This is a genomic window from Bacillus sp. JJ1566, assembly GCF_036962685.1.
Taxonomy (GTDB): domain Bacteria; phylum Bacillota; class Bacilli; order Bacillales; family Bacillaceae_L; genus Ferdinandcohnia.
In genome coordinates this window covers 3,804-57,486 of record NZ_JBALOP010000038.1, presented here as the reverse complement: position 1 = coordinate 57,486, position 53,683 = coordinate 3,804, and the positions used below count along the sequence as shown (strand labels likewise).

At 36.8% G+C, this 53,683-nt stretch carries 46 protein-coding genes and 1 riboswitch; of the genes, 14 read left to right on the top strand and 32 right to left on the bottom strand.

Annotated features, from left to right (window positions below):
• The 20 genes from V7112_RS14720 to V7112_RS14625 all read right to left on the bottom strand — a co-directional run.
• A partial coding sequence (locus V7112_RS14720) for an OmpL47-type beta-barrel domain-containing protein (RefSeq protein WP_335421065.1) occupies positions 1–4,001 on the bottom strand: 4,001 nt, incomplete at its 3' end.
• An 81-nt stretch (positions 4,002–4,082) separates the two neighbouring features.
• Positions 4,083–4,168, bottom strand: a riboswitch (cyclic di-GMP riboswitch).
• Between the two features lie 149 nt (positions 4,169–4,317).
• Positions 4,318–4,668, bottom strand: a complete 351-nt coding sequence (locus V7112_RS14715; protein ID WP_335421062.1) for a flagellar protein FliT — start codon at positions 4,666–4,668, stop codon at positions 4,318–4,320.
• On the bottom strand, positions 4,668–5,066 hold the full coding sequence (gene fliS, locus V7112_RS14710) for a flagellar export chaperone FliS (protein ID WP_335421060.1): 399 nt from the start codon (positions 5,064–5,066) through the stop codon (positions 4,668–4,670). Before fliS ends, V7112_RS14715 begins: the two co-directional genes overlap by 1 nt.
• Before the next feature lie 46 nt (positions 5,067–5,112).
• Complete coding sequence (gene flaG / locus V7112_RS14705; RefSeq protein ID WP_335421058.1) at positions 5,113–5,469, bottom strand: flagellar protein FlaG; 357 nt, start codon at positions 5,467–5,469, stop codon at positions 5,113–5,115.
• Positions 5,470–5,636: 167 nt separating this feature from the next.
• Positions 5,637–7,187 (bottom strand): flagellar filament capping protein FliD, encoded by a 1,551-nt coding sequence (gene fliD, locus V7112_RS14700; RefSeq protein ID WP_335421056.1) that lies wholly within the window; start codon positions 7,185–7,187, stop codon positions 5,637–5,639.
• A gap of 1,002 nt (positions 7,188–8,189) precedes the next feature.
• Positions 8,190–9,251: a tetratricopeptide repeat-containing glycosyltransferase family 2 protein gene (locus V7112_RS14695; protein WP_335421054.1), complete on the bottom strand. Its 1,062-nt coding sequence runs from the start codon at positions 9,249–9,251 to the stop codon at positions 8,190–8,192.
• Between the two features lie 74 nt (positions 9,252–9,325).
• Complete coding sequence (locus tag V7112_RS14690) at positions 9,326–10,102, bottom strand: flagellin (RefSeq protein ID WP_335421052.1); 777 nt, start codon at positions 10,100–10,102, stop codon at positions 9,326–9,328.
• Between the two features lie 213 nt (positions 10,103–10,315).
• A complete protein-coding gene (csrA, locus tag V7112_RS14685) occupies positions 10,316–10,540 on the bottom strand; it encodes a carbon storage regulator CsrA (protein WP_335421051.1) in 225 nt (74 codons plus the stop codon).
• Positions 10,541–10,552: 12 nt separating this feature from the next.
• Entirely contained in the window at positions 10,553–10,990 is a 438-nt protein-coding gene (gene fliW, locus V7112_RS14680) for a flagellar assembly protein FliW (protein ID WP_335421049.1), read from the bottom strand.
• A gap of 21 nt (positions 10,991–11,011) precedes the next feature.
• Positions 11,012–11,581, bottom strand: coding sequence for a DUF6470 family protein (locus V7112_RS14675; protein ID WP_335421047.1), 570 nt, complete (start codon positions 11,579–11,581; stop codon positions 11,012–11,014).
• Between the two features lie 43 nt (positions 11,582–11,624).
• The gene (gene flgL, locus V7112_RS14670) at positions 11,625–12,530 is read right to left on the bottom strand and encodes a flagellar hook-associated protein FlgL (protein ID WP_335421045.1); all 906 of its coding nucleotides are present in this window, start codon (positions 12,528–12,530) and stop codon (positions 11,625–11,627) included.
• Between the two features lie 10 nt (positions 12,531–12,540).
• The gene (gene flgK / locus V7112_RS14665; protein ID WP_335421043.1) at positions 12,541–14,103 is read right to left on the bottom strand and encodes a flagellar hook-associated protein FlgK; all 1,563 of its coding nucleotides are present in this window, start codon (positions 14,101–14,103) and stop codon (positions 12,541–12,543) included.
• Between the two features lie 15 nt (positions 14,104–14,118).
• The gene (locus V7112_RS14660; protein WP_335421041.1) at positions 14,119–14,598 is read right to left on the bottom strand and encodes a flagellar protein FlgN; all 480 of its coding nucleotides are present in this window, start codon (positions 14,596–14,598) and stop codon (positions 14,119–14,121) included.
• A gap of 20 nt (positions 14,599–14,618) precedes the next feature.
• Positions 14,619–14,879 carry a flagellar biosynthesis anti-sigma factor FlgM gene (gene flgM, locus V7112_RS14655; protein WP_335421039.1) on the bottom strand — a complete coding sequence of 87 codons (261 nt, stop codon included), beginning with the start codon at positions 14,877–14,879 and terminating at the stop codon, positions 14,619–14,621.
• Between the two features lie 77 nt (positions 14,880–14,956).
• Complete coding sequence (locus tag V7112_RS14650) at positions 14,957–15,361, bottom strand: TIGR03826 family flagellar region protein (RefSeq protein WP_335421037.1); 405 nt, start codon at positions 15,359–15,361, stop codon at positions 14,957–14,959.
• Positions 15,362–15,796: 435 nt separating this feature from the next.
• Positions 15,797–16,036: a hypothetical protein gene (locus V7112_RS14645; protein WP_335421035.1), complete on the bottom strand. Its 240-nt coding sequence runs from the start codon at positions 16,034–16,036 to the stop codon at positions 15,797–15,799.
• 62 nt (positions 16,037–16,098) lie between these two features.
• Positions 16,099–16,803, bottom strand: a complete 705-nt coding sequence (locus V7112_RS14640) for a ComF family protein (protein WP_335421033.1) — start codon at positions 16,801–16,803, stop codon at positions 16,099–16,101.
• Between the two features lie 3 nt (positions 16,804–16,806).
• Positions 16,807–17,088 carry a late competence development ComFB family protein gene (locus V7112_RS14635; protein ID WP_335421031.1) on the bottom strand — a complete coding sequence of 94 codons (282 nt, stop codon included), beginning with the start codon at positions 17,086–17,088 and terminating at the stop codon, positions 16,807–16,809.
• A gap of 194 nt (positions 17,089–17,282) precedes the next feature.
• On the bottom strand, positions 17,283–17,867 hold the full coding sequence (locus V7112_RS14630; protein WP_335421029.1) for a class D sortase: 585 nt from the start codon (positions 17,865–17,867) through the stop codon (positions 17,283–17,285).
• A gap of 66 nt (positions 17,868–17,933) precedes the next feature.
• Positions 17,934–19,424: a DEAD/DEAH box helicase gene (locus V7112_RS14625; RefSeq protein ID WP_335421027.1), complete on the bottom strand. Its 1,491-nt coding sequence runs from the start codon at positions 19,422–19,424 to the stop codon at positions 17,934–17,936.
• 119 nt (positions 19,425–19,543) lie between these two features.
• Between V7112_RS14625 and V7112_RS14620 the strand changes: the two genes are divergently transcribed.
• Complete coding sequence (locus tag V7112_RS14620; RefSeq protein WP_335421025.1) at positions 19,544–19,780, top strand: hypothetical protein; 237 nt, start codon at positions 19,544–19,546, stop codon at positions 19,778–19,780.
• A gap of 66 nt (positions 19,781–19,846) precedes the next feature.
• On the opposite strand, the gene V7112_RS14615 is transcribed toward V7112_RS14620, so the two are convergent.
• From V7112_RS14615 to V7112_RS14605, 3 genes are all read right to left on the bottom strand, one after another.
• Positions 19,847–20,689, bottom strand: a complete 843-nt coding sequence (locus tag V7112_RS14615; protein WP_335421023.1) for a DegV family protein — start codon at positions 20,687–20,689, stop codon at positions 19,847–19,849.
• Between the two features lie 150 nt (positions 20,690–20,839).
• Positions 20,840–21,529 (bottom strand): response regulator transcription factor, encoded by a 690-nt coding sequence (locus tag V7112_RS14610; RefSeq protein WP_335421021.1) that lies wholly within the window; start codon positions 21,527–21,529, stop codon positions 20,840–20,842.
• A 263-nt stretch (positions 21,530–21,792) separates the two neighbouring features.
• Positions 21,793–22,932 carry a sensor histidine kinase gene (locus V7112_RS14605; protein ID WP_335421019.1) on the bottom strand — a complete coding sequence of 380 codons (1,140 nt, stop codon included), beginning with the start codon at positions 22,930–22,932 and terminating at the stop codon, positions 21,793–21,795.
• Positions 22,933–23,155: 223 nt separating this feature from the next.
• On the opposite strand from V7112_RS14605, the gene V7112_RS14600 reads away from it, so the two are divergent.
• Both V7112_RS14600 and V7112_RS14595 read left to right on the top strand, forming a co-directional pair.
• The gene (locus V7112_RS14600) at positions 23,156–23,791 is read left to right on the top strand and encodes a YigZ family protein (protein ID WP_335421017.1); all 636 of its coding nucleotides are present in this window, start codon (positions 23,156–23,158) and stop codon (positions 23,789–23,791) included.
• 21 nt (positions 23,792–23,812) lie between these two features.
• Complete coding sequence (locus V7112_RS14595; protein WP_335421015.1) at positions 23,813–24,853, top strand: LCP family protein; 1,041 nt, start codon at positions 23,813–23,815, stop codon at positions 24,851–24,853.
• Positions 24,854–24,966: 113 nt separating this feature from the next.
• Here the strand turns inward: V7112_RS14595 and V7112_RS14590 are convergent, their stop codons facing one another.
• The 5 genes from V7112_RS14590 to V7112_RS14570 form a co-directional block, all read right to left on the bottom strand.
• Positions 24,967–26,025: a glycosyltransferase family 4 protein gene (locus V7112_RS14590; RefSeq protein ID WP_335421013.1), complete on the bottom strand. Its 1,059-nt coding sequence runs from the start codon at positions 26,023–26,025 to the stop codon at positions 24,967–24,969.
• 353 nt (positions 26,026–26,378) lie between these two features.
• Positions 26,379–27,479: a glycosyltransferase family 4 protein gene (locus V7112_RS14585; RefSeq protein ID WP_335421011.1), complete on the bottom strand. Its 1,101-nt coding sequence runs from the start codon at positions 27,477–27,479 to the stop codon at positions 26,379–26,381.
• A gap of 16 nt (positions 27,480–27,495) precedes the next feature.
• On the bottom strand, positions 27,496–28,248 hold the full coding sequence (locus V7112_RS14580; RefSeq protein ID WP_335421010.1) for a WecB/TagA/CpsF family glycosyltransferase: 753 nt from the start codon (positions 28,246–28,248) through the stop codon (positions 27,496–27,498).
• Positions 28,249–28,427: 179 nt separating this feature from the next.
• Positions 28,428–30,515, bottom strand: a complete 2,088-nt coding sequence (locus V7112_RS14575; protein WP_335421008.1) for a sulfatase-like hydrolase/transferase — start codon at positions 30,513–30,515, stop codon at positions 28,428–28,430.
• A 123-nt stretch (positions 30,516–30,638) separates the two neighbouring features.
• A complete protein-coding gene (locus V7112_RS14570) occupies positions 30,639–32,111 on the bottom strand; it encodes an O-antigen ligase family protein (protein ID WP_335421006.1) in 1,473 nt (490 codons plus the stop codon).
• Positions 32,112–32,358: 247 nt separating this feature from the next.
• Here V7112_RS14570 and V7112_RS14565 point away from each other — a divergent pair, with 247 nt between their 5' ends.
• From V7112_RS14565 to galE, 5 genes are all read left to right on the top strand, one after another.
• The gene (locus V7112_RS14565) at positions 32,359–33,099 is read left to right on the top strand and encodes a LicD family protein (RefSeq protein WP_116354320.1); all 741 of its coding nucleotides are present in this window, start codon (positions 32,359–32,361) and stop codon (positions 33,097–33,099) included.
• Between the two features lie 310 nt (positions 33,100–33,409).
• Complete coding sequence (locus V7112_RS14560; RefSeq protein WP_335421004.1) at positions 33,410–34,864, top strand: oligosaccharide flippase family protein; 1,455 nt, start codon at positions 33,410–33,412, stop codon at positions 34,862–34,864.
• A gap of 38 nt (positions 34,865–34,902) precedes the next feature.
• Entirely contained in the window at positions 34,903–35,958 is a 1,056-nt protein-coding gene (locus V7112_RS14555) for a glycosyltransferase (protein ID WP_335421001.1), read from the top strand.
• A 56-nt stretch (positions 35,959–36,014) separates the two neighbouring features.
• Entirely contained in the window at positions 36,015–36,890 is an 876-nt protein-coding gene (gene galU / locus V7112_RS14550; RefSeq protein WP_335420999.1) for a UTP--glucose-1-phosphate uridylyltransferase GalU, read from the top strand.
• 199 nt (positions 36,891–37,089) lie between these two features.
• On the top strand, positions 37,090–38,097 hold the full coding sequence (gene galE, locus V7112_RS14545; RefSeq protein WP_335420998.1) for a UDP-glucose 4-epimerase GalE: 1,008 nt from the start codon (positions 37,090–37,092) through the stop codon (positions 38,095–38,097).
• Between the two features lie 32 nt (positions 38,098–38,129).
• Here galE and nagZ read toward each other — a convergent pair whose 3' ends face one another.
• Complete coding sequence (gene nagZ, locus V7112_RS14540) at positions 38,130–39,326, bottom strand: beta-N-acetylhexosaminidase (protein WP_335420996.1); 1,197 nt, start codon at positions 39,324–39,326, stop codon at positions 38,130–38,132.
• On the bottom strand, positions 39,307–41,592 hold the full coding sequence (locus V7112_RS14535) for an O-antigen ligase family protein (RefSeq protein ID WP_335420993.1): 2,286 nt from the start codon (positions 41,590–41,592) through the stop codon (positions 39,307–39,309). Before V7112_RS14535 ends, nagZ begins: the two co-directional genes overlap by 20 nt.
• Before the next feature lie 254 nt (positions 41,593–41,846).
• Between V7112_RS14535 and V7112_RS14530 the strand changes: the two genes are divergently transcribed.
• The 4 genes from V7112_RS14530 (at position 41,847) to V7112_RS14515 (ending at position 47,146) form a co-directional block, all read left to right on the top strand.
• Positions 41,847–43,223 carry a D-alanyl-D-alanine carboxypeptidase family protein gene (locus tag V7112_RS14530; RefSeq protein ID WP_335420991.1) on the top strand — a complete coding sequence of 459 codons (1,377 nt, stop codon included), beginning with the start codon at positions 41,847–41,849 and terminating at the stop codon, positions 43,221–43,223.
• A 228-nt stretch (positions 43,224–43,451) separates the two neighbouring features.
• A complete protein-coding gene (locus tag V7112_RS14525; protein ID WP_335421146.1) occupies positions 43,452–45,317 on the top strand; it encodes an NTP transferase domain-containing protein in 1,866 nt (621 codons plus the stop codon).
• Positions 45,318–45,362: 45 nt separating this feature from the next.
• Positions 45,363–46,352: a DMT family transporter gene (locus V7112_RS14520; protein WP_335420989.1), complete on the top strand. Its 990-nt coding sequence runs from the start codon at positions 45,363–45,365 to the stop codon at positions 46,350–46,352.
• A 92-nt stretch (positions 46,353–46,444) separates the two neighbouring features.
• Positions 46,445–47,146: a sugar phosphate nucleotidyltransferase gene (locus tag V7112_RS14515; RefSeq protein ID WP_335420987.1), complete on the top strand. Its 702-nt coding sequence runs from the start codon at positions 46,445–46,447 to the stop codon at positions 47,144–47,146.
• A gap of 71 nt (positions 47,147–47,217) precedes the next feature.
• Here V7112_RS14515 and V7112_RS14510 read toward each other — a convergent pair whose 3' ends face one another.
• Together V7112_RS14510 and wecB are read right to left on the bottom strand one after the other, a co-directional pair.
• A complete protein-coding gene (locus tag V7112_RS14510) occupies positions 47,218–49,098 on the bottom strand; it encodes a glucosaminidase domain-containing protein (RefSeq protein ID WP_335420985.1) in 1,881 nt (626 codons plus the stop codon).
• Between the two features lie 215 nt (positions 49,099–49,313).
• Complete coding sequence (wecB, locus tag V7112_RS14505; protein WP_335420982.1) at positions 49,314–50,456, bottom strand: non-hydrolyzing UDP-N-acetylglucosamine 2-epimerase; 1,143 nt, start codon at positions 50,454–50,456, stop codon at positions 49,314–49,316.
• A gap of 193 nt (positions 50,457–50,649) precedes the next feature.
• Here wecB and V7112_RS14500 point away from each other — a divergent pair, with 193 nt between their 5' ends.
• On the top strand, positions 50,650–52,149 hold the full coding sequence (locus V7112_RS14500) for a leucine-rich repeat domain-containing protein (protein ID WP_335420980.1): 1,500 nt from the start codon (positions 50,650–50,652) through the stop codon (positions 52,147–52,149).
• A 220-nt stretch (positions 52,150–52,369) separates the two neighbouring features.
• Complete coding sequence (locus V7112_RS14495; RefSeq protein ID WP_335420978.1) at positions 52,370–53,539, top strand: IS256 family transposase; 1,170 nt, start codon at positions 52,370–52,372, stop codon at positions 53,537–53,539.
• The last annotated feature ends 144 nt before the right edge of the window (positions 53,540–53,683 follow it).

Here is a 53,683-nt window from a genome sequence, read left to right as displayed (position 1 = left end):
ACATCAACACTGTAGTAAGATACCTCAGTAATACCCTCTTCACTAAGAGTAAAATTTGTACCTTCTACATACTCAGATCCATTTACTGAATAGAAAGTCTGAGCTACGCCACTTAAGCTGTCAGTTGCAGTTAATTCAACCTGAATATCTTTGTTGTCCCAAGCTTCTACAACATCAGAAGTTGTAACCGGCGCTGTTTTATCCACTTTCACTTCAATTGTTTGGATTTCTTCTTTATTCCCTGCCTGGTCAATACTATAGAAGAAAATATGATTTACCGCTTCCTCTTTAACAGTAAAATTTTTACCTTCTACAAAAATAAGACCGTCATAGGAATAAAAGGTTTTTGCAATTCCACTTAAGTTGTCGGAAGCTGTTAATTCTACTTGGAACTCCTTATTGTTCCATACATCTTCAACATTTGATATTGTAGTTGGTTTTGTCTTGTCAATTTTCACTTCAACTGTTTTTACTTCTTCAGTATTACCGACATTATCAACAGAATAATAGGAAACCTTGTGAATACCTTCCTCTTTTATAGAGAAAGAAGTTCCTTCAACGAATACTCCATCATTTAGAGAATAGAATGTCTTTTCAACCCCTACCTCATTATCGGTAGCAGTTAATCTAACATCCACACTCTCATTAACCCAGTTGGTCGGTGCATTAATTGATGTAACAGGTGCTTCCTCATCGATAATTAATTTAGCAAGTACAATATTTGAAGGTACTGATTCTCCAAATGAATTACTAACAGAAGTAACAATATATTCATGGTTTGCATATGAAAGATTATTAAGTGTATAAGACAAATTATTAACCTTTTCAGCGATCAAAACTTGCTCGCCATCAATAATCTCATAGATGTTATAACCATTTGCATAGGTTACGAAATCCCAGGTAATTCTTGCACTTGTGTCACTTGTTAAGTTCAAGTTTGCTACTGGTGGCTCCATGATTGGATAGATAATATTTTCTGTAATCTGGTTTGATGGCACTGATTCACCGAAAGTAGTGTGATACCCAATTACTTCAAAGGAATGTGTATCTTCGGTTAAATTATGAACTTTTAAGCTTCTTGCTGTACCATCATATATCTGTTTGCGACTATCATTTGTTATTTGATACACTCGGTATTTATTTGCCCAATCAGCAGCTGACCAGGTCAAAGTAATATTATTTATATCATTAATTACTCCAACTAGTTGAGTAGGCTGTACCTCTGGCCAGATCAGTGTTAACTCTGTCGACGTACTTTCAGGAGACTCTCCAAAACGGTCACTATAAGAATGCACAACATATTCATAATCACCCTCAGGCATACCTCTGAACATTGTTGATGTACCTGTAGTTTTTCGTTGGAATACCTTTTCACCATCTATAATCTGATACACATTGTATTCTTTTGCATATTCTACCTTTTCCCACCTAAGAACAATGTCATTTCCATTTGAAATGCTATTTGTCACATTTTCAGGCTTCTGCATAATGGGATGAACCAATGTAACCGAAACCGCACTACTTTCTGGAGATTCTCCAAAACGGTCACTAAATGAGTGAACCTCGTATTCGTAGTCACCTTCTGGTTGATTTGTAAAATTTACACTAGTTCCAGTTACGGTTCTTTGTAATACTTTTTCACCATCAATAATTTGATACACATTGTAGTTCTTGGTATAATCTGATGCCGTCCACTTTAATTGAATGTCATTACCATTCGAAATAGTTTTTGTTAGATTTTCCGGTGCTTGCATTGTTGGATATAGAACATCTAAAGAAACAATGCTTCCCTCTACTGATTCCCCAAAACGTTTACTTACGGATTGAACGAAATATATGTGGTTTCCTTCATTGACATTACTTATTTGATATACATTTGAAGTAATATCTTTTTTAACGAGTTCCTTTTTGACACCTATTACCTCATAAACATTATAAGAATCAGCATAATCTGCCTTTTCCCACGAAAGTTTAATATCATTTCCATTTGACAACACATAGCTAAGACTTGCCGGCTTCTCCATTTCTGGATGCACTAAGTTTACTAAAATCTCGGCCCCAAACTTCGATTCGCCATGAATCGTAGAGTTTGAATGAACAACGAAATGATAGTCACCTTCATGTTGGTTCGATATAGTTAATGTTTTTGAACTTGTATTTTTTAAAAAGACCTTTTCTCCATCGATAACCTGATATACATTGTAATTTGTTGCGTTCTCTGCAACCGTCCATGAAAGAAAAATATCGTTTCCATTTCTGATTTCAAACTTGGGATCTGTTGGTGCTTTAATTGTCAGTCCCTCTACTGTAACAATTATTTGAGCACCTATTTTAGATTCACCAAATTTGGAAGAAACAGAGTAAATCTCATAAGCGTATTCCCCAGCAGCCATATTCGAGAAGGTTCTATTCGTACTACTCGTAGTTGCCTTGAGAACTTTTTCTTCATTTTCAATCTGATAAATCTTATAGGTTGTTGCATATTCCACTGCATCCCATTCTAGACTAAATGATGTCTCACTCTTAATTGTCTTCGTAACATTAGTAGGTGCAGACATTTCAGGGTGAATAACTGAAATGATTGTTTCAGTTCCCTCTAATGACTCGCCAAATCGAGATGAATAGGAATGGACTACATATTTGTAATTGCCCTCTGCCATATTTGTAATAGTAGTGATTGTCGAAGGACTTGTTACTGTCTTTACTCTTACCTTAGACCCGTCATCTTTCACTTGGTAAACATAATAATTGGTTGTATTTGAAGTTGGTTCCCATTCCACCACAACATCGTTACCATTTTTAACATAGGAGGTTACTTTGCCTGGTGACTGCATTTCAACGTGATCAATCGTTAATGAAACTCTTGCACCCTGTACTGATTCTCCAAAACGATCATTGTATGAATGAATTTCAAATTCATAATCCCCGGCTTCCGCCTTTGAGTATGTGATGGAAGTATTTGAGACTGTACTTTTTAATAGTTTTTCACCATCAATGATTTGATAGATTTTATATTCTTTGGCATTTGGAACACTATTCCAAGTTAGCCTTATATCATTAAGATTTAATAATTGATATGAAAAATTGGCCGGTGCCTCCATCGTGATTTCATCCAAAACGACAGTTAATCCTTCTCCACCGACGGATTCGCCAAAGCGGTCACTGAATGCCTGAACTTCATACTTATAGCTTCCTGCTGAAACATTTGACAGTCTAATAGACGTATTAGTTGTTGTTCCAACAAGCTCTTTGCCATTTTCGGTAATTTTATAAAGTCTATATTCTGTTGTAAAAGGGACCGACCCCCAACTAAAGGTAACGTCATTCCCATTTGAAATTGAGTATTTGAAGTTGCTTGGTGTTACCATCATTGGATGAACCACCTCAGCTATGATAGGTGCTGAAGTAGGTGAATCTCCATATAATGTGTTAACTGCGGAAACAGCATATTGATAATTTCCTTCAGCCAAATTTGTAATTGTGTAATCCTTCTTCGTTGGAGAAGCTAGTAACGTAAGCTGTCCATCCTCGGAAACCTGATAGAGATTATAGACTTCCGCATATTTAACTGTATCCCAGGATAGAACTACATTGTTTCCATTACTAATCCTGTAAGATAGATTGGATGGGGTGACCATCTCTGGATATGTAACAGTAAAACTGATAGGAGCACTTGGTCCAGACTCACCTTCCGAAGTTAATGTCGATATGACATAGGTATAAGTACCCTCAGGAAGATTATTTATTAAAAAGCTATTAGAATTTACCTTCTCTTGTAAAACGAGTCGACCCTCAGTAATTTCGTAGATATTGTATCCTGTTGCGCCATATACAGAATTCCAACTGAGTTTAATATCATCTGGAGTTACCTCCTGATATGAAATATCGCTTGGTGGCAGCATACTACCACTTGCAAGTGCATTGCCAAATGGGAAGAACAATTGAACAACCATTAAAAGCAACGCGAAAAAAGTAACATTTCTTTTTAAAATTTTCTTCATTCTTTAGTCCTACCTTTCTAAAAAAAGCCAAAAGAAAAAGAACCTCATACAAGGTTCATAGGTAGATAGACTATGAGTCCTTGTGGCAACCGGCTACCATCCACTTATTGTGGGTAAGGCCCTTGGCTTTGCGTCCTATGATTTCCCATAGTTTGCCTTTTTCACTTTGGTTTTTTGTTATTCATTACCTACTATCATACTATTATACTACTCTTTTGAAAAGGTCTATTTTACTATTTATAGTCAATTTATCCTTATTTTACAGAAAAATCTAATAAAATAAACCGAGTAGCATTTGCACTACTCGGTATCAACGCTATTTTCTTTTATCAAAAAACATTCCATCTGCCGACCCGACTTGATAGGGGTTAGCATACTTTTTTGAAGTAGCTTTACTCTTTTTCAATTGGGCTAAATCCGTCTGGATCTCGAGTTTAATTTCTGCTAATTTGGAATCAATGATTTTGTTCATACGGACGATTTCGGTACCTACCTTGTTTTCATCATCTGTGTAGGGTGGAGAAATTTCTTTAATTGTACGGTCCCTCAAGTCTAAGAGAGAAGTAATTTTTTCAATAATACTATCTCGATTCTCTTTCGAAATCGGTTGTTCCACTAACTCCAGTAATTCCTTTGTTATATGGTATAGTGACAAAAGTGCGTTCACTAGGCTTGTCCACCTTGAAATTGCTTTTGACGGTTCACTTGAATAACTTGCTTCCATGTGTCTCTAAATTCCTTCACATATCCCTCTGCTTCTTCTAATATTTGCAGATCATTGTTTATGTTAGCTTCAATTAGGCATGATTTAATATAATCATACATTGCCATCATTTGTTTTGAAATCTCATTATCCATATTCAATGTAACCATAAGTTCTTGGATAATATTTTGTGCCTTGATTAAATTTGTATTTTTTCCACTAATATTATTTTCTTCCATCGCAACTCTGGCCATTGAAATAAATTTAAGACAACCGTTATAGAGCATTAACGTTAACTCGCCTGGCGATGCGGTTGATACTGAATTCTTTTGATACGCTTGATAGGGATTATTCACAGCCATTTTTCATCCACTCCTTCTTACCTCTAAGAAAACTAGAAAATCAATTTTAAGCTTTATTATCAAAAAAGAGCCCCAAATAATTTGTCATTGAAGCATAGATATCCAGCAATTTCTTTGATGGAATTTCCCGAATAACCTCATTTGTATTTGTGTCAATAATCTTCACATAATATTTTTGTAATTCCTCATGTAATTCAAACTTTAACGAAGTAGTGGTTGGTGATAAAAAGTCGTTCATCACATTCACAACCTCTTCAAGCCTTTCCTTTGAAACTAGTATTTTGTTCTCTAGTTGTTTATTTTCTTTTGGTTGTATGTGATCAATTATCAATTCATTATTTCTACTTGAAATATCAGCGTTCTTAAAAACAGAAGAGTTAAAGGAAATATCTTTAATTACCATACTAGTCTTCCCCTTTCGACTGAACAAACCAAATCTATTATTAATATCGGCAATAATTCATTTACATTTAGTAGAAGTTCCTAAATTAAAAAGGTTTTGATATGACGGTTTTTTTAAGTTCCTAAAAAAAGCAAAGTGAAGGGTTTCATATCCCTCACTTTGCTTTTTTACATCCCTCCACCGAATTGTTGCATAAGCCAACCACTTTGAGAGTTAGCTCTTTGCAAAGCCGCTTCCATTGCTTGGAACTGTCTCCAATAACGGCCTTCAACTCGAGCTAAACGATCCTCTTCTCTAGATATGCCGTTTTCAATATTTTTCAATTCTTTGGCCAGCATGCTATTTACATCAATAGAATGATTAGGAGAACCTGCCTTAGAACTTAGTTCAGAAATTCCAAAATTTAACCGATCGTATAATCTGATACCTAAGCCGCTCTCATTATGCTTTTGGACATTGGATACAGTCGTGCCAGTTTCCAAACTACTTGAAGTAAAAAGCTTTATGACACTATCCATATTATTTTCTAGAGCTGCGTTTAGCTTCTTTTCATCAATTACTAGCTTGCCATTATCTCGCCAATCTTTACTTGTTGTAATGCCAATATCAAATAAAAACTGAAATCCTGCATCACCTGTTTCAACAGCAGTCCCTAAACTAGATCTTAAATCCGTGAGAAACCTAGAAACCGTATGATCCCCATTTAACATCCCGCTTTGAGCTTTTTCTTCCCAGAGCTCAATTTCCCGATCTGTCATCTCATTTTTTTGTTCTTCTGTTAGAGGCGGAAAGTCCCTGTAGCGTTTCTCTACTATCTTTCCATTAAGTTCCGCAATTAGCTCATTGTACTTATCCACAAAATTTTTAATGCTGTCAAAAACAACTGTTGTATCTTTTCTTGTTTCAACAGACACAGGTTGATCAGTTGTGATATTTGCCTTCAAATCAAATTTAATTCCATCAAAGGTAAAGCTGTTCCCTATTGGATTGATAGTCAATCCATTTATGACGACTTTCGCAGCAACCGCATCAGAACCTTTAGCTGTAGATACACCATTTGAAGAAAAGCTATCTGTACTATCATTAACTGTCCCATTTATGAGCCCTAATTTATTAGCAGAAATAGCTGTATCACCATTTACTTTTAAATTAGTGATAGAGATCTCAGATGTTGCTGCTTTATTCGTACTAGTTAAAATTAATGAACCTCCATCTTTAAAGTAGGAGGCTGTAACCCCTGCACCAGCATCATTGATTTTAGTAATGGCAGTTGCTATTGTATCTGTAGCTTCAATGGTAACAAGAGTTCCATTAAGATCAAAAGAAATATTTTCATCCAGGGCTCCCCCCTCTGCAATGTTTAATTTAAAACTAGCAGAAGCACCTCTAGCCTCTTTAGCCATAGAAGCTTCACTTATGGTGTAAGTTGAAGAAGAAGGTAATCCTGTAACTGTGGCTCCCAATTTTTCAGGTTGTGTTACTGTTGCAGTCTGTTTATTAAATGGGGTTTGAAGTCTTAGATTCTCAGTTGCAGATCGAAAGCTTGCAAGCTTACTATTAATTTCTCGATAAGCATCTGTTTTCCACATATTCATCGTTTTCGCTTGCTGTAATTTAATTAACCTATGCTTTTGAGCATTAACTAACTCCTTTACCATACTTTCTGTGTCCAAGCCAGAGGCTAAACCTGAAAATCTTATGGTTGTATTAGTAATCATCATTTATCCTCCATATCTTTTACTTATATGTTCTACAGGCTCTGGATAGTAAGTACTATACTCTTAACTCTTAGCCTTAATATAATATATATATTCTTTATATCGTCACGGATTGAATAATTTCAAATAGGTAATAAGAATGAAGTGAGCAAAAATTATCTTTTCAAGAGATGTTTTAAAAACATGAAAGAGGCTTCTTTCTCCGCTAAGAAGTCAAGGTAGTAACGACTTCTACCGTTCGAGCAGCACAATTGAAGCATGATGACCATAGGTAGGAATTTTTCGCTGCGTTCCAGGCCGAGACCAAGTCAAATGCAGACTTTGATAAGCTCGAATGTGTGTCTCTTCCTGATAATAAGAGGATCGTATTTTCATTATAGGCATTTTTTATCCATTCTAGTTTATGAGTAAACAAGCTTTGTTTTTTAGAATTCGCATTTTTTAACACATAAATAGGGCGTGTATAACGATAAGAGAGACACCAAAACATACATAATACACCAGTTTGAATCATTTGCACGTCATAGGTGCGATGAAAGTATTCAGGGACAATCGGTGTATTCCAAGATACATCCGTTCCCATCCATGCTTGGAAGGGAAACTAGTGAAAAAAATTTCTTTAGCTCCATCTGTTGTTCTTCTGTTAAAAAGCAAGGACGTCCCTTACCAAATTTACGTTAAAACGAAAGATGTATTCAGTGGCTTTCTGCCGGTGCAAGTTACAAATCTCAGCGACTTCCATTACGAGACGGACAGATGTAATTCGATAGAGTATATTTGCCCGGGTTTCTTATTTTTCATACAAACGTAAATCGACTGAGATCATTCATGGAAATTAACGACATTCAAACGTTTCATACAGCAGCACCCCATTGTCTATGTCTTTTCTTTACTAATCAGTATAAGCAAGACTAAACAGGATAAGCTTGAGAAGTGGGAAATGGTAATCAGTTATACATACTTATAGGTAATTCCCCAACAATTCTCCGCACTCATTATATATTACAATGAATCTAATCGATTAATAGCAGGCTTATAATTATATTCTGATGCTCTACTATAGCATTCTTTAGCTTTATTAATTTGACCAGTCACTTCATAAAATGTACCTAAATTATATAAAGCAGCAAAACTACCAGTTCCGACAACACTATCATAGTGTTCACTATCACCTAGCTCGATACATTTTAAATAACATTTCTCAATTTCAGGAAAGAGATTAATATACTTATTGGTATCACTTAAAACCAGATCCATATATAACAATGCTCGAATAAAGTGAAAATCGGGCAGTTGAACTAGGCGTGTTTGATTGTCTTTGATAATTTTTATTGCAAGATTAAGGTCAGCAACCTCCTTTAAAGTATAAAGATAAATAACAACTAAACTAGGGTAGTATATTTCATTGCCATTTAATAAGGCATAGCTCTTTTCAAACCACTGATTTGCCAAGTCGTAGTTCTTATTACCTCTATATTCTTTTGCTAGTTGGTATAAATAATATGGATCATTTGGTTTCGACTTTACTTCTTGAAGCAATAAAGGAATATTACGATTAGACTTGTCAGTTAAATAATATCCGTCATGCCCAACTACAATTGGAATATTTTTTCTAGGTAGTTTGGAAACTAACTGCTCGTGTATTCGTCCATTGTAAGTAAGACCAGTTGGAAATACTCTTGAAACAAATGCCTTGTCATAGTTCACTTCATTATTTTGAATAAATTTACTCCTTATTTCAATTCTCCCTATTGCTACTTCATTATTAATAAATTTAAGTAGTTCTTCTTTACAATCGTTTATAATATATTCATCAGCATCCAATACTATATTCCAACTAGATGTAGATTGCTCCAAGGCATAATTTCTAGCATTAGAGAAATTATTATTCCATTTAAAATCATAAATTTTTGCACCAAACTGTTGAGCAATATTCTTTGTCTCATCCATTGATCCAGTATCAACTACTATTATTTCATTTACTAATCCAATTACACTTTCCAAACAACGTGCAATTACCTTTTCCTCATTTTTTACTATCATACAAAGAGAGATTGACTCCAAAAGTTACCACACCCATACGATTTAGTAATAAAGAGACTCTAAAAATAGAGTCTCCCTTAAGTTGAATAATAAAATTAACGAAGTAATTGCAATACAGCTTGTGGTTGCTGGTTCGCCTGAGCTAACATAGCTTGAGAAGCCTGGTTAAGGATGTTTGTTCTAGTAAACTCCATCATTTCCTTAGCCATATCCGTATCACGGATACGAGATTCTGCAGCTTGTAAGTTTTCTTTAGTTGTATCTACATTTCTTACCGTACTTTCCAACCTATTTTGAAGAGCACCTAATGCTGATCTAGAAGTATTCACAGCATCAATAGCAGCATCAATATCAGCTCCAGTTGAAGCATTAGTTAATGCTACAGCAGCAGATATGTCTCCGTCTGCAACAGTTAACTTAACAGTACCATCATGATTTATTGCAATATCACGAGTTCCACCATTAAGTACAGTTGAATCATTAAATTTAGTAGAAGTTTGAATATTGGTAATTTCCGCTTTTAGAGCATCCATTTCTGCATCTATATTAGCTTTATCTGCTGTGTTATAAGTACCAGTAGATTTTTGTACAGCCAATTCTTTCATTCTAACAAGCATACTACTTACTTCGTTCATAGCACCTTCAGCTGTTTGTATTAAAGAAATTCCATCCTGAGCATTTCTTGAAGCTTGATCTAAACCTCTTATTTGTGATCTCATTTTTTCAGAGATAGAAAGACCAGCAGCATCATCAGCAGCGCGATTAATACGAAGACCTGAAGATAACTTTTCCATCGCTTTTGCACCAGCATTAACATTCATGCCCATCTGACGGTGGGAGTTCATTGCATTTAAATTGTGATTGATAATCATTTTAATTTTCCTCCTTGAAATTGGGTTTGTCCACATCCATGTGGTAATTATAGTGCTAAAGTCGGCCGCCTTTAGCTTTCTTTGCCTTACACTACTTATATCGACATGATTAGTAAATGTTTAATAGTATTTTGTATTTTTTATGATTTTTCAATAAAACTTTTCGACCTATCTTTTCTTCACATAAAAATTCTTAAGCATTGTCATTTAAGGTTAGAATTTTTGATTTTTTAATTGTTCTAATAAGGTTGTAGAGATAGAAGCAGCTTCATTGTTTGATTCTTGTATCGATAAATATACTTCTTTCCGATGTATGTCAACATGTTTTGGGGCATTGATTCCTAGTTTTATTTGATCACCTTGAACTGAAAGAATCGTAATTTCTATATCATCGCCAATCTGAATGGCTTCATTGACTTTTCTTGTTAAAACAAGCATACTTCCACCTCCCTATTTAATTGTTGTTTCAGCAAAGAGTTTATGCCTAGTTGTATATGGCGAATGACTTAATATCACTTGCTTTGCAATCTGTTTGACTCCATTAAGAATGATAGGACCTTGTAAATTTGCCGTTGATTCTTCAAATGGTTCCTTTATCGTTAAAATCGAATATATTTGTATGTCACTTTCAGTTTCTATCTTTAATATTTCTTTTTCTCCTTCAGACAATTTAAATCCATAATCACGTATAAAAAGAAACGGATTTACAACTACAAACCCTAATTCTTCTGTTTGTATCGATTGTAAAATCAAGAAAGGTGATTCTTTATCGATTGTCAACAATACGAATTGCTTCTCCTCTAGAAACCCAGGTAAACCACTTTGAAACTGGATTATCTCATTTTCGTGTACCTCAATTTCTCCATGGTACTTTGTTTGAATGACCATTAGTTACCATCCTTTTCCTGTTTATGCCTTTGTATCTATGTATTCAAAATCAATCTTCAACTCATTTCTTTGCCTTAGATAAGTATCGACCTTACCATGAAAATAATCAACAATTGGCTTATTCACTTGAACATCAATAATAGGTTTATGTGGTGTTGCCTTAATATCCACTTTACCGGGTTCATAATGAATCTTCACACTTCCAAAGGATGGGATGAAGCCAATGTTAAATTCCTTCATGGGCTTTTGACCATTTTCTTGTGCTTGTCTTACTAATGGATTTCCACCATTTTCAATTTCCATTAATTCAGTTCCTTGTTGAACTCTTCTTGCTATTCCGACGAGTGTATCCTCTTTCCCCTTCTGAGCTAATTCCTCGATACTTCGGAGGATATTCTTTAAGCCCATATCAGCCCATGCTTCTGTTTGGTCAATTGTTAATTTAGGCGGAGTTGTTTCCATCGATATATCTGCCTTTGGTTGTTGGATCGATAATTCAGCCTTTGGTTGTTCAGTTTCTGTTCTTGCACTAGTCGTTTCGATTCCAATTTGTGCTTGTTTACTTTCTAGTCTTATTTGCGGAAGTATCATGCTTTATACACTCCTAGTAAAAAAGCTATCTAAAAAAGATAGCTTATCTTAAAAAATCTATTAAAGATGGTTGAATGATTCTTGCACCTACACTAAGTGCAGCCCGATGAAGACTCTCCTGTGTTGTTAACTCTGTAATTATTTTTTCAATATCTGCATCTTCATTTTCCGACATAAGTTTTGTAGCAGTTATTTCTTGACTATCTAACCGATACTCCATCATCTCTGCGCGGTTTTGTTTTGCACCTATTTCGGCACGAAGAAGTAACAAATTATCCATTTGAGTTTCAATATCTGATAAATACCCAGTAAGATCTGCCCCACTTTTAGCTGGATCTTTCAATGTTCCAACAATCTCACCAAGCTTTGCAACAACACCATTTGTAGAATTAGCAAAAAATGTTTTTCCATCTACATTTACATCAAGAGTAATTCCATTAAAAACTTCAATTTCAACTTTATTGCTATTGGCATTAGGATTAACATTCAGATTACCCGTTGTAGGGTATCCAGTAAATAATGGTTGTAATGTATTTGTTCCACTAAATAAATACTTGTCTCCTAGCTTTGTATTCGCGAAATCAACAATCTGCTTTTGGATTTGTTCCATTTCTACAGCAATTTTCTCACGATCATTCGGCGTAAGTGTATCAGTAGATGCTTGTACTAACAACTCTGAAACACGATGCATGGCACTAGTAACTTGATTCAGCGTCTCATCTGTTGTATCTAACCAGTTGTGAACCTCACCCATATTCCGTTGAAATTGTTGAACTTTATCCAGATTTGTTCGATACGCAATACCCTTCATAGCTACAACAGGATCATCTGAAGGACGATTGATTTTTTTTCCTGTCATAAGCTGCTCTTGGATTTTCCCCATTTTTGAATAGCTTCCGGACAAATGTCGTAGCATATTATTTGAAAGCATTGATTGTGTAACTCGCATTATTTAACACCTACCTTCCTACAACACCCATACCATTAATAATTTTATCTAGCATTTCATCGATCACTGTAATTTGCCTTGCTGCTGCATTGTAAGCGTGTTGGAATGTAATCATATTTGTCATTTCTTCATCTAAAGAAACAGAGGAAACTGATCGACGATTTTTCTCGACTGTATCTTTCAAGATTGCACTGTTTGTTTCCATTTGTCTTGCATGTTGACCTTTAACGCCTAAATCTCCAATTAATCCTTGATAGAAGGTTTCAATTGTTCCTTCAGAAACAAAACCATTTGAACCAGCAGATGGCGATGCAGATAATGATGCTTGTTTTACACCGGCCAGGTTAATTGCATTCATACCATTTCCAGATACGTTTGCTTCACTTGAAGCAGCAATTAAATCATTGTTATTAAGAATCTGTTGATTAACCGCTATTGCTTTAGCTGCACCTTTATAATCAGTTACTGGTTCAAAGAAATTGATACCTGTTTGACTAGAATTCGTTCCATTACGATCAAGGGACCAGCCTTGTTGATGCTGAGCGTTAAATTCCTTTATAAATGTATAAGCCATTTTGTCTAGATCATCTAGCATTTGAGGGTAAAGCCCCTTCGTATCCCCACTTCCATCTTCATATCCGTATGACTCGACAAGTGCTTTAATTTTCCCTGAAGCCAATTCGTAAGCATTGATTTCAGTTGTTCCAGTACTTGATACAATATTAATTTTCTGAATGACATCCCCTGGAATTGTTGGATCACTGCTTCCATTATTTGGACTAACTGCTAATCTATTAAACGTAGAACCACTAACTAGTGTTTCACCGCTAGATAGTTTAATATCGTAAATTCCTTCAGATATATCTAATGCATTTCCACCTGTCGCTCTCTTTTCTACTTTTATTTCAACAAATTTTGAAAGCTCATCTACTAACATATCTCTTTGATCATAAAGGTCATTTGGTACATAACCGACAGGCTCAATTTCTGAAATTTGACTATTAAGAGCAGCAATTTTTTCAAGTATGGTATTCACATTTTTTAATGATACACTTAGTTCGTTTCCTAAATCCTGTTTGATACCCTTAATTGAATCGTGAAGATAATGAAATGTATCCGCAACAGCAATGCCACGCTGTGCAACAACCGCTCTTGCCCCTTTGTTTTCTGGGTTCACGCTTAGATCCTGAAGTGATTGCCAAAATTGATCCATTGTTTTTGCTAATCCCGTTTCACTCGGTTCATTTAGGATATCTTCCATTTTTGAGATTGCATTAGTACGTGCTTCCCAATATCCGTTTTTAGTATTTTCGCCTCTAAATTGTAGATCTAAAAAGCTTTCACGCACACGTTGAATCGTTCCAGCCTCAACACCTGTTCCAACCTGCCCAGGAATTTTTGCTGTATTTAAACCAGGAGATGGGTATGGATTTGTCTGGGTGAAATTAACGCGCTGCCTTGTGTATCCAGGTGTATTCGCATTTGCGATGTTATGTCCCGTTGTATATAGCGCACTTTGCTGGGTGACCATACCCCGACGTGCTGTTTCTAAGCCATGAAATGTTGATACCATTTTTCCATCCTCCGTTTATGCTTTTGAATCAAACATTGAGCGTGTTTGCTTTTTCTCTTTTGTTCCCGCTGGGTTTCCGTAGTTAACGTTTTGTTCTTGTGGAATAAGCATGTCCAATGACATATTTACGTACTGTAAAGACTGATGCGTGAGCTGTTGATTTAAATCGTTTGCTACCTTTAAATCGTGAGTCACTTTTACTAAGTCTTCATGTAAGCCCATAAGCGCCGAACGCATTGGCTCGGCCGTTCTTTCAATACATTGCGTTAACGTCTTGTCCTCGATCGGCCCAAGTAGTTTATCAACAATTACAATCCGTTCATTATCCAATTGTCTGATCGCTAAAATGTATTTCTGTTCTTCTTTCATCAGTTCGTTGAGGGCATCGACGTCGCCTTTTTTCAAGATGTCTGTTTTGCGCTCTGAAAGCTTAAGTAAATTTTGATGTAAAGTAAGTATTTTTTTGAGCAACACGACTAAGTTTTCGGCTGACATAATGACCCTCCATTCTTACATTATTTTTTAAAATAAAAGTCGTATACGCTTTTCGCCACGTCTTCTGTATTCACCATGTAGGTTCCGTTTTGAACCTTCTGTTTTAGAGCTTCAACCTTTTCCTGACGTGCAACCGTGATTGGTGAAGTTTCTTGTAGTTGTTTCGCAGCCGAAGAAATTTCAACCTTATCTGCCTGAGTTGGCTTTTCTGATGCAGCCATCTTGTTCATTTGCTTTTTATATGGATTCATTCCAACCGGTCCAAATTGATTAATTTTCATCGTATAACCTCGCTTTCTATCCGAACTTCATGTCTTTGTCTTTTATATCGGTAAGAGCATGAAAATGTTTAGAAATTTTAATCTGCAAAATACGTTCTTTTTTCACGTTCACGTATCTCTTTCTTCCTCTCCTCTTCCTGTTCAAAAGTTGATAATTCACTACGAAGTTCTTTTGAACAGTCATCGCATAAAATCCCTTCACGGATTATAGTACGACATTTTTGACATGGATATCCAAGGTTTGGGAATTGGGCTAGTTTTAACTTCCCAGTCCGAATAAATTTGATGATTAATTCCTCATCAACGCCTGTTCCTTCAGAAGCCTCAAAAATCGTCGCTGTACGATTTTCTCTTTTTCGAATAAATTTATAAACGGTTTCAAACGCTTGGTTTTCTTCCTTATAGCACTTTTCACATACATCACGTAGATTCGTTTTTACAAAAAGACCCCCGCAATTTGGACAATTCATTAATTCTGCCATATTGATTCTCTCCTCAAACACCTTATTTCTATCTATTATATCGGTTTTTTCGGGCGAGTTTGTAGTGACAGATTTTTGAAAAATACATCAAAAGGAGCTGAAAATAAATATAACGGGGTTACATATGAAGACTTATATTAGGGGTTTTTGACGTGGGTGTTTTACAAAGAATATTTCTACATATCCAGAACTCAGTCGATAAAATACTTTATATGGTTCGGACCTACCAACTGATAATATTACCATCCTAAGTTCAACAGGCATTCCATCAATAAATACTATCTTCCCAGGGATATAGAATGAAAAGTCCTGTTCACTAAAGTAACTGTAAATATTTTTTTGCAGGAGCTTTCCTATCTTCGGAATCCACTGTTAATCGCCACTCATCTAATTGAATTAATGATTGTAATGCTGAATTCCTCCAATAAATTTCCATCATTTAAATTTATCCTCCAACAATCTTCTAACTTCTTCATTAGTCAAAATTGGATTGTCTTCATTTAGTGCTTTTAATAAATGTTTTTTATCTTCTTCGTCAGTTACATGATAAACATTTGATTCATTTACTTCCTCTACTTCAAATAACATAAATTTTCGTTTTCCAACTTCTAAATAATATTTTCCTGATGAGATGGCATCTTTTAATTCCTGATCCTCAATTTTAAGTGGCTTCATTTAAAAACACTCCTTGATTTGGTTGAAATTATTATAACATTTTCCTTAAACAATAGTATTCTTCACCCCCTCATCAACGTCAGCGACGATACCGATTTTGCCCCTGCCTTTAACAGTACGAAGCCTGCTTGTCTCAATGTCGATCCCGTCGTATAAATATCATCAACCAATAATATACTCTTATCCTGAACCACATCAGTCACTCGAAACACATTTTCACCCGATATCCGTTCATCACGGCTCTTTTTCGATTGTTTTTCCAAATGCGCGCGATCTAACACTCCATGCACTGGTACATCCAATAATTCCGCGAGCGCCTTTGCCTGGTTAAACCCGCGCTCATATAAACGCTTATCGCTTAATGGAATAGGGACTACTAAATAGGAAGGATTAAAATGAATTTTGAATGCTTTTTTCAGAGGTGTTTTAAAAATAAAAGAGATGGCGTAGTCACCGCGGAATTTGTAGAGGGAGATAACATCTTTTGCAAAGTCATTATAAAGGTAAATCGACCGGTTCTTTGTGAGCACGCCTTGCCAGTGAGGGTCCTTTTCCCATCGAACACAGTCATAGCAGTGGTTTCCTTCACGATACTCATCAGACAGATCCGAAAAAGGTCTTCCGCAAGTTTCACAAAGTTCACCGTCAACCTTTTCAAATTTTTCACTGCAGGTAGAACAAAGTGGATCTGGTTCGACCAACGAAAACAGTGTCGACCAGGAATCCACTTCTTCAAAATAATTGTGACAAAGAATGCATGTAGACATGGCTCAGCTCCTTTTCAAATTGTCGCACTGAGGGTTTTTCGCGACGATGTTTACAGCCTCTGCGATTTTGACGTAGATGTTGGCCATCATTTGTTTATTAAAATATTGAGCGCGAACATACGCTACTCCATTATCCTTTGATACATAACGTGGTGGTAGATTATTTAATGTGAGGGCAAATACATCATTTTTACACTGTTCACATTTACAAGGCAAGTTGTATTCAGACCAGTTTTCATTGATTGCTTCAGCAACAAGTGGCTCCATTGCATTAAAAACCTTCACACGAACCTCTCCATTCTCTCTATTTTTTTTATTATCACACAATAAACATTAATTGGAAATAGTTTTGTTTAGCTCCCATCTTAAACAATAATTGAATTGAATTTATTTTGTAATTCCCCTTTTAACCTATACAAGGTAGTACTTTTGTAGTATATAAAAACCCCTTAGCCGTATTACAACTTAGGGGTTCTAATTTAATCTACCTTTTTCCCGTAAAAAATGTAACGATACGGTGCGTCACCTAGATATCCGAATGGATAACATGTTGTCACAATTAGCTCCTCGTTTGGTGCTGTTGATTTGATGATGGTCCGATCGTCCGCATCCACAATCTTCGTATCGACAATTTCATAAGTGAAGTCACCGTATTCTAATTTAATTACAAAAGTGTCACCAATCTCGAGCTCGTCAAATCGTCTAAAAAGGGTATCGCGGTGGCCTGATAGAACGATTTGATCGTTTTGAGTTGGTAGCGCGGTGCCGAGGTAATGGCCAACACCTTTTGCAAGTTCCTTTTCATCCGTTCCTTCGATGATTGGCATCTTCTCACCAAGCTTCGGAACCTCTAAAACACCCATTGTATCGCCTTTTTCAAAGGTTGGAATAACAATTTCCTTTTCTGCTTCCTCTGTCGGAGGTGTGAAAATGAGTTCCTCTGCCTGAACCAACGCCTCTTTTTGTGCCTGGTTTGAATCCCAAATTTGAAAAACCGAATAACCTGTCAATGAAACACCGCAGATGATAAGTAATAGTGCAATCGTATAAACAACCTTTTTCACTAGCAATCACCACCTAATCCGTTCTTTGTCCGTTACCCATAATCATAATAAAAATGTGCTGCGTAATCAATCAATGAAACCGTTTTGGAAAGCTTCTTTGTTCATATTTTCGATATGCTGTTTCGCCTTGAGCATTTCCCTTGTTCTGCCGTAATGAAAAAATAAAATCTCGCCGGTCGGAAATCGGGCACTTCGACCAACACGACCCGAAATCTGTACCAAGGCACTCTCTGTAAAAATTTTATCCTCCGCGCCTAAGACAGCGACGTCAATATTAGGCACTGTAACGCCTCTTTCTAAAATTGTTGTTGTGACGAGGATGGGTATTTCACCTGAGCGGAAACGTGCGACTTTGTCTTTTCGATTTGGGTCCTCGGCATGAACGCCTTCGATTCGGGAATCTAAGGCTTGTAGGATTTCAACGACTTTTTCTAAATAGGTGATGCGCGGAACGAATAAAAAAGCTTGCTTACCGATTTCAAGGTGCCTCTTAATCCACACCATTACATTCCCTGGAATCCTCTTCTTTTTCAATATCTTCTCCCAGTTCCCGCACCAAATAAATTCCGGGACTGGTAATTCATGACGATGGTACCTTGCCGGAATCGTGACTGCCTTTCTTTTACCAGCAGCAATTTCATTTTTCCACGTTTGATTCGGTGTTGCGGTAAGGTAAATAGTTGAAGAGATATCCTTTTTCGATTGGTTGACTGCATATTGCAGCATTGGCTCAACTGAATACGGAAAAGCGTCGACCTCATCGATAATGATCATGTCAAAGGCTTTGTAAAAACGAAGTAACTGGTGAGTAGTGGAAAGTGTAATGGGCGCAGTCTTGTTGCGGTCTTCGCTTCCTCCGTACAAGGCGATGACGTCGACTTCGGGGAATGCCGATTTTATCCTCGGTGCCAGCTCAATCACCACATCTGTTCGAGGTGTTGCGAGGCAAACCTTTTTACCGGCCTGAATTGCCACTTCTATCCCTTCGAACAGTATTTCCGTTTTTCCCGCTCCGCACACAGCCCAAACTAGCAACTGATGATTTGCCTTCACTGCTTTTACAAGCTCTGTTGAAGCCTTTTGTTGTCCCGGAGAAAGTGTTCCTTCCCATACAAGTGACTTGTCGAGAATTTCAACTCTTGGACTTGGCCCGGTCCAACTTACCAAAACCGTACACTCACTCATCCGTCCCATGTTGATGCACTTCCTGCAATACGTGCATTGCTGCTTACACCTTGCACAATCAAATGAAGCAAAAAGCTTTTGATCTGAGTTTCCACACCGAACACAAGCATAACCATCATTCGTTTTCGCGATGGATTTTCGATATTGTAAATAACCATTTAAATAGTGATGATGTATGACTTCAAGGGAAAATGGAATTTCTTCATGTAGGAGTTGCTTGCCGTAGAGTAAATGTTGAAGTTCAGTGGAGTACTCGAATGTGGGATTCAGTGGTTGAGGATATCCGGATTCATAATCGCTTATTTGTTTGGCACCGTGCTTGTCCAATAATCTTTCGGGGATTAATATTTCGTTTTCTAGTAAAAATTTCATATAGGACCTCCGATTTTTCCAAATTGTAAATAAAAAAATTTAATTCAAACAAACTATCTTCTTTCATGTTTAATAATCCAATTATTGGGGAGATTAAATAGTGAAAGGTAGGGATTGAAATGATGAAATGGGTTATAAAGCATGGGTTGTTGCTTTGCATCGGATCGATTCTACTCATAGGAGCAATGGCAGTTTTATTTCAGGAGAAAATTCAAATTACGTCCTCTACATGGACTGTTCTGTTATTACTCTATTTTGTTGTACTTAGCCTGTACAGCAGCTATGAGTATAGAAAAGTTCCTGTAGAAGAAAATAAAGAAAAAGCCGCTAAAAAAGATCAATTATTAAAAAATTAGGAGCCGCTCCTAATTTCTTTTTTTTTTCAAAAATTCAGCGCCGCACCCTGGCACGGCGCTTCAATATTATTTCTTATACCAACCTAGCCCAATCGCACCTTCACCGAGATGTGTTCCAATCACAGGTCCGAAATAGCTTAACAAAAATTCGACATGCGGGTACTTCTTTTCTAGTTCAGCCTTCATTTCAATTGCTTCTTCCTCGATGTTTCCATGAATCAGCGCTGCTCGCATTGGCACACCTTGACCAGCAACCTCCTCAAATAACTCAAACACTCGGTTCAGCGCTTTTTTGCGCGTCCGGATTTTTTCAAAAGGAACAATCACTTTATTCTCGAAGCATAGAATTGGCTTCACCTGTAACAGACTACCGACAAAAGCCGCGGCACCGCTCAAGCGACCACCACGCTGCAGGTTCGTTAAATCATCCACCATAAAATACGCTTTCATCGAAAGTTTCATTTCTTCGAGCCTTGCCATAATCTCTTCAACCGGTTTTCCAGCCTTCGCCATTTCCGCCGCCTCAAGCGCATAAAAGCCCTGCACAATACAGCTGATTTCGGAGTCGAACGGATAAACCTTCACACCCTCCACCATATCACCAGCAGACACGGCCCCCTGATAGGTCCCGCTAATTCCACTGGACAAGTGAATACTAATGACAGCATCGTATTCCTGACCTAGCTTTTCAAAAAGCTCAACAAACTCTCCAATCGGTGGCTGTGAAGTTGTTGGCAAATCCTTACGAGCCTTAAGCTCCTCGTAGAATGCTTCTGCCGTAATATCGACTTCCTCCCGGTAGGTTTCTTCGCCGAATACAACACTTAGCGGAATCATATGTATATTAAGTTTTTCACGAATTTCCTTTGGTATGTAAGCTGTACTATCAGTTACAATCGCCGTTTTCATATTTTTTACCATCCTGTCCTGATTCTTTGTAATTTCCATTTTAAATGAAATAGACGGGGATGTCACTTGTTTATGTGGGACAGAGGGACAGGTCCCATAAAAAAAGCCAAGCCCCTACCTAAGAGCTCAGCCTTCTACCAATCTATTAAATTATCTAACCTCAACCCAGCCATTCTTAATCGCAACAACAACAGCCTGGGTTCGATCGTTTACATTCATTTTTTGCAAAATATTGCTTACGTGGTTTTTAACCGTTTTTTCACTAATATATAGGTCGTCACCAATGCCGCGGTTGCTTCGTCCATCAGTTAATAATTGAAGAACCTCGCATTCACGTCTTGTTAACAGATGTAGCGGACGGCGAACCTCCACTGCTATCTGGGAATGCGATGAAACGGATTGGCCACTTGCGACGGCAAGTCGACGGAATTCCTTAACTAAATTATGTGTAACTCTTGGATGCAAGTATGATCCACCTTCTGCTACGACTTTAACCGCTTCGACTAACGAGTCCGCATCCATTTCCTTTAATAAATAACCAGTTGCGCCAGTTTTAAGGGCATGCGTCACATAGCTTTCATCATCGTGGATCGATAAAATAATAACCTTCGTATCAGGGTATGTGTCAATTAATTGTTTTGTTGCTTCAATTCCGTTCAAGTGTGGCATGTTAATATCCATGATGACAACATCAGGATTATGCCGCTCAATCAGCGCCACCGCCTGTTCCCCATCGTCACCCTCTGCTACAACTTGAAAGGTTGGTTCAAAATCTAATATTCGTTTTACACCCTCGCGAAATAATTGGTGATCATCAATAATAACTATGCTTGTTTTCATGAATAACGCCTCCCCCTTTCATTTTGACAATCGAGGCAATTTCGGTCAATACTCCTTAAGCAGTATTAACGGACAAATATTCTTACATTTCCTAGGTGAATTCTTATATTAATAAGCAGCATATAGTAGGTAGACCATTTCTTGTAACGTATCATCGAATAACCGAAATATTCTCACATATAGAAAAGGAGGCCCACACGATGTGGGTCACAAAGACGTCGCTACAGGATGTGGCGTTCTTAGTCTTTGATCATTGAATCAATTCAAACCTCAAACGGTACCTGAATCATTACAATCGTTCCGGCACCAACACTTGAATCAATCGTTAAATGACCATCAAGTAAATCCACTCGTTCACGCATTCCAATTAATCCGAACGAGTCTTTTTTCTTCTCTCTGATATCAAAGCCTTTTCCATTGTCTTTCACGATAACTGTTACATGATTTCTACTTATCTCAAGCTTAACGGCGATTTCTCGCGCTTCCGCATGCTTCAACGCATTTTGGACCGCTTCTTGTACCAAACGGAATAAAGCCACCTCAAATTTTGACGGGATTCTTTGCTCCGATCCAATAAACGTAAACGAAATCGTAGTGTCGCCATTATATTCTTCGATCGTAGATAGGTACTTTTTGAGGGTCGGAACCAATCCAAGATCATCCAATGCCATCGGACGTAGGTCATAAATGATCCGACGGACCTCATATAGCGCCGAACGCACCATTATCCGCAAATCATGAATTTCCTTCACACCCTGATCCGGACTTTCTCGGTAGACCTTATCGATAATTTGCGAGCGCAGCATCACATTCGCAAGCATCTGGGCTGGGCCATCATGTATTTCACGAGAAAGCTTCCGACGCTCCTCTTCCTGTGCCTCAATGATTTTAAGACCAAACTCCTGCTTTTGCTTGGCGTCCTCTAAAATTTCCCCTACCATCTTAAAATCACTATTTAAATAATTGAGAACAACAGAAATTTGACCAACAAGATGGTCTGCACGTTCTATCGTTTCATGTAAACCGACTAAACGTCTTTCCAGCTCATCACGACGTTCACGGAGCTGCTTTTCCTCCTGCCGTATAACGGTCAATTGCATTTGCAAATCATGAGCCTTCTCATACGCATTCCGAATTTCTACCTCAGAATACTTGTTGAAATGACCACTTACCTCAGATAGGCGTTTCCGAGCAAAACGTGAGTGAGTTTCTAGCTTATCCACCTCATCGATAATCGTTCCAACTCGTTCCTTAATATCCTTTAATTCATCCGTCAAGGTTACAAATTCATTGCGAGATTGCTCACCAATTCGGAAAATCTCTTCTTTGCTATGATCAACGGTGTGCACCATTTTTTCCAGTATTGAATCAAGAACTTTACTATCAAGCCCTTTGGTGGCCATACCTCCACCTCCATCTAAATTATATACTGATTTGTTTTTTATAGCGTTTCATCTCGTTTACATTTGTATTACATCCACCCATGCCAAAAACAAACCATTGATGTAAAAATTATGTCGTTTTATAATAGAAGAATGGGCAAAAATTTTTATAGAAAAAGTCGGTCAGTGTCGATTTTAGTCGCACTAGCCTTTTCGTAAGAGCCCCGTTAGGAGGTATTACGTAATGCTTCATTCCTATTATACAGTAAAAGGGTATGGCGAGCATGAAATAAATATTCAAAAATCACGCTTTATCGCATATATTGACCGCGCTACAACCGAAGAGGAAGCGCAGGAATTCATTCAAAAAATAAAAAAGCAAAACTGGGACGCAACCCACAATTGTTCCGCATATCTCATCGGAGAAAACGATCAAATCCAAAAAGCTAACGATGACGGTGAACCAAGCGGAACTGCCGGAGTACCAATTCTTGAAGTTTTAAAGAAAAAACACCTTAAAGACACAGTTGTTGTCATAACTAGGTACTTTGGAGGAATAAAATTAGGTGCAGGGGGACTTATCCGTGCTTACGGCAAATCAACCTCGGAAGGCCTTCATGCAACCGGTATTGTCGAACGCAAACTCATGAGAGTGATGCATACAAAAATTGATTATACCTGGCTTGGCAAAGTAGAGAACGAACTTCGCTCTTCTATTTACCAAATTAAAGAAATCAAGTATATTGATGTTGTAGAAATAGAAACCTATGTAGAAGAAAACCAAACCCCACAATTCACCGAATGGATGACCGAGCTAACGAATGGACAGAGTCAAATTTCATTAGGGGATACGACATATTTAGAAAAAGACGTAATTTAATTACATTAGAGGAGCAAAAAAATGGCAAATAATCGATATCATTTAAAGAAAAAGAAACGTAAAAAAAGAATGTTTTTGTATATTTTTATGCCGTTATTGATAATTGTAGCAGGTGTGGCTTTATATGGCGGTTACCTTGTAAACAAAGCTTCCAATGCGGTTGCTGATTCGAAGACTGAATTAAGCAGAGGAGAAAAATCAGAAAAGCGTGTTGAACCTGTTGATCCGAAACATGATAACATTTCAATTCTATTCATGGGAATTGATGATAGTGAAACTCGTAATATGGGAACGGCAACACGTACCGATGCCTTAATCCTTGCAACACTTAATGAAAAAGATAAATCAGTTAAAATGGTAAGTATTCCACGTGACTCACTTGTTTATATTCCAGATAAAAAGAAAGAAGATAAAATAAACCATGCCCATTATTATGGGGACGAAGGTACAATAAAAACTGTTGAGGAATTATTCGATATACCCGTTGATTATTTTGTAAAAATGAACTTTGAAGCTTTTATTGATGTTGTTGAAGCACTTGATGGGATTGAAGTTGATGTTCCTGTTTCCTTCTCTGAACAAGACAGTAAGGACCGAGCAGATGCAATTCATTTAGAAAAAGGGTTCCAGCATTTAAATGGTGAACAAGCACTAGCCTTAGCACGAACAAGAAAAATTGATAGTGATATTGAACGTGGTAAAAGACAGCAATTGGTCGTTAAGGCAATAATTGATAAAGCTATTTCAGTTGGATCAATCACAAAATATGGAAGTGTAATTGATGCTTTAGGAAATAACATTGCCACAAACCTTTCATTTGGAGAAATGCTTGGCTTGTATGATTACGCAGCATCAGGACAACAGCTGCAAATCGAATCATTAGTATTAGAAGGCAGTGATTGGTGGTCGGACCACGGCTACTATTATAGGCTTGATAAAAACAAATTAAAGCTTCTGTCGCAATCATTAAAGGAGCATTTAGAAATCACTGCAACTGGACAGCGTATTGATGATAGTTCGGATTCCATTAAAGATGATGATTTAACGTTTAAAACAAATTAAAAAAAAGCAAGAATGTGTCATGCATTCTTGCTTTTTTTGTGCTATGGGTCTACAAAAAAGGCTGACTGCTAAGTCATGAATAACGACTTTTGCAGACAGCCTTCTTACTTCTTTTATTTCATTCTTTGTTGAACTTTAAACACACTGACCATATTTAAAAGTGGACGATACTCTTTTCCAACAAGACCTATTTTTTCTACAATCAGCTCTATTGCAATTAGTAATACGACAATCACAACAAGTGAACCCCATACAGTGGCTTGTGAGAACACCACCGCAGCAAGACCAAAAATCGCACTCATACCGTAAATCATTAACACTGTTGTACGATGGCTATAGCCTAACCGTAATAAGCAGTGGTGAAGATGTGATTTATCAGGAGCCGATAATGGCTGTTTGTTAACAAGTCGGCGTATAATCGCAAAGAATGTATCGGAAATTGGAACGCCTAAAATAATAACCGGTACAATGAATGAAATTAAGGTTACGTTTTTGAATCCTAATAAGGATAGGACGGCAATCATATAACCTAAGAATAAGGCCCCAGTATCTCCCATGAAAATCTTTGCTGGGTGAAAATTATAAATTAAAAAGCCTAATGTACTAAATAACAAAAGAACGCCAATACTTACAACAAACACGTCGCCTTTAATAATGGCCATTCCAGAAAGTGTCATAAGTGCAATTGAAGATACACCAGCAGCCAACCCATCTAGACCATCAATTAAATTAATGGCATTCGTAATTCCTACTATCCAGATAATAGTGAGTGGGATTGTCAAATATCCAAGCTCAAGCTGTCCGGCACCGAATGGCAAGTTGACCATTTCAAGATCTACACCGTTAAAAATAACAACAAATGCAGCTAATATCTGACCAAATAACTTCCACTTTGCAGATAACTCAAACAAGTCATCTAATATCCCAGTTATAATAATAATAAAACTGCCTATTAAGATTGGCCATTTAAATTCACTTTCGGGCTGTAAGATTAAAAATCCAATGACAAAACTAATAAATATTGCTAATCCTCCAAGTCGAGGCATTACTTTTTGATGTACTTTTCGTTGATTCGGTTGATCTGTCGCCCCAATTTTAATTGCAAGCTTGATAACAAATGGGGTTATGAGGATAGAAGCAATGAAACAGACCAACGAAATGATATATAGCATAGAATATTATCCTCCTCATCCTTACTTTAACCATTTTATCTCTTTTCTAAATATCTTTTGTAAAATTTATTCGATTTCATTGTAAAGATTTTGTCCATAAGGTAAAACACTCAAAGTGGATTATATCACAATCTATCGAAATTGTATAACATGATTTATTTTACATTACGATAATAATAGATTCCAAGAATATAGACGTATGTAGATCGGATTTGGTTACAAGAACTAAAGTTTTTTTTACATAAAATCCATTTAACAAATATTACTTACCCTTTACAAAGTCCATATTGTTGTCTTTTCCTAAATAAATTTAAAAAAATGCGAGAAATCCTTAGGATTTACCCGCAATTATTTTATAAGATTGTTTTGTAAGCATTGTAAACGCTTTGGCTAAAGTTTTCGATTGAGTACTTGGTTGATGCTTTTTCATAAAGTTTTTCGGCAATTTCATGTAGTTGATTTGATTCTTGTAATGACATATATTCCTTTAATGCCCAAACTAAGGCTTGGACATCGTTTGAAGGAATAACCCTGCCTAAGCTATGATCTGAAATCAAATCCTTCACCCCACCAACATCGGTTGAAATGACTGGGACGTGTGCTCTAGCTGCTTCAAGAATAACCAATGGAAAGCTTTCGCTAAAGGATACAAGTATTTCGGCATCGGCATTCAGTAATAACCCATGAATATTTTCCTTATGGCCCAAAAACTTGACTTCATTTTCTATCCCTAATTCTGCTGTTTTTTGTTCTAATTCCTGTCGGATTGGTCCATCCCCAACAAGCACTAACCTCACATTTGGATGATCACGTTTGAGTTCTTTAACTGCTTCAAATGCAATCGTATGTCCTTTAACTGGATGTAGGCGAGCAATCATGATGATGACAAAATCATTCTTGGTGAGACCTAATTCTTCCCTTGTCACTCGTTCAAACTTTGGTTCAGTAAAGCTTATTCCATTATAAATAGTCGTAATTGAATTTTCTTTGATTCCGAATTCAACGAGCATGTCCTTAAATCGGTTTGATATCGCAAAAAAGTGATCCATCCTTTTATATGAAAAGAAATTTAGCTTTGTAAACACAGTCCCCTTGAAGCCGCCATTTAAAAAATCATCACGAGGATCACTATGGATGGTTGTCACCCACTTACAGCTCGTAAAAGGCTTTAACAGAACAGCATATAAATTCGCCCTGGGCCCATGTGTATGGACAATATCGATGCTGTTCAATTTTATATAATCGATGATTCTTTTTAAAATGGACAAGTCATATCGGGATGTTTGCTGAAATACTTCAACTTGGATCCCCTTTTCCCTGGCACGCTTTGACATTTCCCCTTCTTCAAATACGCCTAAAATAAATTCTTCGCGGTTTAATTGGTCTAGCAGGGAGAGAATATGTATCATTCCACCGCCCGTTTCAGCCCCCGCATTTAAGTGAAGAACCTTCATAACAAACTCCTTTACTTTACCCTTTTGTCTTTTGTCCGATTACCTTCATCACAAATACCGGTATCGACATCATTCGTTTCCAGCGCCACGGTTGTTTAATCAGACGATAAAGCCACTCCACATTTAATTTTTGCCATACCTCTGGGGCTCTTTTTACTGTACCCGCTAAAACATCAAAGCTGCCGCCTATCCCCATGAATAGTCCTTTCTCAAAACGTTCTATATTTTGAGAAATCCATTGTTCTTGTTTCGGAACTCCTAATGCAACAAGCACGATATCTGGGTTAGCCTCTGCAATTTTGTCAGCAATTTCATTATTGTTCCAATCAAAGAAGCCGTGATGATATCCGCCAATTGTACAGCCGGGATAATATTGATTAATATGCTCCACCGTCTTTTCTAATACATGCTCTTGGCTGCCTAGCAGGAAGATCTTCCATTTTTTTTCGTTTGCGACCTCTAATAGCTTCACCATTAAATCAAATCCAGCAATTCTCTCAGGCAGTGGGTCGTTTAACATGGCTGCAGCCTTAACAACACCAATTCCGTCTGCAATGACATAGGAAGCTTTATCTAAAATGGTCTTATATTCTTTATCATTCAAGCTATACATGACGATTTCAGGATTTGCAGTCACAACAAATGTTTTTTGTTGAGATGTGATCCGGTCGGTTAATTCGCTTACTAATTGCTGCTCAGTTGTTTTTGTAAAATGTACACCTAATATATCAACATGTCGGTTATCCATATTATTCTCCTTAAATTCCATCGTTTCCCTATCTCCTTTGTTAATATATCATTTAAGTATGAAGGAGTTCAATTTATATAATAATATTGTCCACACATTTGAAAACATACTTCTCCTTAATACAAAAACGGCTATCAAGATAGTCGGTTTTTACCAACTTTCGTGATAGCCGTTTGTAACAAATACATGAATTGCCTTATTTATTTCTTCTTCGTATATTCACTTTCAGCGATAACATGATCCTCATCATCAATAAGTTTTACTTCAATCGTTACTTCTTTATCTTTGCCAATCAGATCTTTAGGTATATCACATATAATTTCCGAAGAACTCTTGAAAACGGATTTTTGAGCTTTTCCGTTAACATATACTTTTACGTTAGATACGAAACCTTTTCCTTTTAGAATATATGCCGGTTTTCCCTTGTTGTTCTTCCCTATAGAAATGTCTTTTATTTTCATTTTTTCGCTTCCTAGAAAATAATTCGGTGCCACTTCTACAGGATACTCCGCATATGATTTTTGCTTTCCAAATAGGATATCTTGCTGCAATATTTGGTAATCTACCAGCTCAGTCTCATTAACACCTTCGTCTCCCCAAAACTGTTTTGGCGGAATGACTGTCAAGCCACTATCGTATACATGACCAGATACTTTAAAAATTGGCGACTTTTCCTTTTTGGCTTTTTCAAGTATATATGATCCTAAAAAGTTTGGAGTCATACGCAAGTTTTCTTTTTCCTCAGGGTCAGAAAAATTATCCCAAACAATCAAAGGTGTTGTATACATTTTTTTATGGTCTTCATATAGATTAAGATCAGAATAATATTCAGCTTCACGATATACGGCATAATCAGCTCCCAACATCGGTAAATGATCTCCATAAATAACGACCATTGTCGGTTCATCTAATTCGTTAATGCCATCTATTAATAGCTTAATAGAATCATCCAGTTCATTTAGTACTTTCAGATATAAATTCAAAATATACTCAGGAACGTCTGTTAAATTTCCCTCAGTGGTAAACTCCAACTTCTCTTCATATCGAATATCATCATATGGTCCATGACTTGCAACTGTAGCGACATTAAGGAAATCCGGGCCATCCGTTTTACTTATTTCACTTAAGCTTTGTCTCATCAGTTCTCGGTCATCAATATAAGGACCAACCATCTCAGGGTTATTAAAGAATTCCATACTAACATACTTTTCAAAGCCTAGATACTCATACGTTTTATTTCGGTCGTAGAACCAATTTTTAAATGTATGAACTGCAGTAGTATGATAGCCTTGATTTCTAAAATTGTGTGCTAAGGAATCAATCGGACGATTAATATAATGGTTATAGGTTTCTGCACCTTCTGGTAAAAATCGAGTAGATAATCCAGTCAAGGTTTCGAGCTCCGAATTAATCGTTCCTCCTCCAAAAATATGCGTTACCAATTCACCAGACGTATAATTCTCCATTAAACTGCGCGTATAAGGGATAGGGTCTTCTTCGAATTTTATATTTGTTAATAAAAGTGGATCCCATAATGCTTCAGCTAAAACCACAATAACGTTTGGTTTAAAGTCGGGGTCTACTTCGTAATTATCTACTTTATATTTATCAGAATGCAATACGTTTCTTATACTTTCAGTATCTAACTCTTCTGCGAGGCGATTTTGATTAAGAATCGTTAGAAATCCACCAATAAAGCCTAGTTTTTCATATTTTGTTTGTAACGTACCTTCTTCGCTTGCCCCACTGCTTAATATCGTTGGTTTATAAAAAAACAAGACTAAACCTAAGACCCCAACAATAGCAATAATTAGTCTCTTTTTTAAAGTAACAGTTATGCTTATCCGATTGATTAGAATGTAAAACAGTACGCTCACTACAACGAAAACGATACCCGCAATCATCCACTTTACCGAAATAAGCCCGTCCATGTTTTCTGTTATACCTGCTGCTTCTTTTAATAGATAAAAATCATACGGAGAAAGGTAATCCCCTCTTAGTTGGTACTTTTTATAACTTATAAAAGCAATCAGAGCCCAGATGAATAATTGAATAAGCATCGTCAGTAAAAAAACTCTTCTTGGTAATAAAAACAGGATCCCTGTTATGAACAATAAAAACAGATAAGTCACCAATACAGACACAGGGCTAGATAATACCCAAGATGTGAAAGCTGTTGGTGAACCCCTATGAATTGTCTCCAAAATGAACAATGTGAAGAAAGGAATAAATAGTAATATCAAATAATAAATGAGTTTGGATATTGGTTTCTTTTCCCCAAGTAACATAACAAAACTCCTTTCGAATAACATTAAATACGTTACCATATCTTAATTCGTAATTCTATGGTTATATTTGTCTCCAAAAAAATAAGCCCTGACCATGTATATGCAGGGCTTATGAACTAATTATTAAATTTTTTCTTCTTTTATACGAGGGTAGATTATCCCAAGCAATAAGAAATAATACATCATAAAGGTATCAATTTCTAATATATTATACACCAATCCCCCTACTATCATTGTGATGAAGAAAAATAAAGCTAGGATTGAGTATTCAATTTCTTTTCTCTTAAAGATCATTATTGTAATGAACAAAAGGCTAAAGACAAATACTGAAAGAATTAGAACCCCTATTATACCCGTTTCAGCAAGAGTTAAAATATACTGATTATCTGAGTAAAAATCTGTTTGGATACCATAATTTTTATAGATAGGTGATGAGTATGCAAGTGTCGCCGCACCACCAAAAGTACCAAATCCAGCACCAATGATAGGGTAATCTTTAAAAACTTCAATTGCTTTTGTCACATAGTAAATACGTCCATCTTGACTACTTAGTTCAACTGTATCCTCGGAAAAAGCTTCTTTAAAACGGTTGGCACCCTCTGATTTTTTGCCGCCACTAGAGCCAGTTTGCCCCTTATTATTTGAACCATTTTGAGTATTATGTTCATTTTGTTCCACTGAAGTAACATAATCCTCATACAAACCAGCTGCGCTTGTCACACCGAAAAACAAAAGACATGATGCTCCAGCAATTAGTAATAGCTTTTTAAATCCTTTAAGAGTTCGGAACAGAACGAGATAGATCAACAGAAATGTTATTAAAGCTAAAGAAGCTCCTCTAGAATAAGTTAATACAAATGTTGCTCCTATAATCGATAGACCAATGTATATCAGCCAAATTTTGTTTCCTTTAACCACTTTAAGTAGATAGAGCGATATTAAGAATGAAACAATTAAGTAAAGTGCCAATTCATTTGGACCTTTTAACAACCCATAGACCCTTACTTGGTTTGTCGGTGCCAGCCCCCAATTTTGCCATTCAAGGGGCATCAACCATGTTTTATCTGATATTTTTTCGATAAAACCGTGTAAAGAAATAATTACTGCAGTAATAAAAGTTAGAATTGATATTTTATTTAAAGTTTCTTGAGAAATCATCATTCTTTTCACGACGTAGTAAACAAAATACAATAAGATATATGCTCTAATTTGAAAGATGATTGATACTATGCTAACTCCAGTGATAAGTCCAGAAATCGTACCAATAGCAAGATAGATAAATAAAGCTATTTCAAACAGATCAAATTTTAATAATGATTTTATATTCGTTCTATTTTCATAAATAGTTCTTATTAATAAAGAAAAGATAATTAAATCACTAATGATTTTAAGACCGGGATTTATTGAAGTAAGAAACGGTCTCACTGGAACATATAATAGGAGCATATATAGTCCTAATTCTTTTTTATATAAAGCAATTAGTGAAAGGACTACAACAACAAAAATACCAACGTATTTATTACCAATTATTAATGATAAAGCTACCAAAATTAAAGTAAAAGCGAGTAATAATATATCCTTAGTTGAAAATTTCATATCTTTTACCTCGAATCTGTATTTGTAAATAAGAATTTTTATTTTATAGTAATTTAATTGTAATTTTCGACAGACAACACTTAGGAATTATAACGTTTCTTTTTGTATAAATCAATGAAGAATAGTACGAAAAATCCGATTAAAAGACAAATCTCTACAATTTTTTAAATAAGCAATGTCGAAATTGAAAGTAAAGTGTCTGTTTGGTATAATATTGACTATTAATTTAGAAGAAGGGGAACGTCAAATGAAACCGTTCGTAAATTCAACACTTAAATATGTTAGGACACTAAAGATATACGATGCAATTAAAACAAATAAAGTTTTAAGATTAATTAAGGATCGTTATGATCAGAAAGAGTTTAGTAAAGCTCAAGCAAATGTTCATGTCTACGGACTACAGACGCTGACTTTAATGAGAGAAGCTTTTGAAGAAATCGGACATGAGTTTTGGTTAGATTACGGTACCTTGTTAGGTGCTGTTCGTGAAAAGGACTTTATTGGACATGATAAAGACCTTGATATTGGAACATTTGAATTTCCTGATGATAAAAAGAAGGAATTAGAAAAAATTCTGCTAAAAAAAGGGTTTACGAAGCACAAACAGTACGAATTGAATGGTAAAATTATTGAAGAAGCATATAATTATAAGGGTGCTCACATCGACATATTTTATTACCACCATGGCGATGAAGGGAAAATATGGTGTTATTTCTGTGATATAGGCACCAACATGAGTTTCGAAAATCATGAAAATTATCAACTTACTGTTGGTTATATTAACCATAAAGTAACAAACCGATTTGATGGCCTCACCACGTATTTATTTAAAGGTGAAGAATTCCATATTCCCAAAAATTATGTTGAGTATTTAATCGATAATTATGGAGAAACCTACATGGTAGTGGATAAGAGTTGGGTTACAGGAAGTTCGCCCAAAAACATTCAACTTTTAGACGATGTGATTTCCGTGAAAGAGTTTATTTAACTTTATTCAGAAGAAGTCCCTTAAGTGGGGGATGAATGCAAACAGGGTATACAATTCAGTGGTGGATTCAAACCCCGACTGAAATTAAGGAACTCAGACTACGAACGCCACATCCTGTGGCAACGTCTGAGTGACCAACATCGTGTTGGCCCAAAGCCTCCGGCAGATGCCACGATTTTTTAAAGGTAATTTTTCGAGACAAGCTCGAAAAAAATCGGGCGCAAATACGCTAAGGCGTATTTGATTGATTACAACCACCTCTTTTAGAGGTGATTTTTGTTTACAAATACTTATAAAAGGGATTTAGCGAATGAAAAAATCAATCTTAAAAAATGCACTATATAAAATCACGTTAAATTTCTTTAACTTAGTTATCCCGCTATTAATTGGTCCATATGTATTCCGTGTACTAGGTTCTGAATCAATTGGAAGAGTAAAATATGCGGAATCCATTTTCAATTATTTTTTCATCTTTGCTTCATTCGGGGTATATCAATATGGTTTAAGGGAAATTAGTAGAATCAAGCATGACAAACAGAAGGTTGCTAAGCTATTCACAAGTTTATTTACCATTAGTTTACTAACCAACCTAATAGTTTTTGCAATATTTGTCTTAGTATCCTTTATGGGTTTTGGTCAAGATGTTATCTTCCCTGTCCTCCTTATCTTTGGGATTAACTTCGTCCTCAATATTTTTTACGTAGAGTGGATGAATGAAGCCTTCGAAAGCTATGACTTTATCACAATTAAAACAATCGCTGTTAAACTTATATATGTCATACTTTTGATCTCATTTATTAAAAACTCAGATGATTATATGTGGTTTGCGGTATTACTTGTTATTTCGACTTTTCTAAATAACATCATTAGTTTTGTGTACGTTAAAAAGAAAATTGCATTTAATTTCAAAGAAATTGAAATACTGCCTCATATTAAGCCGATGTTTTTAGTCGTTATCTTTATGAATGGGAATATTTTATATACCCAACTTGATATCTTTATGCTTGGGCGTTTTGTATCAGAAGCCTCGGTTTCTTTCTATATAATGTCCCAGCAAATGATGATGATTATTAGCACACTGCTATTAAGTATAGTCCAGGTTACAATTCCTCGTCTTTCACATATGCTGGGCAGTGAGGATGAAGAATCGTATCTACTATTAATTCATAGAGTTGCCAGGGTTTATTTCCTAGTACTATTCCCTGCCGCAGTAGGGTTATTTATTATATCCGATATCGGTGTAGTGGTTTACGGTGGGAAAGAATTTGCCGCCGCAGGGCCTGTTTTATCTGTTTTTTCCTTTTATATGGTCCTACTAGGGATTGATTCCATTTTCTCCAATCAAGTTATGTACATAAAGAAAAAAGAAAACATCCTTGTACGATTTATTTTCATTAGTGGTCTATTGAATTTAATATTGAATATTGGCTGCGTTTATTTCGGTATCTTTAGTCCGGAAACAGCTATTTTAACCACAGCCATTTCCACCTTCGTATTGGTGATAATGGAATATATTTATATAAGAAAGAAACTTCGAGTTCCTTTTCGAATCCTGTCATTTCAAAACCTAAAATACTTATTGTTTTCCTTATCGTTCTTCCCTGTGTCAATGATCATTAAACACTTTGTTTCAGGGATTTTTACTCAGTTTGTACTCTTAATTACTGTTAATGTAGGACTATATGTACTATTACTATTAATTAGTAAAGATGATCTTCTTCAGGATATTATAAGTAGGGTTTTGAATAAGCTAAGGAAAAGATAAGTTGTTTTTAAATATTTTATAAATCGGGGAGATTCATTTTGAATAAAATCATGTATATGCTTAATTATGTAGGAAATGGTGGAACAGAAAATTATGTGTTTCACTTAATGAATGCAATTGGACCAGAAAATTGCGTTTTAGTATATTCAGAAGTTGGTCCAGGGATTGATAGATTTAAATCGTTAAACATTAAAATGTATCAAGTTCATATGAATCATCCTTTTGATATAAAAGCTGCAAAAGCAATCAAAACAATTATTCGTAATGAGAAGATTGATATCGTCCATGCACAGTTTCTAAGGGAAAATTATATAGCAATCTTAGCTAAATTGATTGGAGCCCGAATAAAGGTTATTTGGACATACCATGTAGATGTTCCTATGAACTCAACCTTACAGTTATTAAACAGAATGATGACAAGCTATAACAAAGCAGTCATTACAGTTTCAAAGTTCATGGAAAATCAAATTACGAATAAAGGTGTATCCAAAAAAGTAGTAAAGCTTATATATAACGGGATTCAAGAGCCGTCTAAACAAAGAAATGATACGAGCTCTAAGACTCCCGTTCTCTCCGTCATTGGAAGGTTTACCGAAGAGAAAGGACATGCGTTCCTGTTAGAAAGTTTAGCTTATATTCAAAGAGAGCATCCGGAACTACAATGGCAATGTAATCTTTTCGGAGAAGGACCTTTGATGGAAGAACTAAAGAATTCCAGCCGTGAATTGGGAATGGATGAAAGAGTTCACTTTAAAGGACATGTGTCTAACAAAGATGAAATGTATGTAAATACCGATATTGTCGTCCTTCCATCGAACAATGATGCTCTTCCATATGTTGGGATAGAGGCGATTGCCTATGGCATTCCTGTTATCGGTACAAATGTGGGTGGAATCCCAGAGATTGTTGTAGATGGCGAAACAGGGTATATTGTGAATTATGGTGATACGAAGCAGCTTGCAGAAAAAATTGTCTTTTTAATTCAAAATCATGATATTTACAAAATGTTTTCAGAGAATGGAAAACGACATTTTCACAAACTATTCACTGAAACGAACATGATTGATAAAACCATTCATGTTTATAATTCATAAAACTCTAAACAATAGTTTCCTCGCTTTTTGTTTGTTAAATGAAAAGGAGCATTCAAATGAAGAAAATTCGAAAAGCTATTATTCCCGCTGCAGGTTTAGGAACACGCTTTTTACCTGCAACTAAAGCAATGCCGAAAGAAATGCTTCCAATTGTTGATAAGCCAACGATCCAGTATATCGTAGAAGAAGCAATTCAATCTGGAATTGAGGATATTATTATTGTCACTGGAAAAGGAAAAAGATCCATTGAGGATCATTTCGACCATGCATTTGAACTTGAACAGAGCTTAATCGAAAAAGAGAAATTTGACTTACTTGAAAAGGTACAGGCATCCACAAATATGGTTGATATTCATTATATACGGCAAAAGGAGCCAAAAGGATTAGGACATGCCATCTGGTGTGCACGTAATTTTATCGGGGATGAACCATTTGCTGTATTGCTCGGCGATGATATTGTACAGGCCGAAACCCCATGTCTTCGCCAATTAATGGATCAATATGAAAAAACATTATCATCTGTAATTGGGATTCAACAAGTACCTGAAAATCAAACACATCGCTATGGAATTATTGAACCATCAACAAATCGGGACCGACTCTATCAAGTCAATCAATTCGTTGAAAAACCAAAACAAGGTACAGCACCTTCCAACCTAGCGATTATTGGCAGATATATTTTAACACCTCAAATTTTCATGTATTTGGAGGACCAAGAAGTCGGTGCGGGTGGGGAAATTCAATTAACAGACGCCATCCAAAGGCTCAATGAAATCCAACGAGTATTCGCCTACCAATTTGAAGGAACACGCTATGATGTCGGGGAAAAACTCGGATTTATCGAAACAACCATCGAATTTGCACTACAAAACGAAGAAATCCGCCCGGATCTCCTTCGCTACCTAACCGAACTAGTCAACAAGCACAAATAAACGGGACAAGGGGCTTTCCTCCGGTGGGACACGGGGACAGGTTCACTGTCCCACCCCTAAAACCTTCCTACAACCAGATTTTTCTCCCTCAATGTAGACGATTCCTGTCATTTCACCATTTTTCAAAATATGATAAACTAGTGGATATAAAAAGATTGTGTAAGGGAAATATATAAAGGCACAATAAGGGGGTACCATCATGGCTGTATTAATAACTGGTGGAGCCGGCTATATCGGCAGTCACACATGTGTGGAGCTATTACATGCTGGTTATGAGATTGTTGTAGTAGATAATCTATCAAATAGCAAAGTAGATTCCTTAACGCGAGTAAAAGAAATTACCGGCAAGGACTTTCCATTTTATCAAATCGATTTATTAGATAAAGACGGTTTGGAATCTGTATTTTCAGATCATAAAATTGATGCTGTTATCCATTTCGCTGGCTTGAAGGCAGTTGGAGAATCAGTAGAAATCCCCTTACATTATTACCATAATAATTTGTCGGGGACTTTGGTGTTATGTGAGGTAATGAAAGCATTTGGAGTCAAGAGGATGGTATTCAGTTCCTCGGCAACTGTATATGGAATGCCAGACCGGGTACCCATTTCAGAAGATTTCCCATTAAGTGCGACAAATCCTTATGGACGCACGAAGTTAATGATTGAAGAGATCCTCCGTGATTTGTACGTTTCAGATCAAGAGTGGAGTGTTTCATTATTACGTTACTTCAACCCAATTGGCGCCCATCATAGTGGACGAATTGGGGAAGATCCAAATGGACTACCTAATAACTTAATGCCATATATTACACAGGTTGCGATTGGTAAACTTGAGGAGCTACGTGTATTTGGTAACGACTATCCAACGGTTGATGGTACGGGTGTAAGGGATTATATTCATGTCGTAGACCTGGCGAAAGGACATGTAAAAGCACTTGAGAAAATCATGTCTACTACTGGAGTAGAAGCCTATAACCTTGGAACCGGTAGTGGCTACAGTGTACTTGAAATCGTAGCAGCCTTTCAAAAAGCGGCTGGAAAGACAATTCCTTATAAAATTGTGGAACGCAGACCTGGTGATATTGCTGTTTGCTATGCAGATCCAACAAAAGCAAGAGAAGAGCTTGGCTGGGTTGCAGAAAAAGGAATTGAAGAAATGTGCCAAGACTCCTGGAAATGGCAGTCAGAAAATCCGGAAGGGTATTAATGGGACACGGGGACAGATTCCCTGTCCCACCCCTAAAAATACTTCCTTACAACCTCATCAATTTTTTGATTGATTTCCTCTAATGTCGAAGATTGGTTTTGGTTTTCATCCAGCTTGTATTTTTTCTTTAGTGCTAGGATTCGATACACACTCTCATTAATCCGCTTCTCCGAAATTTCTCCATCCGCAACAGCCTTACCCAATGCTTCAATGGCTTCTTTTGCCTTTGGATGATGATGGGCAATCAAGAGAATATCACTTCCAGCAAGTACAGATTTCACCGCTGCCTCTCCTACCGTATGATGTTTTGCAATTGCTCCCATTGTTAAATCATCTGTAATGACGACTCCTTCAAATCCCAATTCTTTACGCAAAAGCTCCGTAATCACAGCCTTTGATATCGTTGCCGGGTTCGACGCATCGAGCTTTGGCAATAAAATATGGGCTGTCATCACGACATCAGCCTTTTCTTTTATCGCATTCGCAAATGGATGAAGCTCAATGCTTCGTAATCTCTCCTGATCATGGGGAAGTGTTGGCAATCCCAAGTGAGAATCAACGAATGTATCACCATGTCCTGGAAAATGCTTGATAACAGGAATTACCCCATTATCCCGTATACCCTGCATCGTTTTAATTCCAAGCTTTGAAACTACTTGGGGATTGCTGGAGAATGAACGATCCCCGATGACCCGATTTCTTGGGTTGCTATTTACATCCAATACAGGCGCAAAATTCATATTAAATCCGAAATAAGCAACCTTTTCGGCAAGTAAACCTCCGATTTTATAGGACAAATCCTGATTATTTAATTGCCCCACCTTCTGATTAGATGGCAGTTTACTTACATTTTCGGGAAACCTAGTAATTCTTCCCCCTTCCTCATCAATCGCTAATAGAAGAGGATGATTGTTGGTTTTATTCGTTTCCTTCAATGTTTCGATTAGTTTACGGAGCTCAAGCTCATCCCGTACATTACTGCCCAGAATGACAAAGCCTCCGACATGATAGTCCGTAATCATTTGCTTTGTTGAATTGTCCATGAAATAGCCATTTACACCAACCATCAGCATTTGGCCCATTTTTTCCTCAAGGCTGAGACGATTTATTTGCTCAACGATGCCCCGATCCATTCCATCCTTATATTCCATTTCATCTTGAGAATCTTGGCTGCATCCGAATAAGAAAAAAAGCAGAAGCAAAGATAATCTAATGATTGTTCGATTCATGTTGTTCTCCAGTCGTCCCATAATCTGTTTTAATAGTTTCAACCAGTTCGGAAAGGTTCTCATAATCATCCTTCGATTCGTTGTACAAGTCCAGAGCCTCTTGGTATGAGCCTATTCTTTCAAGTGCCACAATGTTCAACGCTGTAAACTCCCCTTTTGGATCATGGTCAATAAGTCGATATATCTCAATGACTCCGTTGTAATCGTCTAAAAGAAAATAAGCTAAAGCAGCATAATAGTGAGATTCAAACCTAACTAAAAAATCTCTTCCATTAAAAGCATCATGGTCATCAAGAGGCTGACTCATAAATTTCTGATAAAACCTTGTGTTTCGTTCATAATCACGAATGGCCGATTTTAAATAATCTTGAGAATCCTTATGTTCAAGAGCAAATAAGACCTTCGCTTTAATTGTTGTTACATATAACGAAGAATTGAAATGGTCTAGCTCTAATGCTTTTGAATAATAACGAATTGCTGAATCAGGGTCATTTATCTTTTCTGATAAGGAACCTACTTTCAAATAGCTATCTGGATTATTTGGCTCTAATGCTAGGATATGAGCGATAACCACCTTGATTCCTTCTCTGTTTTCCTTATCATTTTTTAGAAGGACATCACTTAAATCGTTCCAATACTCTACTTGAGTTGGATGTAGGGCAATTGCCTTCTCTAAAGCTTGTTGCTTTTCAATGGGATCCTTTAACTGCGCTGACACTCGACTCAATCGATCTGCTTCCATAAACCGATAGGAAAAAACGGCGCAGCACAAAACCAATATTGAAAAGATACTATAAATAAGTAGCAGTGCTTGATTTTGTTTTGATCGAATTTGTTTCGTTTTTTCTTTCTTTTTTCCATGAATCGTTTTGGAATTCATTGTAATCCCGATAGCAAATAACCAAAATACGAGAAACCAAACTGTTCCATATGAAAAGTTAAAATCAAGAAAGCTATGGATAAAAATCACTAGTGTTGCTAAAAGGACAGCCACACGGGGCTCTCTTCCCGTTTCCTCTTGATATCCCTTTATAACCTGACGATACAAATAAAAAATTACAAATAAGAGAATCAATAAACCTACCCATCCCGTATCTACGAGCCATTCCGCATACCCATTGTGGATTTTATTGGATTGGTATGGAAGCTGTTGGTATTTCTTATACAAAACCCGGAAGGCCTCTCCCCCTAATCCAAGGATTGGCGAGTCTTTACTCATCTCTAAAGCATCTTCATTAAAAATGAGCCTTTCCTTTGCCGTTCCACTATAAATATCAATACTCTCAATTCGCTCCTGCATACTAACTGGCAATTGCTTAAACACAAGCCCCTGATTGGCAAAATCTAAAATGGTTAATAAACCTACCAAAATTATCGTAATCGGGAGCAACAATTGATAAAACTTTCGTTTTTGAAGAAACTCTAATTTTTCTTTCCATTTATTAAGCAGATTATCTGAGACAAGATATAATGCAACCGAACCAAAAATCGCTCCTAGAATGAGAGCCGTTTTTGAAAAGGTACCGTTCATATTCTCTAATCCAACAAATGTGAACAAAGCCCCCCCGACAGTGACCATCGAGTATAGAAGGTATTTCACCTGCTTTTTTGAAGCTACTATTAAAATCCCTACCAGCCAAACAATTGGAAAGACAATCATCATTCCTCGAGAAAAGGAAAGAAAGAAACCTAATAAATACACGACTAAAGGTGCCGAGTAGAGTATTTTCTCTTTACTTGACTGATGATCTCGTAAACTCATTATCAACGAAAAGAAAAAGAAAACGACCATCACCATTCCAAAGGTATTCGGATACTTAAAAATACTTCCTAATCTTCCCGCTATAAACCCATTACGAAGTTGAATGAAATCTATATAAAGTAACATGGAATAGATAACAATCCAAACCCCAGTTGCATGGAATACCATTGGTAGCCACTTTCGAATCTTTGGTGTCACCGCACACCAATATACTAAAATAAAAAAAGTACTAAAGGTAAACCATTGAATAATCGAATCCCATGCCCCTAAAGGATTTTCAGCCATTGGAAGTGAAAAAATATAACAAACTGGTAATAAGAGCACAACCGTAACCTGTTTTAATTGATTAATCTCCCGCTTAAATAGGAGCGTCATCACGACAATTAGAAAAAGCGTAAATAGTAACAGTCCCAAGCTATAAAAACTAGAATTTGAATAAAGTCCCGTAAAATACGGTGACACCAAGAACACAATCGAAACGAATACAAAAACAAACCACTTCATACATATCCTCCAATACAGCGCCTGTCACCATCTGAATTTTATCAATACCCCTTCAGCAAGCACTCGATATTACCCGATTTTTGTCGATACCGCTATAAGTATACTAGAAATTCATATCCGTAAAAAGTAGATGAATAGACCTTTTACCCATAATTTTTGAAGTCGTTTTCCATTTTTCACACCAAAAGTATTAAACCTTCCAAATTATTTTGCTATAATAATATCATTCTATTATTTTTGTAAGGAGTTATTCTATGAAAAAACTGATTGCATTCCTATTACTCTTATTTATTATCCCACTCATTGCTTTTTCAAATAATGAAGAAATCGCAGATACGGAAGAAATTACTGATGAGGAAGAAGCTCAAGCTCAATTACCCGAGCTGAAGCTTGGCTGGGAGCAAGTAGACAATTCCTGGTTCTATTACGATGAACATAATCAAAAAGTGGTTGGCTGGGAACTCATTGATGGAAATTGGTATTATTTTAATAAAGAATCTGGTGCCAGAGAAAGCGGCTGGATTCTTGATAATTATAATTGGTACTTCCTTGATCAAGATGGAATTATGCAGACAGACTGGGTCTTAGATAAAAACAAATGGTACTTCCTTAATAAAAGTGGCGCAATGCGAACTGGCTGGGTTTTCAACCAAAATAAATGGTATTTCTTAACCGGTTCAGGTGCTATGAAAACGGGTTGGGTATACGATAGCAGCTGGTACTTCCTATCAGAAAGTGGCGCAATGAAAACAGGTTGGGTATACAACCAAAACAAATGGTACTTCCTTGACCATACCGGTAGGATGAAGACAGGATGGGTGTATGACCAGAATAAATGGTATCATCTTAATGATTATGGTGTTATGAATTCGGGATGGTTGTATAAAAATCGCAATTGGTACTTATTAGGCCAAAATGGTGCAATGAAAACAGGTTGGCAATTATCCAGCAATAAGTGGTATTATCTCAAGTCTTCTGGTGAAATGATGACTGGATGGTATCAAGTAAATTCTAAATGGTATTATTCCTTCTCAAGTGGAATATTGGCAACAAGCACAATGATTAATGGGTCGTATGTGAATAAGGATGGTGCATGGATTGAGCCGACAACTGGCTATCACTATAAGAACGGCATCCTAATTGTGAATAAGGTTCATTCATTACCTTCTACTTATAACCCCGGAGAGAATACAGAGGCTCGTAGTGCATTTGAAGCAATGAAGGCTGATGCAAAAAAGCAAGGACTAACATTGAGTGCATTTAGCACCTATCGTTCGTATAGCTACCAATCTACTTTATATAACCGATATGTATCCAATTACGGACAAACAGCAGCAGATACATTCTCTGCAAAACCTGGAAAAAGTGAACACCAAACCGGGTTAGCATTTGATATTGGTGGAAGCAATTCTTCACTATGGGCTGAGGACGATTTTGCCTATACGTCAGAGGGAAAATGGTTAGCAAGCAATGCCCAGTATTACGGTTTTATCCTTCGATATCCTCAAGGGAAGGAACATATTACCGGCTATAAATATGAACCATGGCATTTCCGCTACGTCGGAGTTAACTTAGCAAAAAGTATTACTCAAAGTGGACTTACTTTAGAAGAATATATAGGTGAATACTAAAAGATAACAAAAAGTGAGCTGAAATGCTCACTTTTTTTGTATATTCTTATTGAATCCTCCAAGCACACTAAGTAGTCATTCTTTTGCTTAACGGCTTAGTTCAATCCCTCAACCCCTTTCACTTTTCATAAAATTAAAATATATTGTTACAATATATTTACAAATGATTATATTAGTGTTAATATTACGTTGTTCAAAAATTGAACGGAGGAGTGATGATACTTGTACATGTTCGATATTTTAGCGGAAATTTCAAGGAATCCAGAAATTACTCAAAGAACATTGGCAAAGCTTTGCAAAATTTCAATTGGCAAAGTAAATTATACAATTAATAAATTAATAGAAGAAAATTTTATTGAAACTAAAAAAACGGGAAGCACAATACATTACTTTGTATCCGAAAAAGGAAAAGAATATTTAATCAAAGAACTTGAAAAATTACAAGAAACAAAAGTGTCATTATATAAGAATGAGTACAAACCAATCACACAAGCAGTTATTCTTGCTGCGGGAGAAAGAAAATCTTTTGATCGACCTATAGGTTTACTTGATATCCACGGCACTACGTTACTCGAGAGAACAGTTAACATTCTTGAAGAAAATGGCATTGAAAAAATCGTAATTGTAACAGGTTATCTGAAAGAAATGCTTGAGCAATCCGAGGTCCTAAAAGGAAAGGACACCGTTTCGTTTGTTGAGAATACTCGCTATTTATGGACTGGAAGCATGGCTTCTCTTGCGTTAGCCTCCGATTACATGACAGATGATTTCATTTTGATAGAGGATGATATATTAATCGAGCAGGCTGCGATAGAAGAACTTTTAGAGACTGGCGAGAGAGATTGCATTCTAATGACAAAGGAAAGCGGCTCAGGCGACGAGGCATTTGTGGAAATTAGAAACGACCAAATTTATCAAATTTCAAAGGATATACATCGCTTAAACCGCATTGATGGAGAAATGGTCGGAATTACAAAAATTTCCTATGAAGTTTATCAGGAGATGCTAAATATCTTTAAGGATAACCAAAATCCTTATATTAATTACGAATATACCCTTCTTGACGTCGGACGCACAGTGAATCTTGGCTTCTTGAAATTGCCAAATATTATCTGGGCCGAAGTCGATAATTATGCGGATTATTTTAAAGTCGTCGATAAAATCTTCCCGTTACTTAGGGTGAAAGAGGAAGAAATTAAAGTAAATGAAATAAAGCAAACCATTGCAAATGCTTTACAAATTGATGAAAGTCTAATCACAACAATCGAATCCCTTGGTGGGTTAACAAATCGAAATTACAAAATTACGATTGACGGTAAAGACTATGCGGTGCGTTTCCCTGGCAAAGGGACAGAAAAATTCCTTAATCGTTCAACGGAAAAGCTGATATCAGAAACAGTCAGTGAACTGGGGATTAACCCTCCAATCCTCTTTTTTGATGAACACACAGGTTTGAAAATTGTCGAGTACATTCCTGAAGCGGAGACGCTCAATCCGAAGACCGGAAAAAGGGAAGAAAACCTGATTATGATTGCAGACATATTTAGAAAATTGCATGACTCAGAAGTAGATTTTAAAGATCGTTTTGATGTGTTTGAAAAAATAACAGAATATGAAGATGTGATAGCAAGCGGGAATGTAACATTACCTGAAGATTATTCCGATTTGAAAGCTCAGGTTCTTGAACTCGAGAATCAGTATCTTTCAATGAATGTTCCCCTATCACCTTGTCACATTGATCCACTTTCTGAAAACTTTGTAAAAAGTGGAGCAAATAAAATGTATCTGATTGACTGGGAATATGGCGGGATGAACGATGCATTCTGGGACATTGCAGCCTTTATTATTGAATCAGAGCTATCGCCTGCAGAAGAAAGATTGTTTGTACTCCAATACTTTAATGGAGAAATGGACACCATAACTGCAAAAAGATTATTAATGAATAAGATATTCGTTGATTTCTTATGGACACTTTGGGGATTAATGAAAGTAGCAACTGGCTACGACTTCTATTCCTATGCGATGGGCCGTTTTAACAGGACGAAGGGGTTCATGAAGGAATACCAATTACTTGAACAAAAAGCTAACGTCTAAGAATTTTTATAAAAACAAAAACATAAATACAAAGGGGAAATTCATTTGAAAATTAACAGCCTTAGGGACGCAAAATTAGGATTAGGTAATGGACTTATTGCCGGTGCTACATGGGGCGTTGACACAGTATTGGTCGGAATTATCATGGCAAGCACTCCATTTATTACCTCAACTGAGGCCATTTTCTTAGCACCATTTGTGGCTACTTTTATGCATGACTTTTTCTCTGCACTTTGGGCAACTCTGTATATGATCATCAAAGGGCAGTTTAAAAATGTACTTCAATCTTTAAAAACAAAAAATGGAGGAGTCATCGTACTAGGTGCCCTAATCGGTGGACCTGTTGGGATGACATGTTATTTATTAAGTGTTAAATATATTGGTCCAGCATATACTGCTGCCATTACGGCTATGTTTCCTGCTGTAAGTGCGTTGCTTGCAGGGGCCATTTTGAAGGAAAAAATCAATGCAAGGGTATGGCTAGGAATTGGACTAAGTGTGGTTGGTGTATTTGTTCTAGGGTATATGCCTTCAGAGTTTTCAATCGGAAGCAGCTTTACATTAGGTTTAATGTTTGCCATTGGTACAGTACTTGCATGGAGCCTTGAAGGAATTATTTGTGCATTAGGGATGAAAGATGGAGATATGAACCCTGAACATGCAATCAATATTCGTCAAGCAACATCCGGATTATTATATGCAATCGTTATTATTCCTTTTATTAACGGATATGATTTGGCACTAAGTGTTGTAGCTTCACCTATCGGTATACTTATTGCTGTAACGGCCTTAGTTGGTACGATTTCCTATATTTGTTACTATAAAGCAATTAATACAATTGGTGCAGCAAGAAGTACTTCCTTAAATATCACGTATGTGGTTTGGGCAATTATCCTACAAATGATCTTCATGAGCACACCTGTTGGATTACAGCTTATTGCTGGTTCCCTTATCGTAATTGTAGGAGCTGTGCTTGTCGCTGGTAATCCAAAAGAACTCGTATCGATTAAAGATCTAGAGGGAAAAATAGCATAACAAGTAGATAGAAAAACTAGAAATTACTATAATTTCTAGTTTTTTATTTGGTATAGTATACATGTAAAGGTATAAGAAAGGTTGAGAATATAATGAGAGCAATTATCCTAGCAGCTGGCATGGGAACACGACTTAGACCACTAACAACACATACACCAAAATCGTTAGTCGAGGTTGGCGGCGAACCAATGGCCGAAAGACAAATAAGGTTCCTACATGAAAAAGGAATTAAAGATATCGTCGTTGTAACAGGCTATCTACACGAAAAGTTCAACTACCTAGAAGAAAAATACGGTGTGAAGCTCATCCATAACGACAAATATGACATCTACAACAATGTATATACGATGTACTTAGTAAGAGAGTATCTTGAGGATGCGATTATAACAGAAGCAGATGTATATATGAATCGTAATTTCTTCCGAACAGATTTAGAGAACTCGACGTACTTCACTGGTGTAAAAACGGACTTCGAGGACGAATGGATTCTTCAGTTTGATACGAATAAGAAGGTAACGGAAATCATCATTGGCAGCGGAACAGACTATATCATGTCAGGCGTTTCCTACTGGTCAAAAAAAGATGGCCAATTCATAACAGAAAAACTAGAAGAAGTCATCAATAACGGCCAATTCAAAGACCTATACTGGGACGACATCGTAAAACAAAATTTAGAAAACCTAAACGTATACGTTTCCCCCATCGAATCCGATGACTGGTTCGAAATCGACTCCGTCGACGACTACCAAAAAGTCAACACCTACATCAAGGGACAGAGGGTTCCATTAGCATAGGATAAACGTTAATACTTAAAAAGAACACAAAAAAAGTGAGCTGAAGACCAGCCCACTTTTTTTAAATGTTCTTATTGAATCCAAGCACCGCTACTACCTAATCGGAATCCATCGATTGTGGTATTAGCGGCCATACTTCCACCACTGTAGAAGTAATACCAGTTACCGCCGATAAACTTCCAGCCAGTTTGCATCGCACCGCCGCCTGATAGGTAATACCAAGCGCCATCATAAAGCCAACCGGTTTTCATCACGCCACTGCCATTCATGAAATACCAAGTTCCATTAACTTTAGTCCAGCCTGTTTGCATATAACCATCTTGGTTATGATAATACCAATTGGCACCATCATTTAACCAGCCAGTACTCATCACACCATCTTTTTTCATATAGTACCAATTTCCATTTTGATAATACCATTGGTTACTCATCATCTTACCATCAGGCTTTAAATAATACCAAAGTCCATTATCTTTAATCCAGCCTGTTTGCATGTAGCCATTTTGGTTATGATAATACCAAGCAACACCATCATGTACCCAGCCTGTGCTCATCGCACCATCTTTTTTCATATAGTACCAATTTCCATTTTGATAATACCACTGGTTACTCATCATCTTGCCATCGGGCTTAATATAGTACCAAATACCTTTATCTAGCACCCAACCTGTTTGCATGGCTCCATCAGCATTAAAGTAGTACCAAGAACCTTTATCCCAGGCCCATCCTTTTGCCATATAACCATTCTGTTTCAAGTAATACCAGATGCCATTCCATGGAAGCCATCCTGTTACCATTTTTCCATTGGAATCAAAATAATAATATTCAGTACCTTCTTGGTACCAGCCTTTTTTCATGGCAAAGCCATTTGGATACGTAAAGGCATAGTACTGATCAATGAAGTTACCAATTTTGACAGCCCATGCTTCATCTGTTGCATATTGATGCCAGCCACCATTGTCATTTTTCATATTATCCAGGGTTGATTGATAAAATGGATAATTACGGTCAGTATCCCAACCTCGAATAATATAGTTTTCGCCAATCCAAATCGCACCAGCCACAATCCCGTCATGCGGATTGTTAAATGTGTAGGCGCCTTGGGCAGGCTTGGAATCAATCGCACCAATTCCGTAATAATTATATTTATTTTGAGAAATAGCCGATTTACCCCAGCCAGTTTCGTGACCCGCGTGGGCCATTAAGTAAATGGCATTTAAGCCCGTCGTGTTTTGCGCTTCAATGAAGGAGGAACCCATTCCTGTCATAAGAGTGTTGCTTCCATTTGCTTTGGAGGCAATGAATGCATTTAGTTCCCCTGCAGTGATGTTGGCATACGTATTTAAAGGAGCAAAAACAGAAAGCCAATTGGAAATTGTCCCGCTCTTTTCAAATTCATAACGAATAATGTTGCTGCCGCGATTCACCCAATCGCTATCAATATAATGAGCTCCCCAAATCCAGCCCACACTTCCATTTGCAGTCTGAACCTTATACCAATCTTTATATTGTTCAGTACTGATAAACTTAAAATCTAGTACTTTTACTTTTGATTTTGAAGGTACTGTCGCAATGGTAGAAGCTTTCATATAAGGTTCGCTTTTTAGAGCACGCTCATCCTTTACCAACCAATCATGACTGGTAGGATTTTGGCTAAGGTAATCCTTTTGCACCCAGCCCTCCTGGCCATCTGTAGTGCGAACTTTTACAGCATATTGATTTTCTTCAAGAATCGTAACCTGATTACCAAAATACAATTCTCCAAATCTCGTATAGTTCGGGTTATAAATCGTTAAATGCTGACGATAATCCTTTAATTCATCGAGAGTACGATAAAGAGGCAATTTCCCGGTTGCCACATAGGTTACATTCCCGTTCGCCAATGCAGTTTGACTTAGGAATAATAAGGCTAATATACTTAATAATAGAACGCGTAATGAAGCTTTCCCCAAATTTGATTACAACTCCTTTGAATCTAGTTTTTATAAGTATCTCTATAATTCTATTTCATATCATAACACAAACTTTGACAACGTCCGATTATTTTTTCATACTTTCATAACAAAATTAGACACAAAATGCCGTTAAACTTTTTAATGATATCAAAACTTTTAAATACTCCAAAACAAAAAAAAACGACCCAAATGGGTCGCTTTTTTTTTGTGTGTTAACTAAAATTTCCGGGCACTGTTTCACGTTTTCCAAAGTGGTACAGGATAGCTTCTACAATTCGTTTTGATGCCTTTCCGTCTCCATATGGATTGGAAGCCTTCGCCATTTTTTCATACTCTTGTGGATCTGTTAACAATTCCTTCGCTAAGGAATAAATTGTTTCTTCATCGGTTCCAGCTAGTTTCAATGTTCCAGCTTCAATTCCTTCAGGACGTTCAGTTGTATCCCGTAGCACAAGTACGGGCACCCCTAATGAAGGTGCTTCCTCTTGAACACCGCCTGAATCGGTCAGAATCAAACAAGCTTTTGATGCGAAGTTATGGAAATCCAGCACACCAAGTGGTTCAATTAATTGAATTCGCTCATCATTTCCTAAGATCTCATCGGCAAGTTCTCTAACAACAGGGTTCAAGTGTACAGGATAGACGACTTGCACATCGTCATGCTCGGTTACAATTCGCTTTATTGCTTTAAACATGTTTCGCATTGGCTCACCCAAGTTCTCACGGCGGTGTGCTGTCACCAATAATAAGCGGTCATCGCCTAACCTATCAAGCACTGGATGAGAATAGCTTTCAGAAACTGTTGTGTTCAGTGCATCAATCGCAGTGTTTCCAGTAACAAATATAGTTTCTGCCTTTTTGTTTTCATTCAATAGATTGTTTTTCGATTGAATAGTTGGTGAAAAATGCAAATCAGCGATAACGCCCGTGATCTGACGATTCACCTCTTCTGGGAATGGAGAATACTTATTCCACGTACGTAATCCCGCTTCAACATGTCCTACAGAAATTTGATTATAAAAGGCTGCCAAGCCAGCGACAAATGTCGTTGTCGTATCTCCATGAACAAGAACTAAATCAGGCTTAACCTCTTTCATTACACGGTCTAATCCCTCGAGTGCACGGGTCGTTACATCTGTCAGTGTTTGCCTGTCCTGCATAATATTTAAATCATGGTCAGGCTTAATCTCAAAAATCTCTAACACTTGGTCTAGCATTTGGCGATGCTGAGCGGTAACAGTCACAATTGATTCTATTTCATCAGGATATTTATTTAACTCAAGTACAAGTGGAGCCATTTTAATCGCTTCTGGTCTCGTTCCAAAAATGGTCATTACTTTAATACGTTCAGTCATAATTATTCACCTACATTGTTATATTCACCACATTATAACATTATTGGACATAAAGAGAAACTTTCATCAGCAAAGCCATACTGAAGCCCTACAACCTTTTTACTATTTTTTACATATATGTTAAAGATATCTTACAACTAAGCCTCTCAAGAGTATAATAGACTTTGGAATCTATTAAAAGGAGGATTATTTTTTGAGAAAGTTACTATTACTTACTAGTCTACTAATGATATTTGCATTACTATTCCCAATTTCTGAAAAAGGGATAGTGGGATCTGCATCTGCTGCTTCAGCCGTCATTGAGGATCCAGTCCTTGAACTAGCAATTAAAAAACAATTAAAGATTGAAGGGCGCGCTTTAACAAAGGATGATTTACTGCAGCTTACTTCCTTAAGCCATAATGTCCAAACGAATGGAAAAATTTCTTCCCTAAAAGGGATTGAGCACGCTACAAATTTAAAGTATTTATCGCTCCAAGGACACAATATTTCCAACCTTAAGCCTCTTTCAGGTTTAACAAATCTACAGGGTCTTTACCTTGATAGGAATAATATTTCTGACCTAGCTGGTCTTGAAAATTTGTCAGAATTGCTTGCTTTATATATTAGTGGGAATCCAATTTCAGATCTCACTCCGTTAAAAAACCTAAATAAACTCGCTGGACTCGTAGCTGATAGTAATAAAATCTCAAACCTTGGACCACTATCCGGCTTACCGTCGTTAGAATTTTTGTCTCTTGATGGTAATCAGGTCCGCGATGTTTCACCATTAGCAAACGTACCTAAATTAGAAATGATGACAATTGCTTATAATCAAATAACATCAGTCAAACCGTTAAAAAACCATCCGTCGTTAAAATTTGCAATTTTTGACAATAACAAGATATCGTCAGTTGAACCATTTTTAACGATGCCTGTTCTAGAAGGTTTGGCGATTGAAAACAACCCTTTGAATGCCAAGGCAGAGGAAATGATCGCGTATTTACTGGATTATAAACAAATCGATCTCTACTATTTAGCTGAGGACTTTGATAAAACGATTCAAAAAGGCTGGAAAAACTTTGATGGTACATGGTTCTTATATGATTCGTACGGGAAATCTATTTCAGGCTGGTCCAAGCAAGGTGCCTGGTATTACTTGAATCCATCCTACTTTAACGCAATGACAACCGGATGGAAGTTAATTGACGGTACATGGTACTATTTTAACTCAAATGGTGATTTACGTAATGGCTGGGTATTTTCAAACGGCACATGGTATTATATGACTGACCATGGAATGCATACCGGCTGGGTTTATGATGGTGGTTGGTACTATTTAAATAATGCGGGAGAAATGCTGTCAAACACTTGGAAGCAAATTGATAGCAAATGGTATTACTTCACTTCAAATGGTCTAATAAAAACTGGCTGGTTCTTTGACGGAAGCACTTGGTACCATTTAACTTCTAAGGGTATGACAGAAGGCTGGCTATTGGATGGTAACACCTGGTACTATTTAACGTCTAATGGAATGGCAAAAGGCTGGTTACTTGATGGAAACACCTGGTACTATTTAGAGAATTCGGGTGGAATGGTTACTGGCTGGAGGCTAATCAACGGCAACTGGTATTACTTCTATTCCAATGGCGTCATGGCTAAAAACACAACCATTGAAGGCTACAAACTCGGCGCAAGCGGAGCAATGCAATAACTTCATAATAAACAAATGCGAAAAGTCCTTCATAACCCTGATGAAGGACTTTTCTCTTCGAAATCAAAGTCGATTCGGTCTTCATAACCCCGATGAAGGACTTTTCCCTTCGAAATCAAGATTAAGTCCATATAATTGTGTAAAAAGAAAATGAGTCATTTTATTCCTTTTTGTCTACAATGTTTAACGACCAAGAAAAACAAAGGAAAGAGGAATAAAAATGACTCAAATACAGTTTAACCTAGATATTGATGTTTTAAAAGATTCTGTGATGAATTCCAATATTGATGCAGTTGTAAAGTCTTCCATTGTATTAGTATTAAATGAGCTTATGGAAAAGGAACGTGATAATTATTTACGTGCAGGTTCCTACGAGCGTTCTGAAGAACGCCTTGATTATCGTAATGGATATTATGAACGAGAACTAATAATTAGTATGGGTAGAATCAAGCTACGGGTTCCTCGTACAAGAGATGGCCACTTCTCCCCTTCGATCTTTGAGAGGTTTTCTAGAGTTGATCAAGCACTGGTACTCTCTATGTTGGAAATGGTGGTAAATGGTGTATCTACACGAAAAGTTACAAATATAGTAGAACAGTTGTGTGGGGAAAGTGTATCTAAGTCTTTCGTTTCCTCCCTAACTGAAAAACTCGATCCAATAGTTAATAAGTGGGCTAATCGTCCTCTTAATGCTCAGTATTTTCCATATCTATATGCTGATGCGATGTATATTAAGGTCCGGGAACACGACAAAGTTGTATCAAAAGCAGTCTATCTCATGACAGGAATGAATGTGAAGAAAAAGCGTGAAGTTATTGGATTAAAAATAGATCATGTAGAAAGTTTTGAAGCCTGGCAAGGCTTCTTTCAAAGTCTAAAATCTCGAGGGCTTCAGTCTCCTAAGCTCGTTATTTCTGACGCTCATGCTGGGTTAAGAAAAGCCATAGAACGAGAGTTTATCGGGACATCCTGGCAACGATGCACTGTTCATTTTAAACGAAACATTATTGATAAACTTCCTAAAAAAGGAATAGGTGAGTTAAAAAATGAACTGCGCCGTATTTATCAAACAATTTCTCCTGACGAGGCAAGGGGATTTAAGAATGAATTTGTTTCGCGGCATATTGAAAACCCGAAGATTAAAAATGCGATTTCTATTCTTGAAGAAGGCTTTGAAGATTCAATCCAATTTTTAAATGAACCAGAAAGGTTTCAATTACATATCTCCAGTACTAATTCGCTTGAACGATTAAATCAAGAAATTAGAAGACGAGAGAGAGTTATTCGAATCTTTCCTAACACACAGTCAGCTTTCCGTCTTATTGGGGCATTATTGATGGAAAACGAGCAACTTCAACTGAACAGAAAAAGATATATTAACCAAGGGTAACCGCGCGGAGCGAAAATTTGAGGTATTGGGAAGGGGTACCCCTTCCCAATACCTCAAATATACAAAAAAACTAAATATGGTTGAAACACTGTAGATAGATTTTACACAAAATTAAGGACTTGACTGAAATCAAGGCCGATTTGG

What these genes read in the sequence shown, in the direction of transcription:
- fliS (WP_335421060.1), bottom strand. Translation starts at nt 5,066, where the DNA reads ATGGCTGTGAATAATCCCTATCAAGCGTATCAAAAGAATTCAGTATCA.
- flaG (WP_335421058.1), bottom strand. Translation starts at nt 5,469, where the DNA reads ATGGTAATTAAAGATATTTCCTTTAACTCTTCTGTTTTTAAGAACGCT.
- fliD (WP_335421056.1), bottom strand. Translation starts at nt 7,187, where the DNA reads ATGATTACTAATACAACCATAAGATTTTCAGGTTTAGCCTCTGGCTTG.
- V7112_RS14690 (WP_335421052.1), bottom strand. Translation starts at nt 10,102, where the DNA reads ATGATTATCAATCACAATTTAAATGCAATGAACTCCCACCGTCAGATG.
- csrA (WP_335421051.1), bottom strand. Translation starts at nt 10,540, where the DNA reads ATGCTTGTTTTAACAAGAAAAGTCAATGAAGCCATTCAGATTGGCGAT.
- fliW (WP_335421049.1), bottom strand. Translation starts at nt 10,990, where the DNA reads ATGGTCATTCAAACAAAGTACCATGGAGAAATTGAGGTACACGAAAAT.
- V7112_RS14675 (WP_335421047.1), bottom strand. Translation starts at nt 11,581, where the DNA reads ATGATACTTCCGCAAATAAGACTAGAAAGTAAACAAGCACAAATTGGA.
- flgL (WP_335421045.1), bottom strand. Translation starts at nt 12,530, where the DNA reads ATGCGAGTTACACAATCAATGCTTTCAAATAATATGCTACGACATTTG.
- flgK (WP_335421043.1), bottom strand. Translation starts at nt 14,103, where the DNA reads ATGGTATCAACATTTCATGGCTTAGAAACAGCACGTCGGGGTATGGTC.
- V7112_RS14660 (WP_335421041.1), bottom strand. Translation starts at nt 14,598, where the DNA reads ATGTCAGCCGAAAACTTAGTCGTGTTGCTCAAAAAAATACTTACTTTA.
- flgM (WP_335421039.1), bottom strand. Translation starts at nt 14,879, where the DNA reads ATGAAAATTAATCAATTTGGACCGGTTGGAATGAATCCATATAAAAAG.
- V7112_RS14650 (WP_335421037.1), bottom strand. Translation starts at nt 15,361, where the DNA reads ATGGCAGAATTAATGAATTGTCCAAATTGCGGGGGTCTTTTTGTAAAA.
- V7112_RS14645 (WP_335421035.1), bottom strand. Translation starts at nt 16,036, where the DNA reads ATGAAGCCACTTAAAATTGAGGATCAGGAATTAAAAGATGCCATCTCA.
- V7112_RS14640 (WP_335421033.1), bottom strand. Translation starts at nt 16,803, where the DNA reads ATGTCTACATGCATTCTTTGTCACAATTATTTTGAAGAAGTGGATTCC.
- V7112_RS14625 (WP_335421027.1), bottom strand. Translation starts at nt 19,424, where the DNA reads ATGAAATTTTTACTAGAAAACGAAATATTAATCCCCGAAAGATTATTG.
- V7112_RS14620 (WP_335421025.1), top strand. Translation starts at nt 19,544, where the DNA reads ATGATGAAATGGGTTATAAAGCATGGGTTGTTGCTTTGCATCGGATCG.
- V7112_RS14615 (WP_335421023.1), bottom strand. Translation starts at nt 20,689, where the DNA reads ATGAAAACGGCGATTGTAACTGATAGTACAGCTTACATACCAAAGGAA.
- V7112_RS14610 (WP_335421021.1), bottom strand. Translation starts at nt 21,529, where the DNA reads ATGAAAACAAGCATAGTTATTATTGATGATCACCAATTATTTCGCGAG.
- V7112_RS14605 (WP_335421019.1), bottom strand. Translation starts at nt 22,932, where the DNA reads ATGGCCACCAAAGGGCTTGATAGTAAAGTTCTTGATTCAATACTGGAA.
- V7112_RS14600 (WP_335421017.1), top strand. Translation starts at nt 23,156, where the DNA reads ATGCTTCATTCCTATTATACAGTAAAAGGGTATGGCGAGCATGAAATA.
- V7112_RS14595 (WP_335421015.1), top strand. Translation starts at nt 23,813, where the DNA reads ATGGCAAATAATCGATATCATTTAAAGAAAAAGAAACGTAAAAAAAGA.
- V7112_RS14590 (WP_335421013.1), bottom strand. Translation starts at nt 26,025, where the DNA reads ATGCTATATATCATTTCGTTGGTCTGTTTCATTGCTTCTATCCTCATA.
- V7112_RS14585 (WP_335421011.1), bottom strand. Translation starts at nt 27,479, where the DNA reads ATGAAGGTTCTTCACTTAAATGCGGGGGCTGAAACGGGCGGTGGAATG.
- V7112_RS14580 (WP_335421010.1), bottom strand. Translation starts at nt 28,248, where the DNA reads ATGGAATTTAAGGAGAATAATATGGATAACCGACATGTTGATATATTA.
- V7112_RS14575 (WP_335421008.1), bottom strand. Translation starts at nt 30,515, where the DNA reads ATGTTACTTGGGGAAAAGAAACCAATATCCAAACTCATTTATTATTTG.
- V7112_RS14570 (WP_335421006.1), bottom strand. Translation starts at nt 32,111, where the DNA reads ATGAAATTTTCAACTAAGGATATATTATTACTCGCTTTTACTTTAATT.
- V7112_RS14565 (WP_116354320.1), top strand. Translation starts at nt 32,359, where the DNA reads ATGAAACCGTTCGTAAATTCAACACTTAAATATGTTAGGACACTAAAG.
- V7112_RS14560 (WP_335421004.1), top strand. Translation starts at nt 33,410, where the DNA reads ATGAAAAAATCAATCTTAAAAAATGCACTATATAAAATCACGTTAAAT.
- galU (WP_335420999.1), top strand. Translation starts at nt 36,015, where the DNA reads ATGAAGAAAATTCGAAAAGCTATTATTCCCGCTGCAGGTTTAGGAACA.
- galE (WP_335420998.1), top strand. Translation starts at nt 37,090, where the DNA reads ATGGCTGTATTAATAACTGGTGGAGCCGGCTATATCGGCAGTCACACA.
- nagZ (WP_335420996.1), bottom strand. Translation starts at nt 39,326, where the DNA reads ATGAATCGAACAATCATTAGATTATCTTTGCTTCTGCTTTTTTTCTTA.
- V7112_RS14535 (WP_335420993.1), bottom strand. Translation starts at nt 41,592, where the DNA reads ATGAAGTGGTTTGTTTTTGTATTCGTTTCGATTGTGTTCTTGGTGTCA.
- V7112_RS14530 (WP_335420991.1), top strand. Translation starts at nt 41,847, where the DNA reads ATGAAAAAACTGATTGCATTCCTATTACTCTTATTTATTATCCCACTC.
- V7112_RS14525 (WP_335421146.1), top strand. Translation starts at nt 43,452, where the DNA reads ATGTTCGATATTTTAGCGGAAATTTCAAGGAATCCAGAAATTACTCAA.
- V7112_RS14515 (WP_335420987.1), top strand. Translation starts at nt 46,445, where the DNA reads ATGAGAGCAATTATCCTAGCAGCTGGCATGGGAACACGACTTAGACCA.
- wecB (WP_335420982.1), bottom strand. Translation starts at nt 50,456, where the DNA reads ATGACTGAACGTATTAAAGTAATGACCATTTTTGGAACGAGACCAGAA.
- V7112_RS14495 (WP_335420978.1), top strand. Translation starts at nt 52,370, where the DNA reads ATGACTCAAATACAGTTTAACCTAGATATTGATGTTTTAAAAGATTCT.